The organism is Streptomyces hyaluromycini, assembly GCF_002217755.1.
GTDB lineage: Bacteria > Actinomycetota > Actinomycetes > Streptomycetales > Streptomycetaceae > Streptomyces > Streptomyces hyaluromycini.
In genome coordinates this window covers 230,687-276,019 of the sequence record NZ_BCFL01000017.1, presented here as the reverse complement: position 1 = coordinate 276,019, position 45,333 = coordinate 230,687, and the positions used below count along the sequence as shown (strand labels likewise).

Annotated in this window: 41 protein-coding genes and 3 pseudogenes (1 of these 44 running past the window's edge); 25 read left to right on the top strand and 19 right to left on the bottom strand. The window is 70.8% G+C overall.

All coding sequences use genetic code 11. From position 1 onward, the window contains the following. Positions 1–14 precede the first annotated feature (14 nt). Complete coding sequence (eutC, locus tag SSP29_RS09210; protein ID WP_089100718.1) at positions 15–845, top strand: ethanolamine ammonia-lyase subunit EutC; 831 nt, start codon at positions 15–17, stop codon at positions 843–845. Here the strand turns inward: eutC and SSP29_RS09205 are convergent. Then, positions 823–1,665: a diacylglycerol kinase family protein gene (locus SSP29_RS09205; protein WP_089100059.1), complete on the bottom strand. Its 843-nt coding sequence runs from the start codon at positions 1,663–1,665 to the stop codon at positions 823–825. The genes eutC and SSP29_RS09205 overlap by 23 nt on opposite strands. Before the next feature lie 197 nt (positions 1,666–1,862). Here SSP29_RS09205 and SSP29_RS09200 point away from each other — a divergent pair, with 197 nt between their 5' ends. The 4 genes from SSP29_RS09200 (at position 1,863) to SSP29_RS09185 (ending at position 8,095) form a co-directional block, all read left to right on the top strand. After that, positions 1,863–3,146, top strand: coding sequence for an adenylosuccinate synthase (locus SSP29_RS09200; RefSeq protein WP_089100058.1), 1,284 nt, complete (start codon positions 1,863–1,865; stop codon positions 3,144–3,146). Between the two features lie 163 nt (positions 3,147–3,309). Beyond that, complete coding sequence (locus tag SSP29_RS09195; RefSeq protein WP_089100057.1) at positions 3,310–5,136, top strand: bifunctional metallophosphatase/5'-nucleotidase; 1,827 nt, start codon at positions 3,310–3,312, stop codon at positions 5,134–5,136. A gap of 290 nt (positions 5,137–5,426) precedes the next feature. Then, positions 5,427–6,710: a DUF3500 domain-containing protein gene (locus tag SSP29_RS09190; RefSeq protein ID WP_245883053.1), complete on the top strand. Its 1,284-nt coding sequence runs from the start codon at positions 5,427–5,429 to the stop codon at positions 6,708–6,710. After that, the gene (locus SSP29_RS09185; RefSeq protein ID WP_089100055.1) at positions 6,707–8,095 is read left to right on the top strand and encodes a HupE/UreJ family protein; all 1,389 of its coding nucleotides are present in this window, start codon (positions 6,707–6,709) and stop codon (positions 8,093–8,095) included. Before SSP29_RS09190 ends, SSP29_RS09185 begins: the two co-directional genes overlap by 4 nt. Here the strand turns inward: SSP29_RS09185 and SSP29_RS09180 are convergent. Next, positions 8,058–8,915, bottom strand: coding sequence for a helix-turn-helix transcriptional regulator (locus tag SSP29_RS09180; RefSeq protein WP_089100054.1), 858 nt, complete (start codon positions 8,913–8,915; stop codon positions 8,058–8,060). The genes SSP29_RS09185 and SSP29_RS09180 overlap by 38 nt on opposite strands. Positions 8,916–9,057: 142 nt before the next feature. Here SSP29_RS09180 and SSP29_RS09175 point away from each other — a divergent pair, with 142 nt between their 5' ends. After that, positions 9,058–9,684: a YbhB/YbcL family Raf kinase inhibitor-like protein gene (locus SSP29_RS09175; RefSeq protein WP_089100053.1), complete on the top strand. Its 627-nt coding sequence runs from the start codon at positions 9,058–9,060 to the stop codon at positions 9,682–9,684. A gap of 522 nt (positions 9,685–10,206) precedes the next feature. Here the strand turns inward: SSP29_RS09175 and SSP29_RS09170 are convergent. The 4 genes and pseudogenes from SSP29_RS09170 to SSP29_RS09155 all read right to left on the bottom strand — a co-directional run bounded on the left by SSP29_RS09170 (position 10,207) and on the right by SSP29_RS09155 (position 12,668). Next, positions 10,207–10,686: a hypothetical protein gene (locus SSP29_RS09170; RefSeq protein ID WP_145968868.1), complete on the bottom strand. Its 480-nt coding sequence runs from the start codon at positions 10,684–10,686 to the stop codon at positions 10,207–10,209. A 341-nt stretch (positions 10,687–11,027) separates the two neighbouring features. Further along, positions 11,028–11,282, bottom strand: a pseudogene (locus SSP29_RS09165) (IS110 family transposase); the annotation flags it as partial. Between the two features lie 304 nt (positions 11,283–11,586). After that, on the bottom strand, positions 11,587–11,829 hold the full coding sequence (locus SSP29_RS09160; protein ID WP_089100051.1) for a DUF397 domain-containing protein: 243 nt from the start codon (positions 11,827–11,829) through the stop codon (positions 11,587–11,589). Further along, entirely contained in the window at positions 11,826–12,668 is an 843-nt protein-coding gene (locus SSP29_RS09155; protein ID WP_089100717.1) for a helix-turn-helix domain-containing protein, read from the bottom strand. Before SSP29_RS09155 ends, SSP29_RS09160 begins: the two co-directional genes overlap by 4 nt. 124 nt (positions 12,669–12,792) lie before the next feature. On the opposite strand from SSP29_RS09155, the gene SSP29_RS09150 reads away from it, so the two are divergent. The 3 genes from SSP29_RS09150 to SSP29_RS09135 all read left to right on the top strand — a co-directional run bounded on the left by SSP29_RS09150 (position 12,793) and on the right by SSP29_RS09135 (position 14,469). Beyond that, positions 12,793–13,200 (top strand): hypothetical protein, encoded by a 408-nt coding sequence (locus SSP29_RS09150; RefSeq protein WP_089100050.1) that lies wholly within the window; start codon positions 12,793–12,795, stop codon positions 13,198–13,200. Positions 13,201–13,762: 562 nt separating this feature from the next. Beyond that, positions 13,763–14,029, top strand: coding sequence for a cupin domain-containing protein (locus SSP29_RS09140; RefSeq protein ID WP_150133819.1), 267 nt, complete (start codon positions 13,763–13,765; stop codon positions 14,027–14,029). Next, positions 14,026–14,469, top strand: coding sequence for a PIN domain-containing protein (locus SSP29_RS09135; protein WP_089100047.1), 444 nt, complete (start codon positions 14,026–14,028; stop codon positions 14,467–14,469). Before SSP29_RS09140 ends, SSP29_RS09135 begins: the two co-directional genes overlap by 4 nt. 10 nt (positions 14,470–14,479) lie before the next feature. Here SSP29_RS09135 and SSP29_RS09130 read toward each other — a convergent pair whose 3' ends face one another. From SSP29_RS09130 to SSP29_RS09115, 4 genes are all read right to left on the bottom strand, one after another. Beyond that, positions 14,480–15,130, bottom strand: a complete 651-nt coding sequence (locus SSP29_RS09130) for a putative DNA-mimic protein (protein ID WP_089100046.1) — start codon at positions 15,128–15,130, stop codon at positions 14,480–14,482. Between the two features lie 78 nt (positions 15,131–15,208). Next, the gene (locus tag SSP29_RS09125) at positions 15,209–17,656 is read right to left on the bottom strand and encodes a dolichyl-phosphate beta-glucosyltransferase (protein WP_089100045.1); all 2,448 of its coding nucleotides are present in this window, start codon (positions 17,654–17,656) and stop codon (positions 15,209–15,211) included. Beyond that, on the bottom strand, positions 17,653–18,354 hold the full coding sequence (locus SSP29_RS09120) for a GntR family transcriptional regulator (RefSeq protein ID WP_089100044.1): 702 nt from the start codon (positions 18,352–18,354) through the stop codon (positions 17,653–17,655). The genes SSP29_RS09125 and SSP29_RS09120 overlap by 4 nt, the downstream gene beginning before the upstream one ends. A 252-nt stretch (positions 18,355–18,606) precedes the next feature. Beyond that, a complete protein-coding gene (locus tag SSP29_RS09115) occupies positions 18,607–19,965 on the bottom strand; it encodes an aspartate aminotransferase family protein (protein ID WP_089100043.1) in 1,359 nt (452 codons plus the stop codon). A gap of 216 nt (positions 19,966–20,181) precedes the next feature. On the opposite strand from SSP29_RS09115, the gene SSP29_RS09110 reads away from it, so the two are divergent. Beyond that, a complete protein-coding gene (locus SSP29_RS09110; protein WP_089100042.1) occupies positions 20,182–21,984 on the top strand; it encodes a serine/threonine-protein kinase in 1,803 nt (600 codons plus the stop codon). A 134-nt stretch (positions 21,985–22,118) separates the two neighbouring features. Continuing rightward, positions 22,119–23,645 carry a substrate-binding domain-containing protein gene (locus SSP29_RS09105; RefSeq protein ID WP_089100041.1) on the top strand — a complete coding sequence of 509 codons (1,527 nt, stop codon included), beginning with the start codon at positions 22,119–22,121 and terminating at the stop codon, positions 23,643–23,645. Positions 23,646–23,663: 18 nt separating this feature from the next. On the opposite strand, the gene SSP29_RS09100 is transcribed toward SSP29_RS09105, so the two are convergent. Next, complete coding sequence (locus SSP29_RS09100; RefSeq protein ID WP_089100040.1) at positions 23,664–24,818, bottom strand: Gfo/Idh/MocA family protein; 1,155 nt, start codon at positions 24,816–24,818, stop codon at positions 23,664–23,666. Between the two features lie 304 nt (positions 24,819–25,122). Further along, positions 25,123–25,875, bottom strand: coding sequence for an SLATT domain-containing protein (locus SSP29_RS09095; protein ID WP_089100039.1), 753 nt, complete (start codon positions 25,873–25,875; stop codon positions 25,123–25,125). 271 nt (positions 25,876–26,146) lie between these two features. Between SSP29_RS09095 and SSP29_RS09090 the strand changes: the two genes are divergently transcribed. From SSP29_RS09090 to SSP29_RS09080, 3 genes are all read left to right on the top strand, one after another. Beyond that, positions 26,147–26,491, top strand: coding sequence for a YbaB/EbfC family nucleoid-associated protein (locus SSP29_RS09090; protein WP_089100038.1), 345 nt, complete (start codon positions 26,147–26,149; stop codon positions 26,489–26,491). Positions 26,492–26,584: 93 nt separating this feature from the next. Further along, positions 26,585–27,184: a recombination mediator RecR gene (recR, locus tag SSP29_RS09085; protein ID WP_089100037.1), complete on the top strand. Its 600-nt coding sequence runs from the start codon at positions 26,585–26,587 to the stop codon at positions 27,182–27,184. Beyond that, entirely contained in the window at positions 27,177–27,842 is a 666-nt protein-coding gene (locus tag SSP29_RS09080) for a DUF5063 domain-containing protein (protein ID WP_089100036.1), read from the top strand. The genes recR and SSP29_RS09080 overlap by 8 nt, the downstream gene beginning before the upstream one ends. A 56-nt stretch (positions 27,843–27,898) precedes the next feature. Here SSP29_RS09080 and SSP29_RS09075 read toward each other — a convergent pair whose 3' ends face one another. Both SSP29_RS09075 and SSP29_RS09070 read right to left on the bottom strand, forming a co-directional pair. Continuing rightward, complete coding sequence (locus tag SSP29_RS09075) at positions 27,899–28,657, bottom strand: SDR family NAD(P)-dependent oxidoreductase (RefSeq protein WP_089100035.1); 759 nt, start codon at positions 28,655–28,657, stop codon at positions 27,899–27,901. Positions 28,658–28,708: 51 nt separating this feature from the next. Then, positions 28,709–29,428 carry a sulfite exporter TauE/SafE family protein gene (locus tag SSP29_RS09070; RefSeq protein ID WP_089100034.1) on the bottom strand — a complete coding sequence of 240 codons (720 nt, stop codon included), beginning with the start codon at positions 29,426–29,428 and terminating at the stop codon, positions 28,709–28,711. A gap of 111 nt (positions 29,429–29,539) precedes the next feature. On the opposite strand from SSP29_RS09070, the gene SSP29_RS58380 reads away from it, so the two are divergent. Both SSP29_RS58380 and SSP29_RS09065 read left to right on the top strand, forming a co-directional pair. Then, on the top strand, positions 29,540–29,707 hold the full coding sequence (locus tag SSP29_RS58380) for a hypothetical protein (protein WP_167449888.1): 168 nt from the start codon (positions 29,540–29,542) through the stop codon (positions 29,705–29,707). Between the two features lie 77 nt (positions 29,708–29,784). Then, positions 29,785–30,030, top strand: a pseudogene (locus SSP29_RS09065) (SgcJ/EcaC family oxidoreductase); the annotation flags it as partial. A 31-nt stretch (positions 30,031–30,061) separates the two neighbouring features. Here SSP29_RS09065 and SSP29_RS59595 read toward each other — a convergent pair. Further along, positions 30,062–30,139 (bottom strand): annotated as a pseudogene (locus SSP29_RS59595) (response regulator transcription factor); the annotation flags it as partial. 191 nt (positions 30,140–30,330) lie between these two features. Between SSP29_RS59595 and SSP29_RS09060 the strand changes: the two are divergent. From SSP29_RS09060 to SSP29_RS09045, 4 genes are all read left to right on the top strand, one after another. After that, positions 30,331–31,602, top strand: a complete 1,272-nt coding sequence (locus SSP29_RS09060) for an aspartate kinase (RefSeq protein WP_089100032.1) — start codon at positions 30,331–30,333, stop codon at positions 31,600–31,602. Beyond that, positions 31,599–32,678 carry an aspartate-semialdehyde dehydrogenase gene (locus SSP29_RS09055; RefSeq protein ID WP_089100031.1) on the top strand — a complete coding sequence of 360 codons (1,080 nt, stop codon included), beginning with the start codon at positions 31,599–31,601 and terminating at the stop codon, positions 32,676–32,678. Before SSP29_RS09060 ends, SSP29_RS09055 begins: the two co-directional genes overlap by 4 nt. A gap of 511 nt (positions 32,679–33,189) precedes the next feature. Then, positions 33,190–33,867 carry a SigE family RNA polymerase sigma factor gene (locus tag SSP29_RS09050; RefSeq protein ID WP_150133817.1) on the top strand — a complete coding sequence of 226 codons (678 nt, stop codon included), beginning with the start codon at positions 33,190–33,192 and terminating at the stop codon, positions 33,865–33,867. 173 nt (positions 33,868–34,040) lie between these two features. Further along, positions 34,041–35,174 carry a hypothetical protein gene (locus SSP29_RS09045; RefSeq protein WP_150133816.1) on the top strand — a complete coding sequence of 378 codons (1,134 nt, stop codon included), beginning with the start codon at positions 34,041–34,043 and terminating at the stop codon, positions 35,172–35,174. A gap of 61 nt (positions 35,175–35,235) precedes the next feature. On the opposite strand, the gene SSP29_RS09040 is transcribed toward SSP29_RS09045, so the two are convergent. Then, positions 35,236–36,024: an SURF1 family protein gene (locus SSP29_RS09040; protein ID WP_150133815.1), complete on the bottom strand. Its 789-nt coding sequence runs from the start codon at positions 36,022–36,024 to the stop codon at positions 35,236–35,238. A 266-nt stretch (positions 36,025–36,290) separates the two neighbouring features. On the opposite strand from SSP29_RS09040, the gene SSP29_RS09035 reads away from it, so the two are divergent. Next, complete coding sequence (locus SSP29_RS09035; protein ID WP_245883052.1) at positions 36,291–38,099, top strand: S9 family peptidase; 1,809 nt, start codon at positions 36,291–36,293, stop codon at positions 38,097–38,099. A gap of 241 nt (positions 38,100–38,340) precedes the next feature. Here the strand turns inward: SSP29_RS09035 and SSP29_RS09030 are convergent, their stop codons facing one another. Beyond that, entirely contained in the window at positions 38,341–40,260 is a 1,920-nt protein-coding gene (locus SSP29_RS09030) for an NAD-binding protein (protein ID WP_089100027.1), read from the bottom strand. A gap of 171 nt (positions 40,261–40,431) precedes the next feature. Between SSP29_RS09030 and SSP29_RS09025 the strand changes: the two genes are divergently transcribed. Further along, the gene (locus SSP29_RS09025; RefSeq protein WP_150133813.1) at positions 40,432–41,475 is read left to right on the top strand and encodes a permease; all 1,044 of its coding nucleotides are present in this window, start codon (positions 40,432–40,434) and stop codon (positions 41,473–41,475) included. Positions 41,476–41,508: 33 nt separating this feature from the next. On the opposite strand, the gene SSP29_RS09020 is transcribed toward SSP29_RS09025, so the two are convergent. Further along, positions 41,509–42,735 (bottom strand): RNA-guided endonuclease InsQ/TnpB family protein, encoded by a 1,227-nt coding sequence (locus SSP29_RS09020; RefSeq protein ID WP_089100026.1) that lies wholly within the window; start codon positions 42,733–42,735, stop codon positions 41,509–41,511. Positions 42,736–42,785: 50 nt separating this feature from the next. On the opposite strand from SSP29_RS09020, the gene SSP29_RS09015 reads away from it, so the two are divergent. The 3 genes from SSP29_RS09015 (at position 42,786) to SSP29_RS09005 (ending at position 45,300) form a co-directional block, all read left to right on the top strand. Continuing rightward, positions 42,786–42,944 carry an Arc family DNA-binding protein gene (locus tag SSP29_RS09015; RefSeq protein ID WP_089100025.1) on the top strand — a complete coding sequence of 53 codons (159 nt, stop codon included), beginning with the start codon at positions 42,786–42,788 and terminating at the stop codon, positions 42,942–42,944. 84 nt (positions 42,945–43,028) lie between these two features. Further along, positions 43,029–43,802 carry a TIGR03943 family putative permease subunit gene (locus SSP29_RS09010; protein WP_089100024.1) on the top strand — a complete coding sequence of 258 codons (774 nt, stop codon included), beginning with the start codon at positions 43,029–43,031 and terminating at the stop codon, positions 43,800–43,802. Between the two features lie 61 nt (positions 43,803–43,863). Continuing rightward, entirely contained in the window at positions 43,864–45,300 is a 1,437-nt protein-coding gene (locus SSP29_RS09005; protein ID WP_089100023.1) for an Ig-like domain-containing protein, read from the top strand. A gap of 3 nt (positions 45,301–45,303) precedes the next feature. Here the strand turns inward: SSP29_RS09005 and SSP29_RS09000 are convergent, their stop codons facing one another. After that, on the bottom strand, positions 45,304–45,333 hold the 3' portion of the coding sequence (locus tag SSP29_RS09000) for an alpha/beta hydrolase (RefSeq protein ID WP_089100022.1). Its footprint extends 876 nt past the window's final position; 30 of the gene's 906 nt are visible here — the last part of the coding sequence; its start codon lies beyond the right edge, outside the window; it ends in the stop codon at positions 45,304–45,306.

The window sequence follows — 45,333 nt, the reverse complement described above, 5'->3', positions numbered from 1 at the left end:
CCGACGTGGCCGCCATGGCCGGGGTGGCAGGCGTGACCGCGGCAGCCGCCGTGACCGATCCGGCGGTCGCCGGACCCGACGAGCTGTGGCCGCTGCTGCGCCGCCACACCCAGGCGCGGATCGGTCTCGGCCGCTCCGGCTCCGCCCTCCCCACCCGGCACCGCCTGGGCCTCCAGGCCGCCCACGCGGCCGCCCGGGACGCCGTGCACTCGCCGTTCGACCCGGACACGGTGGCGGCGGGGCTGCGGGGCCTGCCGACGGTACGGGTCCGCAGCGCGGCCGGCGACCGGCTGACCTATCTCCAGCGCCCCGACCTGGGCCGCCGGCTCGACCCCGTGGACCGGGCGCACCTGCCGGCCGGCGGTGACTGGGACGTCGTCTTCGTGGTCGCCGACGGGCTGTCCAGCCGGGCGGTGCACGAGCACGCGGCGGCGGTGGTCCGGGCGACCGCGGCGCGGCTCACGGGGTGGAGCGTCGCACCGGTGGTGCTGGCCGAACAGGCCCGGGTGGCCCTCGGCGACGACATCGCCCACGCGATGGGCACGGCCATGGTGGTCGTCCTGATCGGCGAACGGCCCGGCATGTCGGCGGCGGACTCGCTGGGCGCCTACCTGACCTACCGGCCGGTGCCGGGCGTCACGACGGACGCCGACCGCAACTGCCTGAGCAACATCCGCCCGCCCCTGGGCCTGACGTACGAGGCGGCGGCGGGGAAGCTGGCCGCGCTGCTGAGCAGGGGCCGGGAGCTGGGGCGGACCGGGGTGGCCCTGAAGGACGAGACGGACGCGGACGTGACTGCTCGGGGAGCCTTGGAGGCACCCGCTACGGCGCCCCCGGCACCGTAAGCCCCCAGGCCCCCTCCACCACCCGCCACGTCCGGCGTCGTACCGGGCCCGCCACCCCCGCGTCGGCCCGGTAGCGGAAGTCCGTGCCCGTCACCGTCACCGTGCGCCCGGTGGCCCGGAGCGGGGTCGCCTCCGCGCCCACGGACAGCGGGCGTACCTCCACCTCGGCGAGACCGTCGGGGCCGCCCGGGGTCACCGAGATGCCCTCCACCGGCTGGTCCAGGTCCACCACCGTCTCCCCGTCGACCTCCACCCGCAGCCGCGCGGCCCCGGGGCGGGGCACGGCCGGGAGCGGGCGGGTGGTCGACAGGGACCGTACGAGGTGCTGGTACGGCCGCAGCCACCCGCGTGCCGCCACCGGCTCCGGAGCCGCCGCCACGGCCGTCAGCGGCGGTATCCGCAGCGCGCCCAGCACCACCCCGTCGCTGTCGTCGACGAGGAGATCCATCCGGCGTTCCACCCCGTCCAGGACCGCCCGCGCCGCCGCCACCGCACCCATGGGCACCCCCAGCGCGTGCGCGACGCCCAGCGGGCCCCCGACCGGGACCATGGACAGCACGCATCCGGCCAGCTCCCGGCGCCGGTGCAGCAGGGTCACCGCACGGACCAGGGCGCCGTCGTCGCCGACGACCACCGGCCGCCGCGAGCCCCGGCGGGCCAGCACGCGGGCGAATTCCTCGGGCCCGTCCGGCATGCACACCTTCGCGGCCGCACCCGCGCTGAGCACGTCTTTCGCGATCCGGACGGATTCACCGTCCGTTTCCCGTGCCGCCGGATCGATGATCACCAGCAGCTGATCGGACGTCGCGAATGTCGCCACCTCGGTCGTGCCTCGCTTCCTCAGGTAGCATCACTGTGCAAGAGCCCCTTGCGCTATTGCGCCAGGGGCTTCGTCTATTCCGGGGCATCCGGTCCGACGGTTGTGCGGCCGACGACGGTCGCGGTGGTACGCGGCGACGAACCTTACGCGTACGCCCCTGACCTTGGACATGCCCCGCCCGGAAGGGGTGTACGCGCGTGCCCGCACTTGTGCTGCTCGGTGCTCAGTGGGGTGACGAAGGCAAGGGAAAGGCGACGGACCTGCTAGGTGGATCCGTCGACTATGTGGTGCGCTACCAGGGCGGCAACAACGCCGGCCACACGGTCGTCGTCGGCGACCAGAAGTATGCGCTGCACCTCCTCCCTTCCGGAATCCTCTCGCCCACGTGTGTCCCGGTCATCGGCAACGGTGTCGTCGTCGACCCGTCGGTCCTGCTCTCCGAGCTGAGCGGTCTGAACGAGCGTGGCGTCGACACGTCCAAGCTCCTCATCAGCGGTAACGCGCACATCATCACGCCGTATCACGTGACCGTCGACAAGGTGACGGAACGCTTCCTCGGAAAGCGGAAGATCGGTACGACGGGGCGCGGCATCGGCCCGACCTACGCCGACAAGATCAACCGGGTCGGCATCCGGGTCCAGGATCTCTACGACGAGTCGATCCTGACCCAGAAGGTCGAGGCGGCCCTCGACGTCAAGAACCAGATGCTGACCAAGCTCTACAACCGGCGCGCGATCGCGATCGAGCAGGTCGTCGAGGAACTGCTCGGCTACGCGGAGAAGCTCGCTCCGTACGTCGCCGACACGGTCCTGGTCCTCAACCAGGCCCTGGAGGAGGACAAGGTGGTCCTCTTCGAGGGCGGCCAGGGCACGCTCCTCGACATCGACCACGGCACGTATCCGTTCGTCACGTCCTCGAACCCGACCGCGGGCGGCGCCTGCACCGGCTCCGGTGTCGGCCCGACGAAGATCAGCCGGGTCATCGGCATCCTCAAGGCGTACACGACCCGGGTCGGCGCCGGCCCGTTCCCGACCGAGCTCTTCGACGAGGACGGCCAGGCGCTGCGCCGGATCGGCGGCGAGCGGGGTGTGACGACCGGACGCGACCGCCGCTGCGGCTGGTTCGACGCGGTCATCGCCCGCTACGCGACCCGCGTGAACGGCCTGACCGACTTCTTCCTCACCAAGCTCGACGTGCTGACCGGCTGGGAGCAGATCCCGGTCTGCGTGGCGTACGAGATCGACGGCAGGCGCGTCGAGGAACTCCCGTACTCCCAGACCGACTTCCACCACGCGAAGCCGGTCTACGAGAACCTGCCCGGCTGGTCCGAGGACATCACCAAGGCCAAGTCCTTCGCGGACCTGCCGAAGAACGCGCAGAACTACGTCAAGGCGCTGGAGGAGATGTCCGGCGCCCCGATCTCCGCGATCGGCGTGGGCCCGGGCCGCGACGAGACGATCGAGATCAACTCGTTCCTCTAGAGCGGCGGTTGCAGGACTCATTTGGGCCGGTCTTGGGAATCCTTGACCGGCCCTTGGGTCGTCCGTGGTTACGCCGGTAACGGGCGAGGGTCAGCATCTACGCGGGTAGCCCGCCGCGGCCCGCATGCCACACCCGCCCTCTGCGCCTTTCCAGGAGTCCTGAATGCCCGTCAATCCCATGAACCGCCGTGAGTTCGTGCAGAAGTCGGCCGTCACCGGCGCCGCCGTGGCCGTCGCGGGAACCGTCGGTACCGGCAGCGCCCAGGCCGCCGAGCTCGGCCACCCCAAGCCGCCGAAGGCGCCCAAGACCTGGTCGTTCTCCATCCTGGGCACCACCGACCTGCACAGCCACGTCTTCAACTGGGACTACTACACCAACGCGGCCCCGGTGGACTCCAGGGGCAACACGTACGGCATCGCGCGCATCGCCACCCTGGTGAAGAACCTCCGCAAGGAGAAGGGCGCGGACCGGGTCCTGCTGGTCGACGCGGGCGACATCATCCAGGGCACCTCGCTGGCGTACTACTACGCGAACGTCGACCCGATCACCGGCAAGGACGGCAAGCGCGGCCCCAAGCACCCCATGGCGGTCGCCATGAACGAGATGCGGTACGACGCGGCCGCCCTCGGCAACCACGAGTTCAACTACGGCATAGAGGTCATCCGCACCTTCGAGAAGCAGTGCGACTTCCCGCTGCTGGGTGCCAACGCCCTGGACGCCAAGACGCTGAAGCCGGCCTTCCGGCCCTACACCGTCAAGCACATCAAGGTCCCGCACGGCCCGGACATCAAGGTCGGCATCCTCGGCCTCACCAACCCGGGCATCGCCCTGTGGGACAAGGACAACGTCTCCGGGAAGATGGCCTTCACGGGCCTGGTCGAGCAGGCGAAGAAGTACGTGCCGCGGCTGCGCGCCCTCGGCTGTGACGTCGTCTTCCTCACCGACCACTCGGGCTTGGACGGCTCGACCTCGTGGGGCGACGAACTCCCCTACGTGGAGAACGCGTCGAACCTGGTCGCCGAGCAGGTCCCCGGCATCGACGCGATCCTCGTCGGCCACACCCACGTCGACGTCCCGACGTACACGGTGAAGAACGCGGAGACGGGCGAGGAGGTCCTGCTCTCCGAGCCGTACTGCTACGGCTACCGCCTCTCCGTCTTCGACTTCGAGCTGGAGCACGTGCGCGGCTCCTGGAAGATCACCAAGAAGACCGCCACCACCCTGAACAGCAACACGGTCGCGGAGGACCCGCGGATCACCGAACTCCTCACCGCCGACCACAACCTGGTCGTCAAGTACGTCAACACGGCGATCGGCACCTCCACGCAGAACATGTCGACGGCGGAGGCCTGCTGGAAGGACGTGCCCGCCATCGACTTCATCCACGAGGTCCAGACGGAGGCGGTGAAGGCCGGCCTGTCCGCGGCGGACGCGGCGCTCCCGCTGATCTCGGTGGCCGCGTGCTTCAGCCGTACCGCCGACATCCCGGCCGGCAACGTGACGATCCGCGACATCGCCGGCCTCTACATCTACGAGAACACGCTGTACGGCAAGAAGCTCACCGGCGCCCAGCTCAAGGACTACCTGGAGTACGCGGCGAAGTACTACCACCAGGTCCCGTCCGGCACGGCGGTGAACACCGCCACCCTCACCAACGCCAACAGCTTCTGGGACTACATGTACGACACGGCGTCCGGCGTCTCGTACGAGATCGACATCGCGGCGGCCGAGGGCTCGCGCATCAAGAACCTCACCTACAACGGTGCGGCGGTCGCCGACGACCAGGTCTTCGTCGTCGCCGTCAACAACTACCGCGCCAACGGCGGCTCCGGCTACCCGCACATCGCCGCCGCGGAGACCGCCTACAGCTCCACCAACCAGGTCCGGGACCTGATGATCGCCTACGCCACGGCCAAGGGCACCATCGACCCGGCGGCCTTCGCGGCCACCAACTGGAAGCTGACGCAGGGCGGCACGCCCGTCTTCTAGTCCCAGCGCTTCACCGGTTCATCGCGTGGTGGCCCCACCCCTCGGGTGGGGCCACCACTTTTTCTTTTTCCCGAACAAGAGAGACCTGTCGATTTCATTTGTGGATTTCATTGTTTCTGTGAATCCTGAAAATCTTGCTCCGAATGTAATCCGAAAATGCTGGGCGGTCGGGTTTTCGCATTGAGTGTCAACAATGTTGTTGGTAGCGTCCGCGGTGCGTTCCTCTCACCTTCCGACCAGGCCAACGGGTGTTTCCGTGTGGCTAGTTCGGCATGTCGAAGGAGTACTTTGTGAGCAAAGAGAGAACCCGTCTGGTCCGCTCCCGGCGGACTCGAAGGGTCGTGGTCGGAGCCGCCACGGCCCTGGTGCTTGTCGGCGGTGGATTCGCCGTGGCAAATGCGGCCACGGCCGGCAGCGATAAATCCGCCGCGGGCGTCCAGCGGCCGGTCGACAAGCAGGCCAAGGGCACCGCGGCCGTCGTCAGCGCCGCCAACGCCTTCCTGAACACCCTGACCTCCGACCAGCAGGCCTCGACCCTGCTGGACTTCTCCCAGGCGAACGCGACCGCCTGGTCGAACCTCCCCTGCGGCGGGACCTGCCGCCCCGGCATCCAGCTCAGCACCCTGTCGGACGACCAGCTCGCCGCCGCCAAGGCTCTGCTGAAGACGGCCCTGGGCACCGGCAAGGACACCGGCTACGCGCACGTCCTGCAGACCCTCAAGGCCGACGACGTGCTCGCCTCGGCCGAGAGCACCAGCTCCGCCTCCGCCGCACCGACGGACGCGCCGACGGCGACCGACTCGGCCACGCCGACCGACTCGGCCTCCGCCACGGCCACCGACTCCGCCTCCGCGGCGCCCACCGACGTCCCGACCGGCGCCCCGCCCTCCGGCGGTGCCGGCGGCGGAGGCGGGTTCTCGTACGGCAGCGGCTACTACTACCTGGCGTTGCTCGGCACCCCGTCCAAGACCGGCACCTGGCAGCTGCACTTCGGCGGCCACCACCTCGCCGTGAACATCACGTACAAGGACGGCAAGGTCTCCGGCGCCAGCCCCTACTTCACCGGCGTCGAACCGACCAGCTGGACCGCGGACGACGGCACCACGTACGCGCCGCTGGCGAAGTTCCGCAACGGCCTGCTGAAGCTGACCGGCAGCCTGAGCACCGCGCAGCTGGCCGAGGCCAAGCTGTCGGAGTCGTTCAGCGACGTGCTGCTCGGTCCCGGCAAGGACGGCGACTTCCCGGAGACCAAGGAGGGCATCAAGGTCAGCGAGCTGTCGCCGAAGCAGAAGAAGCTGGTCCTGGCGGCGATCCACCCCTGGATCGCGGACGTGGACGACGCCACCGCCGCGCAGCTGATGAAGACGTACGCGAAGGAGCTCGACCAGACCTACGTCGCCTACTCCGGCGGCACCGGCCTGGACACCCAGGGCGACTACGTACGCATCGACGGACCCGGCGTGTGGGTCGAGTTCGTGGTCCAGAACGGCATCGTGTTCCAGAACCAGGTCCACTACCACACCGTGTACCGCGACCACACCCGCGACTACGGGAACGAGTTCTCCTTCTCATGACCGGACCGCGAAACTGGCTGACCACCGTCCTGACACGCCTGGTGGCCGGGATCGCGATCGTGGTGCCGGCGGCGCTCCTGCTCGGGGCGTCGCCGGCCGCCGCGCATCCGATGCCGCACTCGGTGGTGCAGCTGGACGTGTACAGGTCCTCGGTCTCCGCCCGGCTGGAGCTGCCGGTCTCCGACTTCTCCCGGGCCAGCGGCATCGACCTGGAGGACATCACCGGCAAGACCGTCCCGGCCGCGCAGAGGAAGGCGGTCCGCGCCTACCTCGCCGCGCACATCCACCCGGCCACCACCGGCGGCAGGGCGTGGCAGGTCGGCATCGGCGCGATGCACCTCAGCGCCACCCGGCAGACGTCCACCGGCCCCTACCGCGAACTGACCGTCGCCGCGGTCCTCACCCCGCCCGCCGGCGCCGACGTACGCCACTTCACCTTCCACTACGACGTGATCGTCCACCAGGTCGTCACGCACGTCACCCTCGTGACCGTCCGCCAGGACTGGGCGAACGGCCAGGTCGACGGCAAGGGCACCACCCAGGTCGGCACGATCGAGCTCGACATCCGGCACATGAAGGTCCCGGCCCTGAAGGTCGACCTCGGCCCCGGCAGCGCCTGGCGCGGCCTCGTCGCCATGGTCGAACTGGGCGGCAACCACATCCTCACCGGCACGGACCACCTCCTCTTTCTCCTGATCCTGCTCCTGCCGGCCCCGCTCGCCGCGACCGGCGGCCGCTGGACCGGCCTGGTCGGCCCCCGCAAGGCGCTGGCCCGCATCGGCGGCATCACCCTCGCCTTCACCGCCGGCCACTCGGTCGCCCTGGCCGCCACCGCCCTCGGCCGCCTCCAGATCCCCTCCTGGCCGGTGGAGGCGTTCATCGCCGCGAGCATCCTGGTCGGCGCGATCCACGCGATCCGCCCCCTCTTCCCCGGCCGGGAGGCGGTCGTGGCAGGCGTCTTCGGCCTGGGCCACGGCATGGCGTTCTCCTTCGTCCTGGCCGAAATGCACCTCTCCACCGGCCAGTTGGTCACCAGCCTGCTCGGCTTCAACCTGGGCATCGAACTGGTCCAGCTGCTGCTGGTCTGCCTCGCCCTGCCCTCGCTCCTGGTCCTGGCCCGGCTGCGCGTCCAGCCCGTAATCCGCCTGACCGGCGCGGCGCTCACCGGCGTGGCGGCCCTCGGCTGGCTGGTCGACCGCCTCGGCCTGCCCAACCCCGTCGCCCGCGCCGCCGACAGCGCCGGCTCCCACACCACACTGCTGCTGGTCATTCTCACGCTGGCCGCCGTCACCAGCACGGCATGGTCCCTGACCGCCCGCGTGCGCAGCGCACCGCAGGGCGGCGGCCTCAGGCCCCGATGGCGTGCAGCCCCGGACCGGTCATGAGTCTGCGCAGGCCGTCCTCGGCCGCCGGATCCGCCGGGGTGACGGCGATCAGGCACTGGTCCGAGTCGTCGAGGGTGGCCAGCGTGTCGTAGCAGAGGGCCAGTTCACCGACGACCGGGTGCCGGATGCGTTTGCGGCCGTGGGCGCGCTGCTTCACCGTGTGGTCGTCCCACCATGCGGTGAACTCCGCGCTCCGGTCCCGCAGTTCGGCGATCACCTCATGCAGCCGCGGGTCGTCCGGGTGGCGCGCGAGGTTCGCCCGCAGGTTGCCGACCGTCTCACGGGCCACCCGCGCCCAGTCCATCTGGACCTCGCGCATGCCCGGCTCCAGGAACAGCACCCGTGCGGTGTTGCCGCCGAGTTCCCCGGCGGTGCCGAAGGCCGCGCCGAACAGAGCCGTCGCCGCCGCGTTGTGGGCCAGCACATCGAAACGGAAGTCCACGACATAGGCCGGGATCAGCGGCATCCCCGCCAGCAGCACGCGCAGCGAGTCGCCGACCGGGACGGACAGATGCCGGGCCACCGGGGTCTCGTCCCGTGCGATGAGATGCAGATGGTGCCGCTCGGAGGGCGACAGCCGCAGTGCCTGGGCCACCGCGTCCAGCACGGCCGCGCCCGGCGTGCCGACCCGGCCCTGCTCCAGCCGGATGTACCAGTCGATGCTGACGGCGGCGAGCTGCGCCACCTCCTGCCGCCGCAGCCCCGGCGTACGGCGCCGCCCCACATCCGGCAGCCCGACGTCCCCGGGCCGCAGCCGCGCCCGCATGGCACGCAGGAACTCACCCAGTTCCGCACGCTGGGGTGACCGCTGACTCGCCATGCCCGCCATGATCCCGACCCCGGCCGTGCGCTGTCGACCCCGGAGCCTGGTATCCCGAATGCCAGCAATCCCAGAGCCTTCCTGCCGGTGTCCCGCCTCCTTGATCGTGGTGCCACCGCAGGCACCCACCCAGGAGGGCACCATGAGAACGTCGATCCGAGCCGCCGCCGCGCTGACCGCGGTCGCCGCCGCCGTCACCACCGGCGTGACCACGGCCAACGCCGACACCCACACCGGCCGGGCCGACGACGGAGGGTACGGCTACACCCAGGTCCGCAAGGGCGTCCCCGACACCGCCGCCCGCTTCAAGGTCACCAGCCCGGACATCCGCAACGGCGGCACCATCCCGGCCGACTCCTACGCGGGCGCCGCCTTCGGCTGCTCCGGCGACAACAAGCAGATACGGCTGTCCTGGCACGGCGCCCCCAAGGACACCCGCAGCTACGCGGTCACCATGTTCGACCCCGACGCCCCCACCGGCTCCGGCTTCTGGCACTGGCAGACCTGGGACATCCCCGCCACGGACACCGAGCTGGGCTCCGCCCTGCCGGCCGGCGCGGTCGCCGGCACCAACGACGCCGGCCAGACCGGTTACCTGGGCCCCTGCCCGCCGGCCGGTGACATCACCCACCACTACCGGATCACGGTCTACGCCCTGGACACGGCCAGCCTCCAACTGCCCGCCGCGACCCCCGCCGCCGTCACCCGCTTCACCATGTCGACCCACGTGCTCGGCACGGCGACGATCACGGCGACGGCGCGCAGGTAGGTCGTCCGTGGTACTGCCCCGGGGCCTCACGCACGCCACCAAGTGACCGTTGGGGCCGCCCGCTTCTCGGCAGTGTCGTGCTTCCGCGGGCCGAGTAAAGGGCGCTCCGCGTCGGCTACGCCGATGGGCCTGCGACCCACCCTTGACACGACCCGCTCCACCACGGGGTAGAAGCGAGCGAGCGGCCCGGAAACGCGGGGGCCCGACCGGCGTTCACGTCAGCCGTCGACCGCACCCGCACCGCCGGTCGACGGACGCGGGCGGGCTGAGGGGGCACGCCGGGCCGGTCAAGCGGCGAGCGGTCGGTGGGTCAGGCGGCGGATGGCGGGCGGTGCGTGGCAGGCGTGTTCCCGCCTTGCCGGTCTCGCCCGTCTCGCTTCCCCATGGTGATGTCAACGACCATCGCCGAAGGGCCTGTTGATCGGTCCCTTCGGTGATCTGCGGATTCCGTCATGGTGCGCCTGCCACAGCGTGGATGCCCCACCCCCGGCAGGAGGGCAGGGCATCCGTGAACTGAGGTGTTCAGCCGATGCGGTAGACGGTGATGGTCACCTCTCCGTCCGGACCGGGGATGGTGTACGCACCGGGGCCGTGGAAGGGCTCGCAGCCCTGGGCGAGGATGTCGTCGGCGTTGTAGCCGGTGTCGTCCTCACCGACGTCGGCGCACACCTCGCTGATCAGATGGTCGGCGAACCTGTGCGTGACGCCGGCCTCGGGATAGCGCGACACGGTGGGGGTGTTGATGTCCAGGTCCGGGTGCTCCCACAGGGTCGTCTGCCGCAGGCCGTCATCCTTCACGAAGACCCGCCCGTAGGGTTCGGGCAGGTTGTTGTTGTCCTTCTCCTGAGGGTTGGAGAACTCGATCGAGTAGGTGACGAGCCCACCGGGGTACCGCGCCTGTGCAGTCGACTGTGCCTGAGCCGATCCGGCACTCACCACTCCGGCCAGCAGCAGGCCCATCGAGGCGACGGCCGCCAGCCGGCCCATGGACGTCGGACGCATCCCTGATCCCCTTTCACTCAACGTAGCCGCATGACTACGCTTCGAAGATAGGCGAGGTCATCCGGGCGATCGGTGGGAGCTCTGGGCAAACCACCCCGGCGGATGGTGCCGATGCTCTTCGGCCATGGCCCAGTGCGCCGGGTGGCCACCCGGCCTTCGGCAACGAAGAGAAGAGCCACATCCTGATCAACTGCGGCTGCGGAGTTCAAGGCGCCGCTGCCCGGTCCCCGCACTCTGGCCTTCACAGTTCGCTCGTCAGTCCCATCGGGGCGAGAGCACTCAAGCCCACAGCGGCCAGTAAGGCGCCCGCCCGAGCAGTTTCCCGTCCACGCGGGGCTGCGTCACACCGAGCCGGTGCCACTACCTGCCATCAATGGCGAGGTGACCTGGTAATGCCTCCGGTCCCGGATCAAAGCCCACATGACGTTGACACGCCGTCGGGCGAGCGCGAGCACGGCCTGGACGTGTTTCTTCCCCTCGGCCCGCTTGTGGTCGTAGAACTTCCGCGAGTTCGGGTCGCAGCGGACGCTGACCAGCGCGGAGGTGTAGAACACTCGTTGGAGCCGACAGTGCTAAGCGACCGGCCGGTGAAGGTTCGCGAGCTGGGTGCGAGTGTTGTGTCGTCGGTGCGCCCGCGACTCACCGTTCGCCGCTTGGCCGGCCCGGCGTGCTGGCCAAGCGGGAGCGCGCCCGTCGGGCAACGATGCGGACGCGGCCGACGGCTGACCGCGAACGCCGGTCAGGGCCCCGCTTGTTTCCGGCCGCTCGCTCGCTTCTCTCCCGTGCTGGAGCGAGGTGTGTCAAGGGTGGCCCGCAGGGCCATCGGCGCAGCCGACGCGGAGCGCCCTTGACTCACCTCGCGGAAGTAAGACCCTGGCCGAGAAGCGAGTGACCCGACGGTCACTTCGTGAGCTGCGTGACGAAGCCGACCCAGGCGGCGGGGGAGAGGTCGAGGTGGGGGCCGTCGGGGGCCGTCTTGGAGTCGCGGATGTGGATGGTGTGGGGGCAGGGGGATATTTCGAGGCAGTCGCCGCCGCTGGCGTTGCTGTACGAGGACTTGCGCCAGGTGTAGGCGGTTTCGATGCACTGGCCGCCGCTGCTGTCGCTGTAGCTCGACTTGAACCACTGCACGGTGCTGGTCATGTCCGGTCTTCTCCCGCCAACTTCCGGATGAGGCCCAGTGAGTCGTCCGGGCTCAGTGCCTGAGTTCGGATCTTTGCATACCGGTGGGCGAGGAGAGCTACCTTCGCGGGATCGCTGACCAGGAGGCTTTCGTCCTGGACTTCGAGGTAGACGACGTCGTGGTGGTCCTTGGTCTTCACCAGCTTCATGTCGCCGTAGGCTCCCGCGTGTCCAGCCCTCAACCCCCGTTCCTGTGGGATTACTTGGACACTCACATTGTCCCGCTCCGCGTCCTCCGCAAGCGACCGCAATTGGTCGCGCAGCACCTCCCAGCTCCCGAACGGCCGCCGCAGTACCGACTCCTCCAGGATCAGCTCGATCATGGCCGTCGGGTCTGCCCGCTCGAACAGCGCACGCCGTGCCACCCGTGCCTCGACCAGTTCCTCCACCTTCTCGTCGGGCAGCTTCGGGAAGCCTCCGCCGATCAGCGCGCGTGCGTACTCCGGTGTCTGGAACAGACCGTCGACCACGAACGTCTGGTACGACGACAGCGAGACCGCCTCCTGCTCCACCAGCGCGAAGTTCTTGAACTGGGGCGGATACTTGTCCAGCAGTACGAACCTGCGCGCCTTCTCGAAGATCCCCAGCCCGCCGCCGATCGCCTCCTCCAGCTTGGCGAGCATCTTGTCGCTGGCGGGCTGCGCTCCCGTCTCCATCGCGCTGATCGCGGACCCGGTGTAGCCGATGCGCTTCCCCAACTCCTCTTGCGTCAGATCCTGTTGCTCGCGGAATGCCTTCGCGAGAGCGGCCAGGAGCTGTCCCGTGCTGCCCGCCTCCGCCTTGTTCTCAGCCCGCGCCATTGCGGTCACCCCCGAACTCAACCGAACTCAACCGGTCACAACCACCGAACCCCGAATTCCCAGAGTTTTCGGCTCTTGACTCAGAGTTATGGCGACGGTAGCCGCACCTGCCCAAACTGGTCCCATGAACACGCAAAGTGACCAGTCAAACCTCGGCTGGCTGCCGGCCTCCGGCGTTCAACTCCGCAAGGCCGGTGTCCAGTTCGACGCGGTGCGGGTGGACGACGGGGAGTGGGGGCGGCGGCTCGCCGACCGGCTCGCGGAGCTGACCGGGGGTGACCCGGGGCCCGTCATCGAGGTCGCCAGTGGGCGGCGGTGTGTGTACTTCCTGGTTCCGGCCGGGAGTACGGATCACCTGCCCTGGCCTGCGGAGGTGACCAGGCTGACCGCCGTTCCGGCCCGGGTGTCGTACATCCCGATTCCCGCGCTGGACGACATGACCTGGCCGTTGGCCTGGCGCTATCGGCCCACCGCGCACGGGCGTTTCGTGCACACGCGATTGCTGCGGACCGCGCTTCACTCGCCGGAGTGAATTGCGTCAACACGCGGGCAGAAAAAAGGGATTGTGGCTTGCGCTCGGCTCTTTGCGAGGCCCTAAAGTCACGATCAACGAGATTGCCCCCACGGTGCGCCAACACCTGGGGGCTCGACACCTGGAGAGAACAGCTCCGATGCGCGTTCATCGTACGGCGCCCCTGCGCGCCTTCGCAGCCCTCGCCAACTCCCGTTTCGGGGACCGACGTCTGTCCTGGGGAGCGGTAGGCGTACTGACGTACCTCTTGGGGCTGCCGAACGGTTCCTGGATCACCGAGCGCATCCTCGCGGCACAGCGCGGCGAAGGGTGCATGTCTATCGTCGCCTCCCTGCGTGAGCTGGAGGAACGGCGGTATCTGCGGCGGGTCGTGCGACGGGATCCGGTCACGCGGCAGTACTCGACGACCTGCGAGGTTTTCGAGAGGCCGTACGAATCCGGGGCACCGGCGGGTGAATTGCAAAAAGTTCGCCTCGTGGCGGCCTAGAAACCAGAGAAAGGAACGTCGATGACTGTCACACTCGTACGCCCTGAGACGGTATACCGCCAGTATACTGTCCTCATGGCTGACACCACGATCAAGGTCGACCCCGCCGTCCGCGACCGCCTCCAGGAGCTCGCCCGGGAACGCGGGATGAGCATGCGGGACTTCGTGGCGGAGCTGGCCGGGGCCACGCCCACCAAGGAGGAGCTGCGCAAGCGGTACGAGGAGACCAGGGCGTACGTCGAGGAGCACTTCCTGGGGCGGCCCTACACCGAAGAGGACGAGAAGGCCGGCGAGCAGCTGTGGGCCGACATCGAGTCGGGTCGGATCGGGGAGGTCCAGTGACCGGGGAAGAGCGTTACCCGCTGCCGCGTGCCGTCATCTTCGACGACACGGCGGCCCTCGCGCTCGGCGCCGGGAACAGCATGGCCTCGCGTCTCGTCGTCGAGGCCGAGAAGGACCCCGCTCTGCGGGTCTACATCCCCGCGGTGAGCCTGGCCGCCGCCGAGCGCGAGCGGGCCGGTGTCGCCGAGCACGTCGGTGCGCTGCCGTCCGTCAACATCGAGGGGCTCGACTTCGCGGCGGCCACCGCCGTCGGCAAGCGGCTGCGTGCCGCGAAGGGCGACTCGGAGCACGGCAAGGACGAGCCCGACTGGAGCGGCGCGCATGTGCTGCACCTCGCCCTGCCGACCGTCGAATGGCCGCGCGGCCGTGCCGTACTGACCAGAACCCCGATGCGTTACCGGGGCACCGGCATCCGCACCATCCGTATCGTCGAGAACTGATCCCCGCCCGTCAGCTGAAGACGATCATCGACCCCTGTGCCAGGCTCCGCGTCGCCGCCGCGTGCAGGCCCAGCCAGACGTGGCGTTCGCGGGCGAAGGGGCTCGGGTCGTAGGGGGCCGGGACCGCCGGTTCTTCGAGGTCGGTGGGGGCGGCGGGGGGCTGCGGCGGGGCCGGGGGGTTCGCCGGGTCGATGCCGATCGACGGGGCGACGTACTCCAGCTCGCGCAGCAGGCCGTGGGAGGAGCCCAGGGGGCCGCCGCTGGCCAGGAGTTCGTCGCTGGAGAGCGGGTTCGGGAAGTCGACCGGGACGTACGCGCCCGCGTGGTCGTAGTGCCAGACCAGGTGCGACTGCTGGGCCGTCGACTCGAACATCTCCAGGAGCTGCTCGTAGTCACCGCCGAGGTCGTCCACGGGGGAGACGGGCAGGCCGCAGACCTGGAGGAGGTAGGCGCGGCGCAGGAAGTGGAGTGCGTCGTAGTCGAAGCCGGCCACGGGTGCGACCTCGCCGGACAGGCCCGGCATGTACTGGTACACCGGCACCGGGGGCAGCCCGGCCTCGGCGAGCACCTTGTTGTATTGCGCGAGTTCCTCGGCGAACGGATTGTCGGGGGTGTGGCACAACACGTCGACCAGCGGTACCAGCCAGAGGTCACAGGCCAAAGAGGGCTCCTAGTATCAGCGCGTTCACAGCAAGTGCTCAGCCAGGTGGTCAGGGAAGAGTAATCCGTGCGGCGCCGGTCAGCTCCCCTCGTGCAGGTCCCATACCCAGACCCCACCGGTCCACTTACCGGGTTTTCCGGTCAGGGCCTCCACCGCCTGTCGTAGTTTCTCGTCATTGGGTTGCGGGGCGACCACCAGGGCCCCCGCCTTCCAGTACGCGAAGTCCTGCTTCGCCTGCGCCTGCCAGTTCTTGCCGATCACCGGGACCTTCCCGGTGTAGCGGACGTCCCGGAGCATGCTGGAGGTGTAGCGCGGGACGGCGCCGTAGATGCCGATGCGGTCCGTGCCGTAGGGGCCGTTGAAGTATCCGCCGGGGAGCTTGAAGCCGAGCCCGGCGCTGGTCTGCCAGTGCAGGGCCTCCGCGTAGCCGGGGTCCGGGAGCGGGAGGGGGACGAGCGACTCGCCCTTGCCCACGTACGTCTTCCACATCCCGCTGCTGATGAACTCCGGGACCGCCTCCCGCTGCTCGGACTTGAGCGGGGCCGGGAGGATCGGGAGCAGGGCGAGGGCGACGGCGAGCAGGCCGAAGTACTGGGCGCCGATGCGGCGGGTGGCCAGGACCTTCTCCAGGGCCAGGGCGAGCAGCATGCCCAGCGCGGGCGCGCAGATCATCGCCACCCGGCCCTCGATGACGGACTCGAAGAGCGGGAACTTCCGCACCAGCGCCCAGGGGCCCGGATACACCGTCTCCGTCAGCGGGATGCGGATCTTCGGGCCCATGGACAGCACGGCCGCGGCGACAGAGGTGAACGCCAGCGCCTTGACCAGCGGCCGCTCCCACAGCCGTACGACGATCCCGAAGGCGACCAGGACCAGCGGCCAGCCGTAGAAGGCGTTCTGCTCGGTGGGGTTGAGGGAGAGTTCGTTGGCGCGGCCCGCGTTGCCGTAGAGCAGCGAGCGTTCGGAGAAGGCGAGGAGGGAGAGGGGGCTGTTTCCGGCGTTGTCGCCGTGCAGGACGCTGTGGTAGCTCTGCGGGCCCGTGAACTGCCAGTAGAGCGGGAAGGCGATCAGGGGCAGGCAGACGGCCCCGGCGATCAGCAGGCCCTTGCCCAGCGGGCGCCAGGCCTCCTTCGCGACCTCGGGCCGTGCGACCGCGTATGCGAGGGCGAACAGGGTCATGCCCAGCGCCGCCAGCAGGAACGGCTCCTCGCCCAGGAAGACCTGGTACGCCGCCATCAGGCCGAGCACGATCCCGTCCCGCCGGACCCGGGCGCCGGTGGCCAGGCGCAGGGCACGGTCGATGATCAGCGGGATCATGAACAGGATCACGAAGTTGGGGTGCGCGTTGGCGTGGCTGACCATCGGCGGCGCGAAGGCCGCGAGGGCCGCGCCGACGAAGGCGGCACCCCGGTGCCGTACCACCCGCTTCACGATCAGCCAGTACCAGGCGACGGCGGTCGCGGCGAGGCCCAGCGCCATGCACACGGAGAGCGAGACGGCCGGTCCTGCTATGAGGGTCAGCGGGGCGAAGGGGACCGACAGGCCCAGCATGACCGTGTTGGCCATGAGGTTGACGCCGTCGGGGAAGTTCTGGAAGTCGGAGAAGAGCGGGTTGCGCAGGTGCGCGAGGTTGTCCGCGGTCACCGCGAAGAACCACTCCCACTGGTTCTGGTCCTGGAGGGAGTCGACGAGATAGCGGTGGTCCGGGTCGAAGAAGCGGCCCGAGTAGAGGGCGATCGAGAGGGCGAGGAAGAGGAACGGGACCAGCAGGTCGGCCGGGCGCAGGCGGCGGACGCGCAGCCGGGCCAGGTCGGCGAGGACCTTCGGGTAGTCCAGCGGGCCCACCTTCGAGCCGGGCTGGTGGCTCCAGCGGACCGGGACCTCGGCGATCGGGTGGCCGCCCCGGTGCAGGTGCTGGAGGACCTCGATGTCGATGCCCCAGCCGTCCAGCCGGGAGCCGGCGAAGGCCTCGCGGGCCAGGTCGCCGTCGAAGAGCTTGAACCCGCACTGGGTGTCCCGGATCCCGGGCACGGCGGTCGCGCGTATCAGCAGGTTCCCGGCACGGCCGAGCAGCTCGCGCAGCCGGTGCTGGTGGTCGGCTATCTCCGCGCCCGGCACCGCACGCGACCCGATCGCCGCCGCGCTGCCCTCGCTGAGCGCCTTGTCCAGCCGCTCCAGCTCCTCGATCGGCGCCGCGAGGTCGGCGTCGGTGACGAGCACGCGGCTGCCGCCGGTCGCGGCGACGCCGAGGCGCAGGGCGTTGCCCTTGCCCCGGTTGCGGTCCGCGGCGACCAGGCGGACGTGCGGGTGCTGTAAGGCGGCGACCTCGCGCGTCCCGTCCGTGGAACCGTCGTCGGAGACGATCACTTCCCAGGACCCGAAGCGGCTCTCGTTGTCGGCGAGGTAGCGGGTGACGGCGTCGAGCGTCGGGCCGAGCCGTTCCTCCTCGTTGTACGCCGGGATGACGACCGAAAGATCGACGGTCCCCCTGTCCTCGTCCTCCGTGGTCTCCGTGGGCGCGGTCATCCGTTCTTCTCCGCCAGTCGCTCGATCAGGGCGAGGGAGTGCGTGTTGTACGCGGCGACGATCCCCCGGGCGGACTCGGTGTCCCGGCGGGACAGCGCGTCGACCAACTCGGTGTGCCGGGACCACAGATACCCGCGTAGATCGGGCAGCCGGCGCAGATGCTGCACCGCGCACACCCAGGACTGCACGCGCAGCCGGTGCAGGAAGTCGGCGAGGTAGGGGTTGCCGAACAGGGCCGACAGCTCCCGCCAGAACCGCAGGTCGTAGCCGATGAGGATGGTCAGGTCACCGGCGGTAGCGGCGCGCTGCGCCTCCTCGCCGCGCCGGCGGACCGCGGCCAGCGCGGCCGCGACCCGGGGCTCCTCGGGGTCCTTGAAGGCCGGGTGGAGGCCGTGGGCGAGGGCCTGGAACATGCCGTCGGTGACCAGGCTGCGGGCCTCGATCATGCCCCGGTAGTCGGCGAACGTGTACTCCGGCACCCGGAAGCCGCGGTGCTGGTCGGCGTCGAGGATGCCCTGCGCGGACAGGTCGACCAGCGCCTCGCGGACCGGCGTGGCGGAGACCCCGTACTGCTCGGCGATCTCCTTGACGGTGAACTCCCGGCCCGGCTGCAGCCGCCCGGCGAGCACCTCGTCACGGAGCGCGTCCGCGATCTGCTGGCGCAGGGTACTGCGGGTCACAGCGCCGTTGCCGGGCATCGTCGGGTGCCTCTCCTCACGCGTACGGGTGACGTGCTCGCTCACAGATACATGTACGAGCACGCCACCTTACGCGTTCGGGTTCCGGGTGTACTCCTTCTGTACCCGGGAAGCTACCCGTGGGTCCTTTCTACGGTTCCTGTGAGCCGCCCGTGAGGACGCGCCCCATAGGGGCGCGGGGCTGTATCGGATTTGCGGCTGCCGCCGCGTGGGCGCGACCAGCCCCCACGCACCCGCAGTCAAAACGCGACCTCAAGCCACCGTGTATTCGTCGGCCACACTCAGCGCGGCGTCCAGCGCAGCGAACCCTTCCTTCAGCTCGGCCTCACTGACATTGCACGGCGGCACGACATGCGTCCGGTTCATGTTCACGAACGGCCACAGCCCCTGCTTCTTCGCCGCAGCGCCGAAGGCGGCCATCGCCGCGTTCGCCTCCCCGGCCGCGTTGTACGGCACCAGCGGCTCCCGGGTCTCCCGGTTCTTCACCAGGTCGAGCGCCCAGAACATGCCGACCCCGCGGACCTCGCCCACACTCGGGTGCCGCTCGGCGAGCGAGGCGAGCGCCGGCCCCACGACCTCCGCGCCCAGCCGCTTCGCGTTCTCGACGACCCCCTCCTCCGCCATCACGTTGATCGTCGCGACGGCGGCGGCACAGGCCAGCGGATGCCCGGAGTACGTCAGCCCGCCCGGGTAGGGCCGCTTGGCGAAGGTCTCGGCGATCTTCCCGCTGATGGCCACACCGCCCAGCGGCACATACCCGCTGTTCACGCCCTTGGCGAAGGTCATCAGGTCCGGTACGACCCCGAACAGGTCGGCGGCGAACCACTCCCCGGTCCGTCCGAACCCGGCCATGACCTCGTCCAGAACGAAGACGATCCCGTACTTGTCGCAGATCTCCCGGACCCCCGCCAGATACCCGGCCGGCGGCACCATGATCCCCGCGGTCCCGGGGATGGTCTCCAGCACGATGGCCGCGACCGTCCCCGGCCCCTCGAAGGCGAGGGTCGTCTCCAGGTGCTCCAGCGCCCGCGCGGTCTCCTGCTCCTCGGTCTCCGCGTAGAAGCGGGAGCGGTAGAGGAAGGGCGCCCAGAAGTGCACGACCCCGGCGGCGGCGCCGTCGGAGGCCCAGCGGCGCGGGTCGCCGGTGATGTTGATCGCCTGCTGGGTGCCGCCGTGGTACGAGCGGTAGGCGGACAGCACCTTCGGGCGCCCGGTGTGCAGCCGCGCCATCCGCACGGCGTGCTCGATGGCGTCGGCGCCGCCGTTGGTGAAGAAGATCTTGTCCAGGTCGCCGGGCGTGCGCTCGGCGATCAGCCGGGCCGCCTCCGACCGGGCCTCGACGGCGAAGGCGGGCGCGAAGGTCGTCATCTTCGCGGCCTGCTCCTGGATGGCGGCGACCACCTTCGGGTGCTGGTAGCCGACGTTGGTGAAGACGAGCCCGCTGGTGAAGTCCAGGTAGCGCCTGCCGTCGTAGTCCCAGAAGTACGACCCTTCGGCGCCGGCCACGGCGAGCGGGTCGATGAGGTCCTGCGCGGACCAGGAGTGGAAGACGTGCGCGCGATCGGCCGCCTTCACGGCGGCTCCGGCCTGGGGATTGGGCTGAGGGGTCATGCCCGGGAGCGTAGGAGTGTCCGGCAGGTGAGCGGTATCGGCGACATGTTCCGTGGTCAGGGGGATTCCGCGACAGGTTGTCCACAGCCTGGGGACACGGTCGGGCGAACGGCACCGGTGCCTGTTACGTAACCGTAGACATAGCGCGGCGCGATCCCCGGAACGGCCGCATTATTCTCGGCTCGATCACAAGTGTGAGCAAGGAGCGGATCTGCCATGGAGAAGCTGGGGCCGGGGGATCCGCAGCACATCGGTCGCTACCGGCTGCTGGCGCGGCTCGGTGCGGGCGGGATGGGGCATGTGTACCTCGCCCGGTCGGAGCGCGGTCGTACGGTCGCCGTGAAGCTGGTACGGGCGGAGCTCGCCGAGCACGAGGAGTTCCGGGAGCGTTTCCGGCAGGAGGTGCGCAACGCCCAGCGGGTCGGCGGGTTCTGGACCGCGCCCGTTCTCGACGCCGACACCGAGGCCGCCGTGCCCTGGGTGGCCACCGGCTATGTGGCCGGGCCGAGCCTCCAGCGGGTCGTCGAGCACGACCACGGGCCGCTGCCCGAGCGGTCGGTGCGCATCCTCGCCGCCGGTCTCGCGCACGCGCTCGGCAACATCCACGCGGCCGGGATCGTCCACCGGGACCTCAAGCCGTCCAACGTGATGCTCACCATAGAGGGCCCCCGGGTCATCGACTTCGGCATCGCGCGGGCACTGGAGACGCTGCCCGGCGAACGGCTCACCCAGACCGGTTCCCTCCTCGGTTCGCCCGGCTTCATGGCCCCCGAGCAGGTGCGCGGCGACCGGATCACACCGGCCTGCGACATCTTCTGCCTCGGCTCGGTGCTCGCCTACGCGGCCACCGGCCGGCTTCCCTTCGGCTCCACCGAGGGCGGTGCCCACGCCCTGATGTTCCGGATCGCCCAGGAGGACCCCGACCTCTCCGGCCTCCCCGAGGACATCGCCGACGTGGTCCGCGACTGCCTGCGCAAGGACCCGGCGGCCCGTCCGTCGCTGGACGCGATCCTGGCCCGGACGGGAGCGGGCGACACGGTCTGGGAGGGCCGGTCGAGGGACCCGTGGCTGCCGGGCTCCCTGGTGGCCCAACTGGGCCGCCACGCCGTGGAGCTGCTGGAGGTGGAGGACCCGACGGTCTACGGGGCGCTGAACGAGGCAGCGGCATCCGCGGCACCGAATCAATGGGCGCAAGGGGCAACTCCCTCAGGGGCGCGGGGAACTGCGCGACCAGCCACGAACCACCCGCAGCCGACACTCGACCCCCCGTCCCCCGAACACGCCCCCGCCCACCCGGCCTACGGCTACCCGAACCAACCCCACCAGCACCCGCACCCACAGCCGCAGCCGTACAACCCCTACGCCGCCACCGCCCCCGTCACCACCCCCGACCCCACCCAGATCTACGCACCCCCGCCTCCCCTCTACGACCCCGACCCCGTCCCCGCCGACGAGACCCGCCGCACCCCCCGCTCCACCGCTCTCCTCGTCACCATCGCGCTGGTCGTGCTCCTGGCCGCGGGCGGCTCGGTGTACGCGCTCATGCAGAGCGGCGGCGGCGACGGCGCGGACGGCAAGGCGGCCGGCAAGGTCACCCCCACCCCGTCGGCCACCGCCCCCACCGCCTCGGGCGAGCCGACGCCCACGAAGTCGCCCTCTTCTTCGGCCGCCCCGAAGGGCACCGTCCCGAGCGGCTTCCTCGGCACCTGGGCCACGTCGATAGACAACGACACCGGACACAACACCCGCGAACTGACCATCCGCCAGGGGGCCGTGGGCGACAAGGTCCTCACCCTGGTGGCGGACGGTCCCGGCTACCACTGCGAGTTCACGGCGAAGCTGGCCGAAAAGCCCGGTTCCGACGGCCCGTTGGAGATCGGCCCCTCCACGGTCACGTCCGGCAAGCCCCGTTCGTCGTGCAGCGCCGGAGAGGCCACCGAGGTGACCCTGCTGTCGGGCGGCAAGCTGAAGCGCGTGACGAAGGACGGCAACGAGAGCCTGACCTACAGCAAGAAGTGAACTGCCGCTCGGCCCGAGGAAGTTGAACGTTCGGCGAACAACAGTGCGGGTGACCGGTATGTCCCTTCGCAACCGCATCCTGCCCCTTACGGTGACCGCACCATCCGACTCCGGGGAGTGGCGGGGGCACCCACATGGAGTGGCTGAGCACGGAGAACATCGTCGCCGTGGGCACCGCGGTGCTCGGCATCGTCGCGTCCGCGGGCATCTTCTGGTACGAGCGCCGAGTCCCGCGCCGCAAACGGATCGGCTACCGCGTCCAGATGGACAACCCGATCGGCGACGACGTCCGTTCGGGCCGTATCGGCAGGCGCCTGGGCCTCTTCGACGAGGCCCCGGACATGGCCGGTGCCACCCTGGTCCTGCTGCGCATCGAGAACGACGGCTCCCAGGGCATCGGCCGCGACGACTACACCAGTCCCGAACTGCACGGTCTGACCGCCGTGTTCGCCGACCGCGTCATCCGGGGCGTCTCGGTCACCCAGCCGACCGACAGCGACCACCTCATGCCGCACTTCACCCCGGAGCGCGGCTTCGGCTACTCGGGCAACACCCTGCGCATCCCGCGGGTCCCGCTCAACCACGGCGAGCACTTCAAGCTCCTTGTGCTGCTGTCCGGCGGTGACGTCGGCCGGGAGATCAGGATCGTCGGCGGGCTCCACGACGGCGAGGTGCACCCCAACCGCAGTGCCACCCCCGACGACGCCACGCCCCTGTTCAGCCGCGCCTCCCGGCTGATCACCATCATGCTGACGCTCAGCGTGCTCACCCTCGCCACGATCGTCGTGGCCCGCGACGACACCCCGCCGCCGATGGGCTGCGCGAAGGGCTCGCTGCGGGTCATCGGCTCGACCGCCTTCGCCCCCGTGATGCGGGACGCGGCGAAGAAGTACGAGAAGGACTGCGCGGGCGCGTCGATCACGGTGGACGCGCGCGGCTCGACCGCCGGGATCAGGGAGCTGAACGACGCCGGGGCGGGCGCGAAGACGGGCTCCCCGTCGGTGCTGGCGCTCTCCGACGGGCCCAAGCCCACCGACATGCCCGAACTGAAGGAGAACCGGGTCGCCCTGGTGGTCTTCGCGCTGGTCGTGAACGACGACGTGCCGCTGCGCAACCTCACCACGGCCGAGGTACGACGGCTGTACCGGGGCGAGATCACCAACTGGAAGCAGCTGGGCGGCCCCGACCTGCAGGTGGTGCTGGTCAGCCGGGACGCCAACTCCGGGACCCGGCAGGTCTTCCAGCGGCGGGTGCTGAAGCGTGGCGAGATCGCCAACTCCTCCGTGGACTGCGTGCACAAGGACGACCCGACGGCGAAGGTGATCCGCTGCGAGCTGGACTCCACCGACCAGGTGCTGTCGCAGGTGGCCGGGCTGAAGGGCGCGGTCGGCTACGCCGAGCTGAACGTGGCGGAGCATGCGAAGGGCCTGCACATCCTCTCCCTGGACGCCAACGCCCCGTCGGTGGACGCGATCGAGCGCGGCGTCAGCCCGTACCCGTACCGCGAGATCGAGTACGCGTACACCTACGGCCAGCCGTCGGCCACCTCACTGGCGTCGAGCTTCCTGTCGTACGTCGAGAAGGGGAACGGCCAGGACGTGATCCGCTCGTACGGGCATGTGGCCTGCTACGCGCCGGCGACCATGAAACTCTGCGCGTGAGCGCTCCCCGGCCGGGGTTCAGCCGAGGGTGACCCAGGTCCCCTGCGCGGCCGAGCGGCTCATCGCGTCGAGGGCGGTCGCGCTGTGCACGGCGTCCTCCAGGGTCGGGCCGTAGGAGGTGCCCTCGGCGACGGAGCGCAGGAAGTTGCGGGCCTCGATCACCTTGAGGTCGTCGTAGCCCATGGCGTTGGCGGCGCCGGGCTGGAAGGCGCCGTACTCGCCGTGGCCGGGTCCGACGAAGACCGTGGAGACAGGCTGGTCCTGGTAGGAGGTGCCACGGCTGACGCCCAGCTCGCCCATCCGCCGGTAGTCCCAGAAGACGGCGCCCTTGGTGCCGTGCACCTCGAAGCCGTAGTTGTTCTGCTCGCCGACCGAGACCCGGGAGGCCTCCAGGACACCCCGGGCGCCGGAGGCGAAGCGCAGCAGGCAGTTGACGTAGTCCTCGTTCTCGACCGGGCCGAGCTCGCCGCCGGTGGCGAGGGTGTGGCCGGCGGTGGCGCCGGTGGGGCGGGCGCGCTCCGGGATGAACACGGCCGTGTCGGCGGCCAGCGACTCGATGTCGCCGAGCAGGAAGCGGGCCAGGTCGACGCCGTGCGAGGCCAGGTCGCCGAGCACCCCGCCACCGCCCCGGGCCCGCTCGTACCGCCAGGTCAGGGCGCCGTCGGGATGTGCGGCGTAGTCGCTGAACAGCCGGACGCGGACATGCGTCACGGTCCCCAGCTCACCGGAGGCGAGCAGCTCACGCGCGTACGCGACGGCCGGCGCGTTGCGGTAGTTGAACCCGACCGTCCCGCGCACCCCGGCCTTGGCCACCGCGTCCGCCACCGCGCGGGCGTCCTCCGCGGTCAGCCCGACCGGCTTCTCGATCCATATGTGCTTGCCGGCCTCGGCCATGGCGACGCCGATCTCGCGGTGCAGGAAGTTCGGCGCGGTGATGCTGACGGCGTGGACACGCGGGTCGGCCGCCACGTCCCGCCAGTTTCGGGTGGTGCTCGGGAACCCGAACTGCTCGGCGGCCTCCTCGGCCCGCCCCGGCACCTCCTCGGCGACGGTCACCAGCTCGGGCCGTACGGGCAGCTGCGGGAAGTGGTGGGGGACCCGCTGGTAGGCCTGGGTATGCACCCGCCCCATCCACCCGAACCCGACGACGGCGACCCCGACCGTACGCACCATGTGGCTGCCCTTCTTTGGACCGTCCAGAGCTTGCGTGCCCACGATGCGGCGCCACTTCCAGAGATGTCAAGACATTCGGCCGTCCTGACAATTAGTACGGCCCCTTCACGCGCCCCTTTGGGGGTGCGGGCTAGAGGTGCGGGGCTGCAGCGCCCCGTAAGGGGCGCGGGGAACTGCGCGATCAGCCCCCACGGTGCGGCACTGAGCCACGGGGCGAAACCACCCCCTTCAGGGGCGCGGGGAACTGCGCGAAACCCCCAACGGCGCTGCACCGAACCCACGACGCGCACCCCCTCACCTCACCTCACCTCGGTTCCGGCGGCCTCTGTCTCGGCATGTTCGGCCGCGCCCCGTTAGGGCCCGGCAGCGGAAACCGCCCGTTCAGATGCCCCGCATCCGCCCGCGGCCCCGCCGCCACCGTCGCCTGCATGCCCAGCGGCGTCGGCCCCGTCCGGAACTCCACCATCCAGTCGGCCGTCTCCGTACGGACCAGCTCGGTCACGTCCTCCGAGAACCGCCGCAGCACCCCCAGGCACCGCTCGCTCGCCTCGCTCGCCGTCCCCTCCGCCGGCCCCAGCACCTCCCGCACACTCTCCGACGCCCAGTCGAACTGCAACACCTGCAGCCGCCGCTGCACGGCCTGCGCGGTGGCCATGTCCCTTATCCAGCCGGACGTCACCCCGAAGAACCGGTCGACACCGACGCAGGACACCGCCATCAGCAGCGAGAGGTACCCCCAGGGCGCGACCCCGCCGACCACCCCGGTGAGGTCAAGCAACGGCAGCGCGGCCCCCAGCACCGCCCCCACGGCCGCCCCGCACCGCAGCGCCCTCGCCCCCCGCCGCTTCCACACCCGGTCCGCCAGATACCACGCGGCCGTCTCCAGCGCCCCGCGCTCCACCCACCGGTACAGCTCGTCGAGCCGCTCGGCCGGCTCACCCCAGTCCCCGAGCGGGAACGCCCGCCCGGTCAGATCACCCGGCCGCAGTCCGGCCGCGCCCTCGCCGCCCCGCCCGTCCTGGGGCGGTCCCTCGGGCTGCATCTCCGGCTGACCCACCCGGCACTCCCTAACTGATCCCGACCGGTCACGTTCCGTGACATCGGACCTGGCACTGGACCTGACAATGAATGCTGACGACGGGAACCCTTCCTACCGCCCAATGGGTGGCGGGGGCCTTGCTTTCGCCTCTTTTACGCCCAGAAGTGGGCCTTGATCAGGTATAGGCATCTCGGGAATCTCACTCGAAAGAGTGGCGGGGCGATGGCTGCGTCGACCACGTAGGCTCATCCACAACAGAGAAAATCCGGACCCGACCCAGGAGCTGATCGTGATCCCCGGTGGTGGCCAGCCCAACATGCAGCAGCTGCTCCAGCAGGCCCAGAAGATGCAGCAGGACCTGGCACGGGCCCAGGAGGAACTGGCGAACACGGAGGTCGACGGACAGGCGGGCGGCGGCCTGGTGAAGGCCACCGTGACCGGCTCCGGCGAACTGCGCGCGCTGAAGATCGACCCGAAGGCGGTGGACCCGGAGGACACCGAGACCCTCGCCGACCTGATCATCGCGGCGGTGCAGGCGGCCAGTGAGAACGCCCAGGCGCTCCAGCAGCAGAAGCTGGGCCCGCTGGCGCAGGGTCTGGGCGGCGGCAGCGGCATCCCGGGCCTGCCGTTCTGATGTTCGTCGCCCGCACGACACTCGTACCGCCTTCCTAGGACAGGCGGCAGCCAACTACCGTACGTACCGAAAGACTCCAGGAAGGGCAGTCCGTTGTACGAAGGCGTGGTCCAGGACCTCATCGACGAGCTGGGGCGGCTTCCCGGCGTCGGTCCCAAGAGCGCGCAGCGGATCGCCTTCCACATCCTGCAGGCGGAGCCCACGGACGTACGGCGTCTGGCGCAGGCTCTCCTGGAGGTGAAGGCGAAGGTCCGCTTCTGCGCGACCTGCGGCAACGTGGCACAGGAGGAACTGTGCAACATCTGCCGTGACGCCCGCCGCGACCCGACGGTGATCTGTGTCGTGGAGGAGCCGAAGGACGTCGTCGCGATCGAGCGCACGCGGGAGTTCCGCGGCCGTTACCACGTGCTCGGCGGCGCGATCAGCCCGATCGAGGGCGTCGGCCCCGACGACCTCCGGATAAGAGAACTCCTCACGCGTCTGGCCGACGGCACGGTCACCGAGCTGATCCTGGCCACGGACCCGAACCTGGAGGGCGAGGCGACTGCCACCTACCTCGCCCGCATGATCAAACCCATGGGCCTGAAGGTCACCCGCCTGGCCAGCGGCCTCCCGGTGGGTGGCGACCTGGAATACGCGGACGAGGTCACGCTCGGCCGCGCCTTCGAGGGGAGACGACTCCTAGATGTCTGACGCCACGCTGCACGCGACCGCGCAGAACCCTGACGACTTCGCGGTCCAGATCGCCGACCAGGTGGAGAGTTTCCTGGTGGCCGTGACGGAGGTGTCGAAGGGCGACGAGCCGGACTCGGCGGTCCCCTTCCTCCTCCTGGAGGTCTCCCAGCTCCTGCTGGCCGGCGGCCGGCTCGGCGCGCACGAGGACATCGTCCCCGACGAGCGCTACGAGCCGGACCTGGGCCCGGAGCCGGACGTCGACCAGCTCCGCGAGAACTTCGCGCGCCTGCTCGACCCCATCGACGTCTACTCCGAGGTCTTCGACCCCTACGAGCCCCGCAAGGCGCCCGTCCCGGCCCGCATCTCGGACGACCTGGCCGACATCATCACCGACCTCCGCCACGGCATGGCCCACTACCGCTCGGGCCGCACCACGGAGGCCCTGTGGTGGTGGCAGTTCTCCTACTTCTCCAACTGGGGCCCCACCGCCTCCGCGGTCCTGCGCGCCCTCCAGTCCGTCCTGATCCACGTCCGCCTGAACCAGCCCCTGGACGAACTGGACGGCCTGGACACCGACCAGGACACGATCGGCGACGAGACACTGGAGTTCGAGGCGGGCCAGGTCATGGAACAGGAGATCGGCGGGGCACTGGGAGTACGGTCCTCCTCCAAGTAGGACAGCTCCCGTCCTCGGTCGGCACCCGCCCCAGGACTTCGTGGACCAGGAGCTGTTCACGGGAAGAAGCGGCCCGCGCTCGGGTGGTCCTGGGCGCCGTCCACGCAGATGTTGGCGCCGTTGACCCCGCCCGCACGGGGCGACAGGAGGAAGCACGCCACGTCCGCGACCTCCTGCAGTTCGACCAGCCGTCCGCGGGGGAAGTCGGCGCGGGCGAAAGCCTCGTACTGCTCCGGGCGGTTGTCCCGGAACCAGGCCCAACCCCCGCCCTCGAACATCACCGAACCCGGACTGAGCGCATTCACCCGGATGTTGCGCGGGCCCAGCTCCTGGCCGAGCGTGGCGGCGAGGTGGATCTCCGCCGCCTTCGCCGAGGCGTACGACGACCTGGGGCCCGGTTTCCACCCGGTGATCGACGCCACGATGAGTGCGCTGCCGCCCCCGCGCCGCTCGAAGTGCGGCACCGCGGTGCGGATGGCATGGGCGGCGTGCAGCACGTTCAACTCGTACGTCCGCAGCCAGTCCTCGGGCGTCGAGTCCAGCAACCCGCCCCCGGACACCCCGCCCGCATTGGCCACCAGCAGGTCGAGCCCGCCCATCCGCTCGGCCGCCTCGTCGACGGCCCGGGCGAGTGCGTCCGGATCCGTGACGTCCGCCTGGACGCCGGGCAGCCCTGACTCCTCCAGCCGTTCCGGATCCCGTCCGCAGACGGTGACCGCGGCCCCCTCCTCCCGCAGGGCCAGGCCGATGGCCAGCCCGATGCCACTGCTTCCGCCAGTGATGAAGGCCGACTTCCCCGCGAGTCCCAGATCCACGGCGGCAGCCTGTCAGCGGACGCCGACCCGATCAACCCGCTTGGACGGGGGTCACAGCGTCCACAGCCCCTTCGCCACCGCCGTGACCCCGCCCGTCAGGGCCAGCAGGAGGACCAGGCGGCGGGTGTGGTGTTCGGGGAGGCGGTCGCCCACCGTTCTCCCGATCACCCCGCCCGCCACCATCGCCGCGGCCACCGCCGTCCACTTCGCCGCGCCCAGCCCCGGCACCCCGTTCGCCGTCACCGAGAAGGCGTTCACGACCACGCCGTAGAACTGGGCGTTCGGGACGAACTCGCGTACCGTCCAGCCCGCGTTGAGGGCGTAGAGGGAGATCGGCGGGCCGCCCACGCCCGCCGCCGAGTTCATGAAGCCGCCGACCGCGCCGGCCGTCAGCGCGCCGCCCCGGCCGCGGAGGGCGGGGAGGCGGGCGCCGCGCATGACCAGGAGCACGGCCGCGGTCACCAGGGCGCCCATCGTCAAGAGGAGCAGCGGTGGCGGGAGTTGGCGGGTCAGCCAGGTCCCCGCCGGGACCGTGCAGGCCGCCGCCGCGCACAGCGGGACCATCGCCGCCGGACGGACCCGGCGCCAGCCGCCCGCCAGGCCCACCACACTGATCGCGCCCGCCGCGCAGTTGGCGAGTGCGACGCCCTCGGCGGGGCCGAGCAGGAGGATCAGGGCCGGTACGGCGACCAGCGCGAAGCCCATGCCGGTCAGCCACTGCACGCTCGCGCCCAGCAGCACGATGCCGGTGAGAAGGATCAACGCCGTCATGGTGTATCTGCCTACACCAACGGTTCGGGAGCGCACTCCCTCGTTGCGGTCCCCGGGAGACGGAATCGTTGATCTCGCCAGGCCAACCGCTCCCGGACAAGGACATCTCCCATGAAGTCGCTGCTCGCCTCCCGGCCCGTCCTCTGGTTCCTCTTCCTCTTCAACCTCGTCGTCGCGGCCGTCGCGCCCTTCGTCGTCGACGGCACGCAGGGCGTGCTGACCGCCGTCGGGATGGGGGTCGTCTCGCTCGGTGCCGGGGTCAGTCTGCTGCGCGGCTGAGGGAATTGGCTCAGCCCTGCACCTGCGCTGTACGTCGGCTGTACGGGCGTTAACCAGCGGAAAGCGAGTCCTGGGCCATGACCCGAAAGACACGTATACGCGCCGCAGTCGTCACCGCCCTTGTCACCGCCGCCACGGTGAGCGCGGGCGTGAGCCGGGCCGGCGGCTCCGAGCCGCGGCACGAGCCGAGCAAGAAGCAGATCGCAGCCCTCTTCGACCGGTGGAACGCCGCCCTGCGGACCGGTGACCCGGAGAAGGTGGCCGGCCTCTACGCCAAGGACGCGGTGCTGCTCCCGACCGTCAGCAACAGGATCCGTACCGACCACCCGGCCCGTCTCGTCGCTGCGCGCGCTGATCGAAGCCGTACCGCTTGAGGCCGCGCCGGAGGGATTCCGCGACCGGCTCGTCGTCTTCCAGCAGAAGTACGCGCACGCCCCGTACCTTAAATCTTGAAACTTCATTCATGGAGTTCGCTGTGAGGCAGGGCACTTTCCGCGTGGTGTGCCGTCCGCTGGGCAGGTTCCGGTGGCGAGTGCCGACGTCTCACCATGCGGGAGCGCGCTGGTGGAATTCGGACGCTCGTTAAACTGAGCCGACACAAACAAACCGAGCGAGGAGCGCACGTGGGCCTTGTCGTGCAGAAGTACGGAGGCTCCTCCGTTGCCGATGCCGAGGGCATCAAGCGCGTCGCCAAGCGAATCGTGGAAGCGAAGAAGAACGGCAACCAGGTGGTTGTCGTCGTTTCCGCGATGGGCGACACGACGGACGAGCTGATCGATCTCGCCGAGCAGGTATCCCCGATGCCTGCCGGGCGTGAGTTCGACATGCTGCTGACCGCCGGAGAGCGTATCTCCATGGCCCTGCTGGCCATGGCGATCAAAAACCTGGGCCACGAGGCCCAGTCGTTCACCGGCAGCCAGGCAGGCGTCATCACCGACTCGGTCCACAACAAAGCCCGGATCATCGACGTCACGCCAGGGCGGATCAGGACGGCGCTCGACGAGGGCAACATCGCGATCGTGGCCGGGTTCCAGGGCGTCAGCGCGGACAAGAAGGACATCACCACGCTGGGGCGCGGCGGGTCCGACACGACCGCGGTGGCGCTCGCCGCCGCGCTCGACGCCGAGGTCTGCGAGATCTACACCGACGTCGACGGTGTGTTCACCGCCGACCCGCGCGTGGTGAAGAAGGCGCGGAAGATCGACTGGATCGCCTTCGAGGACATGCTGGAGCTCGCCGCCTCCGGTTCCAAGGTGCTGCTCCACCGCTGTGTGGAGTACGCCCGCCGCTACAACATCCCGATCCACGTCCGGTCCAGCTTCAGCGGACTGCAGGGCACGTGGGTCAGCAGCAAGCCGATTGGGGACAAGAAGGTGGAGCAGGCCATCATCTCCGGTGTCGCGCACGACACCTCCGAGGCCAAGATCACGGTCGTCGGTGTGCCCGACAAGCCGGGCGAGGCCGCCGCCATCTTCCGGACCATCGCCGATGCCGAGATCAACATCGACATGGTCGTGCAGAACGTGTCCGCCGCCGCCACCGGCCTGACGGACATCTCCTTCACGCTCCCGAAGACCGAGGGCCGCAAGGCCATCGACGCGCTGGAGCGCAACCGGTCGGGCATCGGCTTCGACTCGCTGCGCTACGACGACCAGATCGGCAAGATCTCGCTGGTCGGCGCAGGCATGAAGACCAACCCGGGGGTCACCGCCTCCTTCTTCGAGGCCCTGTCCGACGCCGGCGTGAACATCGAGCTGATCTCGACCTCCGAGATCCGCATCTCGGTCGTCACCCGCGCCGACGACGTGCCGGAGGCCGTGCGCGCCGTGCACACCGCCTTCGGACTGGACTCCGACACCGACGAGGCCGTGGTCTACGGAGGCACCGGCCGATGACTGCCAAGCCGGCGCTCGCGGTCGTGGGAGCGACCGGGGCCGTCGGCACGGTCATGCTCCAGATCCTGTCCCAGCGAGCGGACGTCTGGGGCGAGATCCGCCTGGTCGCCACCCCGCGCTCGGCCGGCCGCAAGCTGACCGTGCGCGGGGCCGAGGTCGAGGTCGTCGCGCTGTCGGAGGAGGCCTTCGACGGGATCGACGTCGCGATGTTCGACGTACCCGACGAGGTGTCCGCGCGCTGGGCGCCGATCGCCGCGGCCAGGGGCGTGGTCGTCGTGGACAACTCCGGGGCCTTCCGGATGGACCCCGAGGTACCGCTCGTCGTCCCCGAGGTCAATCCGCACTGCGCCCGCAACCGGCCGCGCGGGATCATCGCCAACCCCAACTGCACCACCCTGTCGATGATCGTCGCCCTGGGCGCGCTGCACGCCGAGTTCGGGCTGCGCGAACTGGTGGTGTCGTCGTACCAGGCGGTGAGCGGGGCAGGGCGGGCCGGTGTGGAGACGCTGCGGGCCCAGCTGTCGATGGTCGCCGGCACGGAGCTGGGCACCAAGCCCGGTGACGTGCGGCGGGCGGTCGGGGACCTGACCGGGCCGTTCCCGGAGCCGGTGGCGCTCAACGTCGTCCCGTGGGCCGGGTCGCTGCGGGAGGACGGCTGGTCGTCGGAGGAGATGAAGGTACGGGACGAGTCCCGCAAGATCCTCGGACTGCCGAAGCTGCCGGTCGCGGTGACGTGCGTGCGGGTTCCGGTGGTCACCACCCACTCCCTGACGGTGCACGCCAGGTTCCAGGGCGCGGTCACGGTCGACGGGGCCCGGGAGATCCTGGACACGGCCCCGGGTGTCGTCCTCTTCGACAACCCGGCCGCCGGCGAGTTCCCGACCCCTGCAGACGTGGTGGGCACGGATCCGACCTGGGTCGGGCGGGTGCGGCGGGCGCTCGACGATCCGACCGCGCTGGAACTCTTCGTGTGCGGGGACAATCTTCGCAAAGGGGCCGCTCTGAACACCGCGCAGATCGCCGAGTTGGTGGCGGCGGAACTGACCGGCCGTTCAGGTACGGCGGATTTTGTGTGAACAGCCGGTGACCACGGCAAACGCCCTGTAGGCGCGCCGGGTGGGAGCGGGCCCACAGGTAGGGTCTGCGTAAGAAATGTGTCCCGGAGCATGGTCCAAACCTCTTGAACCTTGACCCTTCGGCGTTCGAAGATTTTGCTCCCCGTCCTCCGCAACCATGCGGGCGGCGGGGAGCGTCTTTGCGGTCGCCTGTCTTACCGGGCGCTTACGTGATCGGGCCTTCGGGTCCTGGGGACGCATGATCCTGGCGTGGGGACGCCGTGATCGGGGCGTGGGGACGCCCGTTCATAATGGGATATAGGGGAAGAGCGGGTCGCATGACGGCAATTGAGGCACCGTCGGGTGTGCTGCCGGACGCGCGTGGAACGGCGCCGACCGGCCCGGCCGGCCCACCCGGCGGATCCGGTGTGCGCGCTGCCGGCGGGCTCGGCGGGTGCCCGTCCGACATGCCCGACGTAAAAGTGATGCCCGGCACGTACAACCCCAGCGGGGGTAGACGTGTCCAACTGGCGTGGCAGAGGTTCTCGAACTCAGTGCGCCCCGCGGCGCGACGGCCCTACGGCCGCCCCGCGCCGGCCTGCGCCCCCGCATGCCCGGCACGCCCGGCGGCATGCCGGTGATCGCGCCCATGCCCGCAGCGCGGCCCACCCGCATACCCAGCCAGCGCGACGGTGCCGACGAGACGCCGGCCGCGGCCGGTACCACCGTCGACCACCTCACCGAGACCTACCGGGCGCACTACCGCTCGCTCCTCGGCCTTGCCGCGCTCCTCCTCGACGACACCGCCTCCTGCGAGGACGTCGTCCAGGAGGCGTTCATCCGCGTCCACTCCGCCCGCAAACGCGTCCGGGACCCGGAGAAGACCCTGGCCTACCTGCGCCAGACGGTCGTCAACCTCTCCCGCTCCGCGCTGCGCCGCCGCATCCTCGGCCTCAAGCTCCTCTCCAAGCCGATGCCGGACGCGGCCAGCGCCGAGGAAGGCGCCTACGACCAGCTGGAGCGGCGCGACCTGATCAAGGCGATGAAGGGCCTCCAGCGCCGCCAGCGCGAGGTCCTCGTCCTGCGCTACTTCGCCGACATGACCGAGGCCCAGGTCGCCGAGACGCTCGGCATCTCGCTGGGCTCGGTGAAGGCGTACGGTTCGCGCGGTATCGCGGCCCTGCGGGTGGCGATGGAGTCGACGGCATGACGGACAGCCCCCAGGGAGGCGACTCGCATGATCGCCACGAGCCCTACGCCTGGCACGAGCCGACGCAAGGTCATGAGCCCGGTTCCGGGCCCGGTCCGAGGCCCGGTTCGGGGGAGCCGGCGCCACGGCAGCACGAGCAAGAGCACACGCAATCGCACGCTGGGAACGGAACTGTGAACCACGGCCCCGACGAAAAGGGCCCCGAGGGCCTGGGACCGGGCCCTGAAGGGCTCCGGAGCGGGCTCGGCCCCGGCTTCGGGGCCGGCGCCGACGGCCCCGAAGCCCTGGACGGGCTCGACGCGGACGAGCTGGCCCTGCGCCGGCTGCTGCACACCGCGGTCGACGACCTCGCGCCGCGCGACGGCTCCCTCGACCACCTGCGCCGCGCGGTGCCCGCCCGCCGGGCCCGCAAGCGCCAGGCCGCCGTCGGCATGGCCGCCGCGGCCCTGTTCATCGGCACCGCGGTCCCCGCCCTCATCCACGTCTCCAACTCCGGCGGCACCGACCCCAACACCTCCATGGCCGGCCAGGCCTCCCAGGCGCAGGGCGGCTCCACCGGCGGCAAGAACCCGGACGGCGGCGCCAGCACCGCGGGCGGCACCAGCGGCCAGGCCACCGGCGAGAGCCCCGGCGGCGCCAAGGACGGCGGCAAGAGCGAGAGCACCGGAGCCGTCTCCGGCACCAAGGTCGTCCCCACCGCCAGCGCCGCCAGCAGCGCCCCGGTCTGCACCTCGGCGCAGCTCGGCACCCCGACCTCCACCGTCGACGCCCCCGACTCGACGGGCGTCGTCTACGGCACCTTCAGCGTCGTCAACGTCTCGACGACGAGCTGTACCGTCGGCGGCCCCGGCAGCGTGGCCTTCCTCGCGCAGGGCGCGGCCGACTCCACCAAGATCCAGGTCGTCCGGCACACCTCCGGCGACGCGGCGGCCGGGCTGCCCGACCCGACCAGCGAGCTCACCGGCCTGATCCTGGCGCCCGGCGCGGCCTACCAGGAGAAGTTCGGCTTCGTGCCGTCGGAGACCTGCCCGACCACCGGCTCCAGCACCGGCGGCTCCGGCGACACCGGCGGCACGGGCGGCACCACGGCCTCCCCGAGCCCCTCCGAGGGTGCCAGCAGCAGCGCGGGTACGACCACGTCCGGGACGGACGGCACCACCACCCAGCTGCTCACCGAGGACGGCACGGCCGACGGGAGCATCGCGGTCTCGTACACCCCGCAGGCCGGGTCCCCGACGGGCTCGGCGACGGTGGCGAACGCCTGCGCCGGGACGATCTACTGGACCGGGGTCCTGCCGGGGGCGTGACGGGGTCCTGCCGGGGGTCTGACGGGGGTCTGACGGGCGGGATCCGTCAGAGCGGGGTTCGTCATACGGCGGTCGGCTGCCGGGCTTCCTCGTCCGGGACCAGGCCGAGCGCCGCGTCCCGGGCGAACTCCACCTCGCGGCGCAGCAGCCGGAACCACATGAACACCACGAACCCCGCGAACACGAACCACTCACCGGTGTAGCCGAGGTTCTGGAACGCCTTCAGGTCGAGCCCCGAGTTGTCCGGCGCGGTCGCCGGCACGGCCGTCATCCCCGAGTCGGCCTTGTCCAGGGTGATCCACGCGTCGTACACGGGGTACGGCACCAGGTTCACGAGTGAGGCCGCGCTGATCGCCGCCGTCTGCCCCGACGGCAGCCCGCCCTGGGCGCTGACGCCGTCGTCCCCCGGCGTCTCGGAGGCCTGCAGCGCGCCGGTGACGGTGACCTCGCCGGTGGGCGGGGCGGGCGCCTTGGCGGCGTCGGCCCTGCCGGGCAGCCAGCCGCGTACGACGGGCAGGGCTCTGCCGGAGTCGGTGCGCAGCAGGGTCAGGACGTAGAAGCCGTTCTTCCCGTCGACCTGGCGGTCGGGCACGAGCAGCTGCTTGGCGTACCGGCCGGTGACGGTGGCCCGCTGGCCGGAGGTCGACTGGTCGACGGGGAGCAGTTCGGCGAGCGGCCGGGCCGCCTCCGTCTTCGCCGTCTCGACCTGCTTGTCGGCGCTGCGATGCGCCTCGACACGCGCCTCGAAGCGGCTCAGCTGCCACGACCCCATGAAGATGCAGAACGGGATGGCGAGCAGCACGAAAACGTTGATGCCCCACCAGCGGGGTGTCAGCAGGAAGCGGTACACACCGTCCACGGTACGGGGCGGTTCATGGCGGTTTACGGGCGGGGTGGGCGCGTCCGGCGGCCTTGCCGACCGGTCCGCCGACCGGTCCGCCGGACGGTCTTCCGGCCGGTCTGTCGGACGGTCTGTCGGCCGGTCTTCCGACCGGTCTGCCGGGCGGGTGTCGGCCTGGACGTCTACCTGGGGGTTCGCAAAGTTATCCACAGGCTGCGGACACTCCTCGACGCTTTGCGGGCGGGGACGGGCACTATGGGGCCATGACTGCGGCCATGAGTGAGAGCGACATGCCGGACTGGGAGAAGCGCTTCCGCGCTCCTCGGGTCTCCCTGCCGGACTGGGCGGAGGACGCCCCCGACCGTTCCCTGTTCGTGTCGAACGCGACGGGGACGTACGAGCTGTACGCCTGGGACCGTGCGAGCGGGGAGCAGCGCCAGGCGACGAACCGGCCGAACGGCACGACGGACGGCCTGCTCTCCCCGGACGGCGCGTGGATCTGGTGGTTCGACGACAAGGACGGCGACGAGTTCGGTGTCTGGCGCCGCCAGCCCTTCGGCGGCGGCGCCGACGAGGAGGCGACGCCGGGCCTGGATCCGTCGTACCCCTCGGGCCTGGCGCTGGGCCGGGACGGCCGTACGGCGGTCGTGGGCCGCTCGACGGACGACGAAGGTACGACGATCTTCCTGGCCAGAACAGGCCAGGAGCCGCTGGAGATCTACCGGCACGCCGAGTCGGCGGGGGTCGGCGACCTCTCCCACGACGGCTCGCTGATCGCGATCGAGCACACCGAGCACGGTGACGCGATGCACTCGGCGCTGCGCGTGGTCCGTCCGGACGGTACGACGGTCGCCGACCTCGACGACACCGACGGCGGCACGGAGGAGCTGGGCCTGGAGGTGCTGGGCTTCGCCCCGGTCGACGGCGACCCGCGCCTGCTCATCGGCCACCAGCGGCGCGGCCGCTGGGAGCCCCTGGTCTGGGACGTCGTCTCCGGCGAGCAGACGGACCTGACCCTCGACCTGCCGGGCGACGTGAGCGCGGAGTGGTACCCGGACGGCAGCGCGCTGCTCGTCGCGCACAGCCACAAGGCCCGCAGCGACCTGTTCCGCTACGACCTGGCCACGCACGAGCTGGCGCGCATCCCGACCCCGCCGGGCTCCGTCTCGGGGGCCACGGCCCGCCCCGACGGCACCGTCGAGTACCTCTGGTCGTCGGCCGCCGAGCCGCCGGTGGTCCGCTCGACGACCGGCGAGGTGGTCCTGGACCCGCCCGGGATGAGGTGCCCGCAGTCGGTCCCGGTCTCGGACGCGTGGGTGGAGGGCCCCGGCGGCCCCATCCACGCCCTGATCCAGAAGCCGGCCGGAGCCGTCGGCCCCCTCCCCACCGTCTTCGACCTGCACGGCGGCCCGACCTGGCACGACAGCGACGGCTTCGCGGCGGGCCCGGCGGCCTGGGTGGACCACGGGTACGCGGTGGTCCGCATCAACTACCGCGGCTCCACGGGTTACGGCCGGGCCTGGACGGACGCGCTGAAGCACCGGGTGGGCCTGATCGAGCTGGAGGACGTGGCGGCGGTCCGGGACTGGGCGGTCGAGTCCGGCCTCGCCGACCCCGACCGCCTCGTCCTGACCGGCGGCTCCTGGGGCGGCTACCTCACGCTCCTCGGCCTGGGCACCCAGCCCGCCTCCTGGGCGGTGGGCATCGCGGTCGTCCCGGTCGCCGACTACGTCACGGCGTACCACGACGAGATGGAGTCACTGAAGGCGATGGACCGCACGCTGCTGGGCGGCACCCCGGAAGAGGTCCCCGACCGCTTCGCGGCCTCCTCCCCCCTGACCTACGTCGACGACGTCAAGGCCCCCGTCTACATCTCGGCCGGCCTCAACGACCCCCGCTGCCCGATCCGCCAGATCGACAACTACGTCAACCGCCTGGCAGCCCGCTCGGCCCCGCACGAGGTCTACCGCTACGACGCGGGCCACGGCTCCCTGGTGGTGGACGAACGCATCAAGCAACTCCGCCTGGAAATGGAGTTCGCCGAGCGCCACCTCACGCCTACGGCGACAGCGCCGACAGACTGACCTTTTTTCCCACCCACCCACCCGACTCGGTCCGTGAAGGAGCGAGGGCTTCAACCCGCCGGGGTATGACCGGGCCGCGGGTCACTGCTGAGAAGGCAACACTGAAGCGCCCCGACAAGGGCGCGGGTCACTGCTGAGGAGGCAGCACTGAAGCGCCCCGAAAGGGGCGCGGGGAACTGCGCGATCAGCCACGACGCACCCGCACGTACCCCCACCACCCCAGCCCTCCCACCCCCACCCCTCAACCGAGTGAGTCGGGTGGGTGGGTGGGCAAGGATCGGCGGCCGGACAACTCCGCCAGCCCCCTCCGGGTGGCGACCACCACCACCCGGTCCCCACCCCGCAACACGTACTCCCCCGCCGCAACCCCCTGCCGGCCCTCAAGCGCCAGCACCCGCCACGCCCCTGCCCGGAACGCCCCCTCCACGGTCCGCCCCTCCAACTGCGGATGCCCGCCCACCTCCACCACCGCCACCAGCAACACCTTCCGCTCCACCGGAATCGCCCCGAGGATCTGCCGCCCCAGCATCGCCCCCGCGAAGGACGGCGCCGCCAGATAGGACACGCTCCGGCTCCGGGTGACGGCATGCGGATGCGCCGCCCGCAGCGTCCGGTACACGGCGGTCGCGAAGTCGTCGTCGTACAGCCGCAGCACGGCCGTCAGATCGGGCCGCAGGGCCCGCGCGTACAGCACGGCCTCCAGATTCGTCGTGTCGGCGCTGGTCACCGCGAGCAGCGCCTGCGCCCGATGGATCTTGGCGGCCTCCAGCACCCCTTCCTGGGTCACGTCCCCGAGCACCACCGGCACCCGCAGCCGCCGCGCCACCGCCAGCCCGCGCGCCTCGGGATCCGACTCGACGCACACCACGGGAACGTGCAGCTCCCGCAACCGCGTCAGCACGCGGGTACCGATCTTCCCCAGCCCGAGGAGCACCACATGCCCACCCAGCCCCCGAGGCGGCTTGCGCAGCGCGGACGCGGTCCGGAAGGTCCCGAGCGCCTCAAGGACCGCCGCCAGCAGCACCGGCAGCAGCAGCAACCCGACCAGCCCCGTCAGCAACTGGAGGATCTGCCGGCCGAGCGGCGCCCCGATCGCGGGATTGTCGATGGCGAACAGGTCGAGGAGCGTGTAGTAGAAGGCCCGTACCGGGTGAATGCCCGTCACCACCGACAGGGCGACCGCGAGCGCGACCACGCACCCCACACTCCCGGCCAGCGACCACCTGAGCCGCCGCGAGAACAGCGAGGCGAGCGGCGGTACGACCCCGACCCCGCGCCCGGCCGGCTCCGCCGCCCCCGCGGACAACAACACGTGCTCCAGCACCATCACGCCACGCTCGTCCGCGGCCGCCCGTACCTGCTCCCCGTCCGGCAGCAGCAGCGGCCCCCGCTCCCGGCCGCCCTCGACCGGCTCGGGCCCGGTGCTGTTCGGCGAGAGCAACGCCAGCGGGAACAGCCCCTGTTCGACGGCGTCCTGCCCCGCGACGGCACCCGGCGGCAGGTCCACCGCCCGCAGCACCAGGCCCTCCGTATGGATGACCTTGCCACGCCCGGCGAGCGCGGTGGCGGCGAGCGCGGGCGCGGCGGTGTCGGCGTCGGACAGCACGATCGTGGAGGCGTCCCCCACCGCGCCGCCCCCGCCGCCGTCCGCGTCCCCTGTCGCCAACGCGGCTGCCTGGTCGAGGAGTTCCTCGATGTGCTGCCCCAACCGCCGGTTGTACAGCCGCAGTACGAGCCGCAGCCGTGGATTCAGCCGGCGGGCGGTGAGAGCGGCCCGGATGTTGGTCTCGTCGTCGTCGTACACGAGCGCGAGCGCGGCGGCCCGCTCCACACCGGCCTCGGCGAGCACCGCCTCAGTGGCCTCGACGGCCTCCAGCACCCTTTCCCCGCGCGGCCCTTCACCGGCACCGGCGACCGCACCGGTACCGCCACCGCTGCTCCCGTTCCCGCCGCCGTTGCCACCGTTGCCGCCCGTCCGTCCCACGGTCGCGCTGACCACCCGGTCGAACAGCGCGGCCGAGGCGGCCCGGGCGCGTCCGACGACCGGCGGCCGGGCGATGCGCACGTCCGGCGGCACGACAAGGGTGACCTGTTCGCCGTAGACCGTGCGCAACTCGGCGGCCAGCCGGTGCGCAAGTCCGTCGTCCCCGCACACCACCATCTGGGCCGGGCCGCCACCACCTTGATACGGAACGCTCGCCACAAGGGAAAAGACTGCCTCAACGGGACGCATGGTTCCAGCAACGAAGTGAACAGCCACCCCTGACCGCCCGTAGGGAAGGGGAGGGAGCATAATCCCCGATCTGACCGAAGTGCCGGAGGTATCCGACCCGTGGCCATCACCGAGAAAGCCGCCCCGCCCGGGGCCGCGCCCGAGGACGGGACGCCCGGCGCCGACGGCACCCGCACCCCGCCCGGCCAGGAGGGCTGGCACCTCAACTCCCCGCTGGCCCTGACCCTGCTCCTCCTCGTGGTCGTGGTGTTCCAGGGGCCGGTACGCGGCGCGCTGTCGAAACCGGTGATGCAGAGCTGGATGACGGTGTTCGTGGCGGTGGTCGTCCAGGCGCTCCCGTTCCTCGTCCTGGGGGTGCTTCTCTCCGCGGCGATCGCGGTCTTCGTCCCGCCCTCCTTCTTCGCCCGCGCCCTGCCCGGCCACCCCGCCCTGGCGGTACCGGTCGCGGGACTGGCCGGTGTGGTGCTCCCGGGCTGCGAGTGCGCGTCGGTCCCGGTGGCCGGCGCCCTGGTCCGCCGGGGCGTCACCCCGGCCGCGGCCATCGCCTTCCTCCTCTCCGCCCCCGCGATCAACCCGATCGTGCTGACGGCGACGGCGGTGGCGTTCCCGCGCAACCCCGAGATGGTCGTGGGCCGGTTCGCCGGCAGCCTGCTGGTGGCGTGTGCGATGGGCTGGCTGTGGCAGCGGCTCGGCCGCACCGACTGGCTGCGCCTGCCGGCGCACGCGCACCACGAGGGCGAGACCAAGGGGGAGGCGTTCTGGTCCTCGGTGCGGCACGACACCATGCAGGCGGGCGGCTTCCTGGTCCTCGGCGCGATGGCGGCGGCGACCCTGAAGGCGGTGGCCCCGGCGGAGTGGCTGCGCACGGCGGCCGCCAACCCGGTGGTCGCGATCTTCGCCCTGTCGATCCTGGCCGTACTCCTGTCCATCTGTTCGGAGGCGGACGCGTTCGTGGCGGCTTCCCTGACCCAGTTCTCGCTCACCGCGAAGCTGGCGTTCCTGATCGTGGGCCCGATGATCGACCTCAAGCTCTTCGCGATGCAGGCGGGCACCTTCGGCCGCGGCTTCGCCCTGCGGTTCGCCCCGGCCACCTTCGTGGCGGCGATCGCGGGCGCGGTCCTGACCGGGGCGGTGCTGCTTTGAATCCTCCCCTCGCTGAGCGAGGGGATTCCTGGCTCAGACGGCCTCGGGGAACAGCGTTCCCCGAGGTCTTACGCCCTCGGCACCAGCCGGGATGAGACCAGCCCGGACCAGCATCACGCGCGCGGAGTTCTTGTCCCTGGGGGACACCGTGCCGCACGTGGTGCAGGTGTAGGTACGTTCCGAAAGAGGAAGTGCGTGCTTGGTTCTCGCTCCGCACGACGCGCAGTCCATGGTGGTGTGCGCGGGATGCACGAGGCGGACGTCCCGCCCGTGCTTGTGGCCCATCTCCAGCAGCGCCGCCTTCGTTGCGCCGATTGCGGCATCCGCCGCCTTGCGCGCCATGGTGGTACGGCTGAGGAACTTGGGCCGGAAGTCCTCAACAGCGATCGCGTCGTGGTCGCGCACGACGCGCCTGGCCCACTTGCGGGCAGTGTCCTGCCGCTGTCGGGCGATCTTCGCGTAAGTCTTCGCCCGCCACTCCTTGGCCTTGCGGTAGCCCCTGGACCCGGCGTGGCCCTTCTTCGGCTTACGACGAGCCATCATCCTGTCGTAGCGGGTCAGCTTGGTCTGAGCCTTCCGGCCGTGCTGGGCGTGAGGGAGGTCGTGGGCGTCGGACGTGGTGGTGGCGGTCTCCTTCACTCCCCAGTCCACACCGAGCACCGCGCCGGCCGCGGGGAGGGGCTGCGTTTCTGTGGCGACGACGAACGACGCGTACCAGTGCCCCACCGCGTCCCGGTACACCCGCACCGACGACGGCACGGCCGGAAGATCCCGGGACCACACCACGGTCAGCATGATGCCGCCCGCGAGATGCAGGCGGTCGTCCTTCAGACGGAAGCCCCGGGTCGTGTAGTTCAGCGTGGGCAGTGCCTCGCGCTTCTTCTTCACCTTGGGCATCCCGGCGCGTTGCCGCATGGGCAGGCGCAGGTCGATGTCCTTCAGTGCCTTGGAGCGGGACTTGGCGAAGTCCCGGATGATCTGCTGCTGCGGCACAGAGGCGCCGTCGCGGAGCCACTGCGTGCGCGCGCGGGCTTCGGTCAGCATCTTGTCGAGTTGCGCCGGGCCGCACGTCAGCCTGTCTTCGGGGTGTGCCCGGTTGCGGGCGTGCACGGCGCGGGACTTGGCGATGCATTCGTTCCAGGCCCACCGGCATCGGTCCCACTCGGCGAGCAATGCCGCGCGGGCCGTGGACGACACCCGGAGCCGGTAGGTGTACCGGGCGTGCCCGGCGCCCTCCGAAACCTTCGTTCGTGTCGCCATGACACCACGCTACCACTGGTTATCTGCTGGAAAGACACTAACCTGGAGTCATGGATGAAGAGAAGCGCATCACGCTCCGTCTGCCCGCCGACCTGCACGAGTGGCTGGTCTCTGAGGCCAAGTCCGCCCGCAGGTCCCTCAACTCCGAGATCGTCTACAGGCTGGAGGCCGAGCGCGTCGCCGCTGAGGCGGGCGCCGGATCGCTCTGACGGCGATCCGGCTCTCCCCGCTTCGCTCCGCAGGAGTCCGGTTCCTCCCCGGGCTGAGGCCTGGGGCATCCTCGGAGGGACCCGGTGAACCGGCAGGCACAGGCGGCGGTGATGTTCCTGGTGGGCGCGGCCCTGCTGCACGCGGGCGGCACCAACCTCTACCTGCGCTACGTCAAGGCGGGCCTGCAGCCGCTGGTGCTGGCCGCGGGCGCCGTCCTGATCGTCTCGGCACTGGCGACGGCCTGGTACGAGTGGAAGCGCGCCCGCGCCCGGAAGGAGGCCGCACCCGAGACACAGCACGAGGCGCAGTCCCACGCACAGCACGAGGCACAGCCCGAGGTACATGCGCATCCGGAACCCCGGATCTCCTGGCTGCTGGTCCTTCCGCTCCTCGCCCTGATCCTCGTCGCCCCGCCCGCGCTCGGCTCCTACAGCGCGCTGCGCACCGGCACGGCCCTGCAACAGCCGTACGGCTACCTGAAGTTGCCCAAGTCCGACCCGATGCCGCTCAACCTCGTCGACTACGCGGGCCGCGCGGTCTACGACCACGGCCGCTCGCTGGCCGGCCGCCAGGTCCGGATCGCCGGTTTCGTGGCCGTCGACTCGGCCGGCACCCCGTATCTCGTCCGCATGGCCCTCAACTGCTGTGCGGCGGACGCCCAGCCGGTGAAGGTGGGCCTGACCGGCAAGATCCCCCCGGTCCTGCAGCCGGACGCCTGGCTCCAGGTGACGGGCACCTACACCACCAAGCAGACCCGCGACCCGGTGAACAACGGCCCGATCCCGTTCCTCCAGGTCACCGACGCCAAGCCGATCCCGACCCCGGCCGACCCGTACGACGAGACCTGGAACAACTGACCCCGTGTTACGCTCCGCCTGCTCTGCGGCCGGGGACCGCAGTCCAGGGGGAGGAACACACGTGAACAGGCTCAGGAACGGGGCTGCCCTGCTGCTGGCGGGCGCGCTGGTGACGACGCTGCCGGCGGTCGCGGCGGCCGACGGCACCCCGGTCGACCCGGCCCTGCCGACGCCCACCGTGCCGGCCGGCACGAGCTGCGGCAGCGCGGACAGCCCGGTCTGGAGCACCGTCTCCACCCCGCCGCCCGCGGGCTTCTCCGTGCAGATCGGGATTCCGCGGCCGATGGTGAACGGGGTGTCGTACCAGGGGGTCGTGCACGCCTGGGACGCGGACGGCACACAGTCGGCGGACGGCTCCGCCGACCGCCTGCCGGTGACCTCCCAGTCCGTGTACGTCCCGCTGGCCCTGACGGACGGTCACACCTACGGCTGGGACGCCTCGACGTACGACGGCACGTCCTACTCCGTCCCGACCGACCCCTGCTACTTCCGCCTGGACGGCAGCGCGCCGGTCGTCCCGGCCGTGACCAACCCGGACTTCCCGCCGGAGGGGACCCCGAAGAAGGCGGCCGGCCAGCCCACCACGTTCAGCCTCTCCGCCGCCGAGTCCCTGCCCGCGGGCTGCGCGGCGGCGGACGGCCCGGACTGCGCGGCCAGCGGCCTGGACCACTTCGTCTACGGCCTGAACCAGGAGCCCGGCATCGGCGCCCCGGAGCTGCCGGCCGACTCGGCGGGCCGGGCGAGCCTGACGGTCGCGCTGCAATGGGGTGTCTACACCCTGTACGTCGAAGCGGTGGACGCGGCGGGCAACCACTCCCCGACCGCCGCATACACGTTCACGGTTCCGTACCAGCTCCCGCCCGCGGCCACCGACCTGACCCTCGCCACGAACGCGTCCTCGTACGACTACGGTGCGACGGCGAAGCTCACCGCCCACCTCGGCCAGACCGACGGGAGCCGTACCGTCGCCCTCTACGCCCAGCCGTACGACGGGAAGAAGACGCTGGTCACGACCGGGCAGGCGGACGCCGACGGGAATCTGACGGCAACGTACAAGGTCACCCGCAGGACCACGTTCAGCGCGGAGTTCGCGGGCGACGACCGCCAGGCCCCCGCCACGGCGGCCCGGACGGTGACCGCGCGAGCCCGGGTGACGGAGTCCCTCACGGGCTCCTACACCACGACCCACTTCGGCAGCACCCTCTACCGCGTCTACCATCACACCGCCAAGGCGAAGCAGACCGCCACGGTCGCCCCGGCCAAGCCGGGCCAGTGCGTCCGCTTCCAGATCCAGCGTTACGCGTCCGGCACCTGGCACACCGAGACCACCTCCGCGTGCCGCGCGCTGACGTCCCAGAGCGCCGCCGCCATGAGCGTGACGCTGACCAGGTCGGCGGGGCAGCGGTTCCGGATCCGGGCCGAGTACGTCCCGAGCAGCAAGGACACCGGGAACCTCGGCACCTGGGGCGCCTGGCAGTACTACGCCGTACGCCACTGATCCCTACCGCTCCCGGAAGAACGCGGCCAGTTT

Excerpts from the sequence above, each read along its gene's own strand:
- SSP29_RS09185 (WP_089100055.1), top strand. The coding sequence starts at position 6,707 with ATGACCGGACCGCGAAACTGGCTGACCACCGTCCTGACACGCCTGGTG.
- SSP29_RS09125 (WP_089100045.1), bottom strand. The coding sequence starts at position 17,656 with ATGACCGCGCCCACGGAGACCACGGAGGACGAGGACAGGGGGACCGTC.
- SSP29_RS09015 (WP_089100025.1), top strand. The coding sequence starts at position 42,786 with ATGGATGAAGAGAAGCGCATCACGCTCCGTCTGCCCGCCGACCTGCAC.
- SSP29_RS09155 (WP_089100717.1), bottom strand. The coding sequence starts at position 12,668 with ATGGCGCGGGCTGAGAACAAGGCGGAGGCGGGCAGCACGGGACAGCTC.
- SSP29_RS09160 (WP_089100051.1), bottom strand. The coding sequence starts at position 11,829 with ATGACCAGCACCGTGCAGTGGTTCAAGTCGAGCTACAGCGACAGCAGC.
- SSP29_RS09105 (WP_089100041.1), top strand. The coding sequence starts at position 22,119 with ATGGAGTGGCTGAGCACGGAGAACATCGTCGCCGTGGGCACCGCGGTG.
- SSP29_RS09195 (WP_089100057.1), top strand. The coding sequence starts at position 3,310 with ATGCCCGTCAATCCCATGAACCGCCGTGAGTTCGTGCAGAAGTCGGCC.
- SSP29_RS09175 (WP_089100053.1), top strand. The coding sequence starts at position 9,058 with ATGAGAACGTCGATCCGAGCCGCCGCCGCGCTGACCGCGGTCGCCGCC.
- SSP29_RS09020 (WP_089100026.1), bottom strand. The coding sequence starts at position 42,735 with ATGGCGACACGAACGAAGGTTTCGGAGGGCGCCGGGCACGCCCGGTAC.
- SSP29_RS09150 (WP_089100050.1), top strand. The coding sequence starts at position 12,793 with ATGAACACGCAAAGTGACCAGTCAAACCTCGGCTGGCTGCCGGCCTCC.
- SSP29_RS09180 (WP_089100054.1), bottom strand. The coding sequence starts at position 8,915 with ATGGCGAGTCAGCGGTCACCCCAGCGTGCGGAACTGGGTGAGTTCCTG.
- SSP29_RS09110 (WP_089100042.1), top strand. The coding sequence starts at position 20,182 with ATGGAGAAGCTGGGGCCGGGGGATCCGCAGCACATCGGTCGCTACCGG.
- SSP29_RS09080 (WP_089100036.1), top strand. The coding sequence starts at position 27,177 with ATGTCTGACGCCACGCTGCACGCGACCGCGCAGAACCCTGACGACTTC.
- SSP29_RS09035 (WP_245883052.1), top strand. The coding sequence starts at position 36,291 with ATGAGTGAGAGCGACATGCCGGACTGGGAGAAGCGCTTCCGCGCTCCT.
- SSP29_RS09030 (WP_089100027.1), bottom strand. The coding sequence starts at position 40,260 with ATGGTGGTGTGCGGGGACGACGGACTTGCGCACCGGCTGGCCGCCGAG.
- SSP29_RS09055 (WP_089100031.1), top strand. The coding sequence starts at position 31,599 with ATGACTGCCAAGCCGGCGCTCGCGGTCGTGGGAGCGACCGGGGCCGTC.
- SSP29_RS09170 (WP_145968868.1), bottom strand. The coding sequence starts at position 10,686 with ATGCGTCCGACGTCCATGGGCCGGCTGGCGGCCGTCGCCTCGATGGGC.
- SSP29_RS09100 (WP_089100040.1), bottom strand. The coding sequence starts at position 24,818 with ATGGTGCGTACGGTCGGGGTCGCCGTCGTCGGGTTCGGGTGGATGGGG.
- SSP29_RS09115 (WP_089100043.1), bottom strand. The coding sequence starts at position 19,965 with ATGACCCCTCAGCCCAATCCCCAGGCCGGAGCCGCCGTGAAGGCGGCC.
- eutC (WP_089100718.1), top strand. The coding sequence starts at position 15 with ATGGCCGGGGTGGCAGGCGTGACCGCGGCAGCCGCCGTGACCGATCCG.
- SSP29_RS58380 (WP_167449888.1), top strand. The coding sequence starts at position 29,540 with ATGAAGTCGCTGCTCGCCTCCCGGCCCGTCCTCTGGTTCCTCTTCCTC.
- SSP29_RS09070 (WP_089100034.1), bottom strand. The coding sequence starts at position 29,428 with ATGACGGCGTTGATCCTTCTCACCGGCATCGTGCTGCTGGGCGCGAGC.
- SSP29_RS09140 (WP_150133819.1), top strand. The coding sequence starts at position 13,763 with ATGGCTGACACCACGATCAAGGTCGACCCCGCCGTCCGCGACCGCCTC.
- SSP29_RS09120 (WP_089100044.1), bottom strand. The coding sequence starts at position 18,354 with ATGCCCGGCAACGGCGCTGTGACCCGCAGTACCCTGCGCCAGCAGATC.